Below are 57,671 nucleotides of genomic sequence, written 5' to 3'. Positions count from 1 at the left end.
AGGTCTCACAGAAGAAGATTCTATCAACAAAGGCTATACAGTTAAAACTAAAGAAATGCTCGTAGCCACCATGCCAAGAGCTCATGTAAACGACTATTTAAAAGGTGCTTTTAAAATTGTAGTAAATGCAGATAACGATTTAATCCTCGGTGCTACACTTTATTCTCAAGGTGCTGAAGAGTTGATTAATCTCATTAAAATGGCTATGGATAACAACATTCCATATACATACTTCAAAAATCAAATCTTCACACATCCTACCATGGCAGAAAACCTAAACGACCTTTGTAACTTTTAATGCCATAAACAAAATCAATAAACAAATGATATAAAATGAAAATAAAAGGGCGTTCATTAGCTTATATATATGCTAATAAGCGCCCTTTTACTATTTAGAGAAATAAGATGCGATTTAAATTATTCTCTATTAGTTTTTTGTAAATAATCTACGTACTACCTTTTGTAGTTTTGGTGTCAATATAATAGCCACCACAATACCTGCAGCACTTGTAATTAAGGAGTATTGAATTTTGCTAGCTGCTACGGCTGCACTTTCAAGAACAAACCACCATGCTAAGAAATAGCCAAATGCAGTCCAAATTGTACCAATAATAAGAGCAATCAAAATGCGTGTAAAGGATGCTGTCGGCTTTGTAATGGATGGTGGCAAGTAACCTGCTGTCATACCACCTACAATAAGACCTGCAATACCTTTAATAAAGAAAGAGAATACAATGTATTGCGTATGTCCACCAAAAAGATCAAATAATGCGGAACCAATAGCCGCACCTAAACCACCATATAAACCACCAAAGAGAATAGATGTGGTAAAGAGAGCAGCGGAACCTAAATGAACCATGGCCCCACCTGGTATTTCAATGCGAATCGTTGTTGCTACTGCACATAAGGCAGCAATAAAGCCTATATATACAATATCACGAGTCTTTAATTTCATAATCAAGATCCTTTCTTCCTATTATCAATAACTATACTCAGTATAACAAATCATACACTATTTAAAAATACCGGCTTTATAGGAATTAAATATGACACCCAAGTAAAACAAAGCACCTATACAACTGCATAGGTGCTTTATCAATATTATAACTTATTTGCCGTTTAAATCTTAGCGCGTTTTAAGCGAAGTGAATTACTTACTACTGTAACAGAACTAAATGCCATCGCAGTACCTGCAATCATAGGATTTAAGGCACCTACAGCAGCCAAAGGAATACCAATGCAGTTAAAGATCAATGCCCAGAATAAATTTTGTTTAATATTAGTCATCGTCTTACGGCTAAGGCGTACAGCTTGTACCAATGTATGCAAATCATTGCGTACCAAAACGATATCTGCTGCTTCTACGGCGATATCTGTGCCACTACCGATAGCAAAACCGATATCTGCAGTTACAAGAGCTGGAGCATCGTTGATACCATCGCCAACCATACCAACTACAAGGCCTTTATCTTGCAATTCTTTTACCTTGCTAGCCTTATCTTGAGGCAACACTTCAGCAATTACATGAGTAATGCCTGCTTGTTTTGCAATATATTGAGCTGTACGGCGATTATCACCGGTAAGCATCCATACATCGATGCCTTGAGACTGTAGTTCTTTTACAACCTCAATAGTTTCAGGACGCAATTCATCTTCTACAGCCCATAATGCACTGATGACACCATCTACAGCGAGAACAGATACAGATGCACCTTGTTCTTCAAAATGTTGAATATCATCTTGCACCTTAGATAAATCATAACCGAGTTCACTCATCCAACGGCTATGACCAAGTTGTACAGATACACCTTGGTAAGCACCTTGCAAGCCTTTACCCGGTACATCGCCAAAGCTTTCAAGTTCAACAGCCTTCCCCTTGTAGCCATGATCTTCACCATAATAAACCATAGCCTTAGCAATCGGATGCGATGTGCCGCTTTCAAGAGCCATCATGATGGACATGTTCACACTTTCATCACCACTATAGTTTTTGAATTCCGTTACATCGAGCACGCCTTGTGTAAGAGTACCTGTTTTATCCATAACGATAGCATTGAGTTTACCGGCTTTTTCAAGATATTCCGCACTCTTGATGAGAACACCATGTTCTGCGCCAAGGCCAGAACCTACCATGATGGATGTCGGTGTAGCAAGGCCAAGCGCACATGGACAAGCGATTACTAGAACAGCGGTCGCATTAATAAGGGCTACATTGATAGAATCGCCTACAATAAAGTACCACACGAGACCAGTTAGTACAGCAAGGCCAATAACAGTTGGTACAAAGTATTGAGCCACAATATCCGCAATACGTTGAATGCTTGCTTTAGATGTTTGAGCTTCCTCTACGACCTTGATAATTTGAGATAACATCGTGTCGCTACCAATGCGCTTTGCTTCCATTGTGAAAGCACCACTTAAATTGATAGTCGCCCCAATAACCTCAGAGCCCACTTGTTTTTCTACAGGTAAGCTTTCACCTGTAAGCATAGCTTCATCAACAGTAGAGTAACCTTCTGTAATAGTACCGTCTACAGGAATCTTTTCACCGGCGCGCACTTGTAATACATCGCCAGCTACCACCTTAGAGGTAGGAATATCTACAAATTCACCATCTCGCAATACATGAGCCGTTGCCGGTTGCAAAGCAATTAGTTTTTGAAGCGCTTCAGACGTACGCCCCTTGGCTACCTCTTCTAACAATTTACCTAGAAGGATAAATGTGATAAGCCATGCAGAGGTTTCAAAGTAAATACCATGAGGACCAAGTTCTGGATGGAACTGCCAGTTATAAATACTAAATAGATATGCCACAGTCGTACCCATCACAACGAGGACATCCATCGTAAGAGCCCCATTCTTTACGGCACTCCATGCACTCTTATAGAACATGAGCCCCGGGCCAAATTGAGCGATAGTGGCTAATACAAATTCAACCCAAACCGGCAACGCTTGAATACCAAAACGATGCAAGGTCATGTTGATCATCATCGGTACCGCCATACAAGCCGCAATAATAAGGCGTGTAATATGTGGTTTTAAATTAACCTTTTCTATTTCTTGTTTCGTTTCATCCGCTTCAGTAGCACCAAAACCGATATTCGTTATGGCATCGATAATTTGTTGTGGTTCTACGGTAGCGCCATCCTTAAACTCTACACTCCCCTTACGGGTTAGTAGGTTAACCTTTACAGAAGCTACGCCATCCACCTTGGATACGACGTTTTCAACACGTTTTACACAGGCTGCACAATGCATGCCCGTAATGTCAAACTCTTGTTTTTTTGTACTCATATATAACTTCCTTCAAAACAATTCAAATCAGAGATTCATAAAATATGATAAATACAGTATATTTGTAATATTTATCACATGAACTAATACTCATATATCTACTATTTATAATAACATAGATTCTCAATTCGTCAATATCCTACTAAAACTAGAGGGTTATTCCTTTTCTGTAAGGGAATTAATAATTGCGATTGTAGCGCTATATATTGTGTAAATAAATATATATATTATTAAACATTATCGCTCATAATCTATACATTACCTTTATAAATAGCTTATAATAAAGTGATGATGATGAATAAATACTATAGTGGTAGCAATAAGAATGGAGGTGAGGAAATGCCAGATACAACTAGCTCTACCGTGGAATTCATAGCCATTGCCAAAGAATTCCGCCATGAATATGTAGTGGAGAAATCCAGATTTATCACTACCGTATATCCATGTAGTACCGAAGAGGATGCGCAATCTTTTATCGCCCGTATCAATAAAGAGTTTTGGGATGCTCGGCATAATTGTACGGCCTTCGCATTAGGACCAAAGCAAGAACAACAACGCTCGTCCGATAATGGTGAACCATCGGGCACTGCTGGAAAGCCTATGCTAGAAGTCTTGAAAAAAACAGGTATTACAAATGTAGCCGTTGTGGTAACGCGCTACTTTGGTGGCATAAAACTTGGAGCTGGTGGATTAATCCGTGCATACTCCCACTCCGTTGCGGAAACATTGCGTCTTGCGCCAAAAGAATTGCATACCACAAGAACACAATTACAAGCGATTATTGACTATGCACTATATGGCACAATAGAACGCTATCTACAAGATGCCCAACTACATTATGATGCTACCTTTGGAGAAAAAATAGATCTTACGATTTTAGTGCCACCTATCGATATAGAACGGATACAAAAAGAGCTCCAAGACATGAGTCATGGAGCTGCTACTTGTAATGTATTAGATGCTATCGAAGTGGTATTACCACTAGATTAAGTGTTCAATCAATTCGTACACTAACTAATTAGTTGCCATTATGAACTAAACCAGTAATGCCTTGATTCATTTCATGACGTTTTTCCGTTGTCAATGGATGTGGCCATACGCGTTCTAATTGTTTTTTACGACTAACACCAGCATTATGTGCTGTCATTAATCTACGTGCTTCCCAATTGCGAATTGCTTTACTTAATGTTCTTTTTACTACGCCCATAGTAGTACTCACTTTCCTAGTCAATGCAACTATATCAAAAATATTGATGAGATTATTAAAACAACTTTTTATGTGCTTTTATTCTCTTGATGTGTATAGTATATATGACATTTCTTAAAAGGTAAAATAACTATTCCTTTATTAGTTATAAATTTTAATTATTATGATTTGTGTATTAAAGGGGGATTTTATGGACACATCGTATTATCACAATTTTATAACCCTTGTTCAAACAGGAAACATGACACAAGCTGCAGAAATTCTCCACATTACACAACCGGCTTTGAGTAAGCAGTTAAAGTATTTAGAGGCAGAATTTGGAGCTCAACTCATCAATATTAAACGAGGTCAACGAGGTTCCAATTTACAACTTACCGATGCAGGTAAAATTTTTTATGAAAAAGCACAGCAATTATGTTCTATTGAAGAATCCACGTATAATGCAGTACAACAGTTAAATTCACGTATCGAAGGTACGCTGCGCATCGCTACCTCCGCATCCCGTTCCACCCCCATCGTACAACAATATTTGCCGGCATTCTCCATGAAATATCCATCTGTACACTTTGAGATTTACGAAGGACTCATGACCAATGTCGTAAAACAGCTCATCAGTGGCAGTGCAGAAATTGGAATTGCTAATATCCAAATGGTAGATACTGAAAAATTTGATATTCTCTTAACCCAAGAGGAACATCTATACGCATTGTTTAGACGCGATGTGTTTTGGACTGATCGCGAACACGATACCATTACCTGGGATGATATTAAACAATGCCCCCTCTCCTTATCTGGTGGATCTGTAAGAATGATTATGCAATCATCCTTAACGGATATGGAACATCTAAATGTGAGCGCTATTACGACTACCAAAACATCGGCCATTGAATGGGCATCATCCGGTCGTACGGTAGCACTGGTCCCAATGGATGCCAAAGAAATGGTAAATCACCGCAAAATGTCACGCATTAAATTACCTGAATTTTCCGGTGACTACAAAAAAGCATTCATAACCTTAAAAGGTCATGCCCTTTCACCAGTGGCACAACAATTTATAGATTTCTATAAGGCCTACGTATAATACATTTACCAATATTGATGCGAAATAATTACATATATGCGAAAAAGCAGGAAACTGGCATTGCCAATTCCTGCTTTTTTGTTGCTACGCGACTATTATTGATGTACAGCACCAACAATGTCAGTAATGCTATTGAGATTATATTGTTCTACAAAATCGCCCATTTCACGAGCAATACGAGAAATCGCGGTTGGATCAACCATCGTAGCGGTACCAACTTGTACGGCCTGGGCACCGGCCATCATAAATTCGATAGCATCTGTACCACTCATGATACCACCAAGGCCAATAATAGGAATAGTAACGCCTTTATAGACTTGGTGAACCATGCGAAGCGCCACAGGTTTTACTGCTGGACCAGATAGACCGCCATAAATATTACCTAACAATGGTTTGCGACGGTGAATATCAATAGCCATGCCTAACAATGTATTAATGAGGCTGACCCCATTACCACCACCGGCTTCTACAGCCTTTGCAATTTCAACGATATCTGTTACATTTGGTGAAAGTTTTACGATAACCGGCTTATCGGTTACTTTACGAACCGCTTTAGTTACTTGTTCAACAACCTTTGGGTCTACGCCAAATGCCATACCTTCACTCTCTACATTTGGACATGATACATTGACTTCAAGGCCTGCAATACCATCCACAGATAGTGTTTCTGCCATCCAAGCAAATTCCTCTACTGTACCAGCAGACATATTAGCTAGTAGCGGTACATCATATTTCTTAAGTTCTGGCAAAATATCCGTAACAAAATGCTCTGCTCCAGGATTTTCAAGGCCAATGCAGTTCAATACACCAGATGGAGTTTCTGCAATACGAGGGCCCGGATTACCATGACGACCTTTAGGCGTTAATCCTTTCACAGAGATAGCCCCCACCTCATTACTAAGGTCTAGATAACCAGCGTATTCAGGACCATTTCCAAAGGTACCAGATGCAGCGATAATAGGATTTTTCATCTTAATACCGCAATAATCGATGGCGAGTTTTGGATTCGGTGTAACGGTGTTATTTAAATCGCGTTCACTCATTAAAAGAACACCTCCTCAGCTGGGAATACAGGACCATCTTTACAAACCTTATAGCGCTTACCACCTACGCCATCACAAGCACAACCTAAACAACCACCTGTACCACAGCCCATCCGTTCTTCTAATGACACTTGGCAAGGTACATTGAGCTCTTTAGCCACTTGAGCCACACCTTTCATCATCGGTGTAGGGCCACAAGTCATAACGGAAGTGAATGTATTAGAATTAATTAGTTCAGGCATAATAGCTGTTGGGAACCCCTTTGTTCCTACACTACCATCATCTGTTGTGATATGAACCTGTACAGTTGTATCCTTGAACAAATCAGCCCAGAAGGTTTCGCTTTCATTTCTAAAGCCCAATATAACTTGTGCAGATTCACCCATTTGTAAATGGGAGGCAATACAAAGCATCGGTGCAATACCAACGCCACCGCCAACGAGAAGCATATTCTCAGATGTTACAAATGGTTCGCCCAACGGGCCTAAACAATCTAATGTATCACCAGGCACGAGGCGAGTCATAATATCCGTCCCCTTGCCTACGACACGGTACAAAAGGGTAATGGTACCCTTTTGTGCATCAAATCCAGCATAGCTAATAGGGCGACGCAATAATGGCGCCGTAGAGTTCGCTACGCGAACATTACAAAACTGCCCTACCTTTGCTTCTGCTGCTTGTTTTGGTGCGTGAATATCCATAATCCACACATCAGATCCTATTTGCTCATTGCGAACGACTTCGCCCTGTTCTACATAGCCACTCATGGTATTACTCCAATTCAAAATCTTGTAATGCTTCTACATTGTAGTTAGCGTCATCTTTACGGTTTGCTACAACGCGCAATACTTCACGAGCTGTATCAAGACTTGTTAAGCATGGTGTACCCATTTCCACAGCGAGACGGCGCAATTGGAAACCTTCACGTTCAGGCCGTTTACCAGCTGTCAATGTATTAAGTACGAGATCCACCTTATCTTGGCGAATGTGGTCAGCACAGTTGTCTTCGCCTTCATGGATTTTATTAACGACCTTACAATTAACACCATGTTCGATGAAGTATTTACCTGTACCACCAGTCGCTTCGATGTGATAGCCAAGGTCGATGAAACCTTTTGCAAGTTCACAAGCTTCTGCTTTATCGCGATCTGCTACAGTCATAAGAATTGTACCATCTTCTGGGATACGCATGTTTGCACCATTGATAGCTTTAAACAATGCTTCAGAATAGGTACGACCAATACCCATAACTTCACCAGTAGATTTCATTTCAGGTCCAAGAGCAATTTCTACAAGGCCCATTTTAGAGAAGGAGAATACCGGTGCTTTTACAGCCACGTATGGTTTATTAGGTACAAGACCTAAAGGTAAGCCTAAATCTTTTAAGCTTTCACCAAGAGCAATTCGAGTTGCACATTCTACCATATTGATACCTGTAACCTTGGAGATGAATGGTACAGTACGGCTAGAACGAGGGTTAACTTCGATTACATTAAGTTCGCCATCAGCCACGATGTATTGAATATTAAGAACGCCCTTAACATTAAGACCAATTGCGATACGACGTGTATAATCTACGATTTGATCGATAATTTCTTGGCTCAAATGTTGTGCTGGATAAACGGCCATGGAGTCACCAGAGTGAACACCGGCGCGTTCGATTTGTTCCATAATACCAGGGATACATACGTCGGTACCGTCGGAAATAGCATCAACCTCTACTTCCATACCAACCATGTAACGGTCGATAAGAACTGGATGTTCTTTAGACGCTACTACGGCTTCCTTCATGTATAGGTCAAGTTCTTTATCGTTGTATACGATTTCCATAGCACGACCGCCCAATACATAGGAAGGACGAACGATCAATGGATATTTTAAGTTCTTAGCTGCTTCTTGTGCTTCTTCATCAGATGTAACAAGAGCACCTACTGGACGAGGAATACCAAGTTTTGCCAACAATTCGTCAAAACGTTCACGGTCTTCCGCCATATCGATACTATCTACAGATGTACCGAGGATTTTTACGCCACGCTTAGCCAAAGGGCCCGCCAAGTTGATAGCCGTTTGACCACCGAATTGAGCGATAACGCCAGCTGGTTGTTCTTTATCGATGATTTCCATAACATCGTCCACTGTTAATGGTTCGAAGTATAGGGAATCGGAAATATCAAAATCTGTAGACACTGTTTCTGGGTTATTGTTGATCATAATAGATTGGTAACCCGCTTTGCGAAGAGCCCAAGAGGAATGTACAGAGCAGTAATCGAATTCAACGCCTTGACCAATACGGATAGGACCGGAACCAAGTACGACAACGGATTTTTCACCGAGTGGTTTAACTTCGTCTTCTTGTGCATAAGCACTGTAGTAATACGGTGTTTTGGATTCAAATTCTGCAGCACATGTATCTACATATTTATAAGTTGGAAGAATATTCCATTCTTTGCGTTTCGCTTTTACTTCTTCTGCAGTTGTATTCGCATAGCGTGCGATAACAGTATCAGGGAAGGAATAGCGTTTAGCTAAACGCAATACATCTTGAGTCAAACCATGTTCAGTTAACGCTTTTTCTACATTGACGATATTCTTAATTTTTTCAATGAAGAATGTATCGATTTTAGTAATGTAGTGGATTTTTTCTACGCTAATCCCCTTGCGAAGTGCTTCAGCTACCACATAGATACGTTCATCATCTACTAAATGTAAACGTTCAATCAATTGTTCCATAGACTCATGACCGATTTTCTTAAGCTCAATATGGTCTAAACCGATTTCCAAGGAGCGGATAGCTTTCAATAAAGAACCTTCCAAGGTACGGTCGATAGCCATGACCTCGCCTGTGGCCTTCATTTGAGTACCCAATGTACGGTCTGCTAAATTGAATTTTTCAAATGGCCAACGAGGGAACTTAGTTACTACATAATCAAGCGTTGGTTCGAAGCATGCTTTTGTTTCACCTGTTACAGCATTGGTAATTTGATCCAATGTCATACCTACTGCAATTTTTGCAGCTACCTTAGCAATTGGATAACCAGTTGCTTTAGATGCCAATGCAGAGGAACGGGATACACGAGGATTTACTTCGATAACGATATATTCGTTGCTATCTGGATTCAATGCGTATTGTACGTTACAACCACCTTCGATTTTCAAATAGCGAATAATATCTACAGATGCAGTACGAAGCATTTGGTATTGAATATCGTTCAATGTTTGGCTTGGTGCCACAACGATGGAGTCACCTGTATGTACGCCTACAGGGTCGATATTTTCCATGTTACATACAATGATACAGTTGTCTGCACTATCGCGCATGACTTCGTATTCGATTTCTTTCCAACCTGCAACGGAACGTTCCGCCAAGATTTGGTGAATTGGTGAAAGTTTCAAACCACGGCGTGTGATTTCATACATTTCATCTTCGTTATGCGCAATACCGCCACCAGTACCGCCCAATGTATAAGCAGGACGGATGATGATAGGATAGCCGATGCGATTTGCAAAGGCTACGGCTTCTTCAAGGTCATTGAAGATGTCGGATTCAGGAACTGGTTGATTGATTTCCTTCATCGCTTCCTTGAACAATTCGCGATCTTCTGCATGTTTAATAGCTTCTAATGTCGTACCAAGCAACTTAACGCCATACTCTTCGAGTACGCCAGCTTCTGATAATTGAACGGCCATATTTAGACCTACTTGGCCCCCCAATGTTGCCAATAAGCCCCAAGGGCGTTCTTTTTTAATAACTTCCGTTACGAATTCAAGGCTAATAGGTTCTACATATACACGGTCTGCAATATCTGTATCAGTCATGATTGTTGCAGGGTTAGAGTTAACCAATACTACCTTATAGCCTTCTTCACGAAGGGAACGGCACGCTTGTGTACCAGCATAGTCGAATTCTGCTGCTTGGCCGATAATAATTGGACCAGAACCAATTACGAGTACTTTTTTTGCTTCTGTGGTCATATTATTTTCCCTTTCTCATCATATCTTCAAATTCATCAAACAAATATAGGTTATCAGTAGGTCCAGGGGACGCTTCTGGATGGTATTGTACGGAGAAGATTGGCAATTCTTTGTGGCGCATACCTTCTACAGTACCATCATTCACACTGCGATGTGTGATTTCAATATAATCAGGCAAAGAAGAATCATCTACGGCAAAGCCATGATTTTGAGATGTAATATATACACGGCCTGTACGAAGATCTTGTACAGGGTGGTTAGAACCACGGTGACCAAATTTAAGTTTGAATGTAGTGCCGCCGTATGCTTGTGCCAATACTTGGTGACCCATGCAGATACCAAAGATTGGTTTCTTACCAAACATTTTCTTCACTTCTTCTACTGCATAACCTAGATCTTGAGGGTCTCCAGGGCCATTGGACAAGAAAATGCCATCAGGATTAACAGCGAGTACATCTTCTGCCTTAGAATCTGCTGGGAACACAGTTAAACGGCAACCAGCAAGCTCTAAGGATCGAAGAATATTTTCTTTTACACCATAATCCATTACAGCCACATGGAATTCTGCATTTTTATCGCCACGCATGCCTTGCCATTTTGTAGTGACGCGCATAACTTGGTCTGTAGGCAAATCTTGTTTAAATAATTTTTGAATATCTTCCATCGGATAATCAGCACGCACAAGTACGCCTTTCATAACACCATGGTTACGAATAGTACGAGTAATAGCACGCGTATCTACATCATAGAGGCAAGGAATGCCATGCAAACGTAAATATTCGCTGAACAAACCTTCATTTTGCCAATTGGATGGGAAGTCACATAGTTCACCTACGATAAAGCCTTTACAGTATGGTTTAGGACCTTGTGTAATAGCATTTAATGTACCATAGTTACCAACGAGTGGATATGTTAATGTAATAATTTGATCCGCATAGGATGGGTCAGTCAAAATTTCTTGATATCCAGTCATGCCTGTATTAAACACAACCTCGCCCACTGTAGGAGCGCCGCCTAATAAGGAACCTTCAAATACGGAACCATCTTCCAGAACTAATTTGCCTTTCATTATAGGACCACGCCCTCCTTCATAACGATGTTACCGTCTACAACGGTAAGTTTTGCTTTACCAGTAACAATCATGCCATCAAATGGGCTGACTTTACCTTTTGTATAGAATTTATTTCTATCTACAGTCCATTGTTCTGTAGTAGAGAATACTGTAATATCCGCTGGTTTACCAACTTCTAATACACCTGCATCTAGATGCATCAATTCAGCTGGACGTGTACTCATGTAGTACACCACTTGGTCGATGCTAAGTTTATCTGGGCCATAGGCATTAGTAATAACGCCAGCCAAGGATGTTTCAAGCCCGCTAAAACCATTTGGAGCGCAGCAGAATTCGTGGTCTTTTTCTTCGAATGCATGTGGTGCATGGTCAGTGATAATAGCATCAATGGTGCCATCTTTTAAACCTTCTAGCAATGCTTGACGATGATCTTCAGAACGAATTGGCGGTGCCATTTTGAAAGCAGGATTATATTCGCGCAAATATTCATCAGTAAAGGATAGATGTTGGCTTGTTACCTCACAAGTTACATTAACCCCTTTAGCCTTTGCACGGCGTACCATATCCACCGTATTTTTACTACTTACGTGAGCGATATGGATATGACCACCTGTCATTTCCGCTAGTAAAATATCGCGAGCTACCGCCAAATCTTCAGCTACAGCTGGACGACCGATAACGCCCATTTCATAAGATACGAAACCTTCATGCATATGACCATTTTTAGTCAAGCTAATATCTTCTGCATGGTCGATAACCATTTTATTGAACATGGATGAATATTCCAACGCACGACGCATGAAAGCAGCACTTTCTACATAGTGTCCATCATCAGAATACGCTACAACACCAGCCTCAGCCATATCACCTAATTCAGCAAGTTCTTTACCTTCAAGGTTCTTGGATACAGCACCGATGAATTCTACTTTTACGACACCAGTAAGTTCAGCTTGTTTTTTCAAACCTCGTACAAGAGCCGCATTATCTACTACTGGTGTTGTATTCGCCATGGTCACGACGCGTGTAAAACCACCAGCAGCTGCCGCTTGTGTACCAGAATGGAAATCTTCTTTTGCTTCTTGGCCTGGTTCGCGCAAATGTGTATGAATATCGATAAGACCCGGTGCTACGATAAGTCCTGTTGCATCATATACTTCAGCACCATCTGCACTTAAATTTTGACCGATGGCTGCAATTTTACCATCTTTCACGAGAACGTCTGCTACTTCATGTTGTTGTTTTGCCGGATTGACTACCGTACCATTTTTAATAAGCAAGCTCACTACCGTCACCTCCATGAATTGTTAAGTACAACACAGCCATACGAACGGATACACCATTGCGTACTTGTTCTTGAATTACGGATTGATCCCAGTAGGCTACATCTGGGGAAATTTCAAGGCCACGGTTCATTGGGCCTGGATGCATTACCATAACATCATCTTTTGCTAGGCTTAATACATCTTTATTGATACCAAAGATACGCGCATATTCGCGATTTGTTGGATATAGAGCAGAGTGAATGCGTTCTAATTGGATGCGAAGAACATTGACAACATCTGCGTCTTTTACAGCTTCACGCACATCGTGATGAATGGTAACACCCATTTTTTCAAGTTCAGGATAGAGCATAGTACGAGGACCTGCCAAGTGAACGTCGGCCCCCATTTTAGTAAGACCGTAAACATCGGAGCGAGCTACACGGCTATGCATAATATCGCCTACGATAACGACTTTTTTACCTTCTAATGAACCTTTGCGTTCAATGATGGAGAACATATCGAGCAATGCTTGTGTTGGATGTTCATGGGCACCATCGCCAGCATTGATAATGATAGGATCAACGGCTTTTGTCGCATAGAGAGGAGCCCCTTCTGCACTACTGCGCATTACGATGGCATCCGTCCCCATATAGGACAATGTTAATAATGTATCGCGGAAGCTTTCACCCTTACCCATAGAGGAACCACTTGGTGTAATATTGATTACATCTGCCCCTAAATATTTACCTGCTAGTTCAAAAGAACTACGCGTACGTGTACTAGGTTCCATGAATAGATTGATAATCGCCTTACCTTTCAAATAAGGGATTTTTTTGTCATCAGACAAAACAACCTTCTTCATCTTTTTCGCTACATCTAGAATTAATTTAATTTCTTCAGGTGTAGCATGTTGTAACCCTAACAAATGTTTGCCATGCAAGCTCACTTGTCCCATGATTGCCTCCTAACCGTATAACAAAAAAGACCTCTTGCCCCAGGGCAAAAGGTCGAATAGTTTGCACAAAGAAGCCCTTGAGGGCGCTTCAACTATATGTCCTTTTTTAGCCTCTCTGGACCAATTTAAAAGGGATTTTGTAATGCTACAGTATCTCGTACTGTATATTGCACTTATCTCTATTCATTGTACTGAAATTACCTGTGAAAGTCAATGTAATTCCCATGAAGAAACACAAATCGGATGCCTCAAAAGGCATCCGATTTAATATGTAAATCCACCGATTCGTTTACTGTTGTTTTCTGGTCAACTGATCAATAGATACCGCATTTTGTGTAGTATCTTCATCTTGATTGGCAGATGTATTAACATCATCTAACTCGGCAAAGCTACGACGTTTACCACCTTGTGCTGCAATACGCGCTGCTTCACGTTCTTCGGCTAATTTTTGACGTGCAATTTCTGCGTTTCGCTTAGCGATAATTTGTCGTTGTGCAGCTAAGCGGATTTCTTCAGCCCGTTGAGCTGCTTTTTTCTGAGCTTCCCGTTGAATATCAGCACGACGGCGTGCCTCTTTGGCTTGTTCTTGAGCAATTTCGTATTCACGGTACCGTTTTTCAGCCAATTGGCGAGCTTCTTCGGCTTTTCTAGCCGCTTCTGCTTGTTCTTTCGCAATACGTTCACGCTCTGCTTTACGTGCCGCTTCTGCAGCGCGATTTTCTTCGCGGATGCGAGCTTCCTCAGCTTGGCGTGCTGCTTCAGCAATACGTTCTGCTTCCGCAATTCTTGCAGCCTCTGCCTTACGAGCCTCTTCGGCACGGCGTGCTTCTTCGGCTTTACGCGCTTCTTCGGCCCGTTTTGCTTCCTCTGCAATACGACGTTCTTCGGCTTTACGCGCTTCTTCTTGAGCTTTTGCAATAGCTGCTAGGCGCTCTTCCTCAGCTTTACGTGCCGCTTCTTGTCGAGCCATTTCGGCTTTGCGCAATGCTTCCTGACGAGCTTCTTCGGCTTTTCTAGCCTCTTCAGTGCGTTTTGCTTCGGCTGCAATTCGATCAGCCTCTGCTTTGGCTTCTGCAGCCTTGCGTTTTTCCTCGGCCTGACGAGCCGCCTCTTGACGCGCCGCTTCTGCTTTTCTAGCCGCTTCTTGGCGTTCTGCTTCGTTTTTAGCCGCTTGTTCTGCCGCTTTACGCTCTGCTTCAATACGAGCTGCTTCTGCACGTTGTTCAGCAAGAATACGCTCTTCTTCAGCCTTACGCTGCGCTTCTAACCGTTGTGCTTCTAATTTTGCTGCATATTCACGAGCTTTTTGCTCGGCTGCTTCTCGAGCAGCTTGCTCACGTTCCGCTTTTTCACGAGCTGCTTGTTCGGCTGCGATGCGTGCTGCCTCTGCTTTTTGAGCATCAGCCTTGGCTTTTTGTTCGGCTGCAATACGAGCCGCTTCAGCCTTAGCCGCATCATCTTTCGCCTTTTGCTCTGCTGCAATGCGTGCTGCTTCCGCTTTTTGGGCATCAGCCTTAGCTTTTTGTTCAGCCAATTGTCGATCAGCTTCCGCTTTAGCACGTGCTCGTTCAGCAGCTGCATCGGCTTTTGCCTTGAGTTTAGCTTGTTCCTCTGCATCTCGTTTATCTAATTCAGCCTGTCTATCTTGAGCTGCTTTATGAGCAGCAGCTGCCTTTTCAGCCGCTAATTTAGCTGCCTCTGCTAATTGATGAGCTTGTTCTTCTTTTTGCGTTTTCGCTGCTACATATTTTTCTTCAATAGCCACCTTCTTAGCTGCTTCAGCTGCTTCTTTTTGTGCCTCTGCTTCTAATGCACGCTGACCCGCTTCATTAGTAGCCAATATGCGCGCATATTGAGGGTTTGCTAACGCTTCTGGAATCAGTAAAAAACGAACTGGTAAATTCGAAGCACCAGCCGGCATGAACTCGATGGTCAACGTATCACCACCGTAATAATTCCCCATGTATCGAGAATCTAATACAGTATTATGACCTAATGCCATCAGTCCGTCGTCACCACCGATGTGATAGGTCATGCTTTCACTAGGTGCCTTCTGCCAACGACGTTGTGCTTTCACAGTAAAAGAACCCGAATAACCGCCGCCTAATGGATTGAAATAGAGGCGGAAAGGATCCTCGCCGCTTGTAGGAATTTTAACGGTATAAGAAATACCATAGTTCCCTGCGTCCTTAACATAGGCTTTATTATCGAGCTCATCCACGCCCTCTACAAAACGGTCTTCTCTATCATTACCCAGTTCCACATAGGCGCCACCTAATGTGGTATTATATTCTTTTGTTACTGCCATTTCGCGCTCAGCACCGGTGAAAGTACCACGCAACCGCACATGGTCTATAGGCAAATTATTCACCCAATACGAGGACTCAATAGAATTCAGATTCATAGGAATCATCATAACCCGTGCAAATACAGGAGCACTTGTTTGCAAATCTACGATGCCTGTAAATAAAGCATCTTTAGGTATTGGGGAGTGTTCTAAATCAGTAAATACGAGTTGACGACTTTTGGGAGGCATCACAAAGGAATACAATGGTTTATCCGTCAATGGTTGCTCTAATTCCTTTCGTGATAAATCGCGGCCCGCCGCAAAATAATCTGATGTGGCGATGGATTTTAGTTCACGGAACACGGCAATGCCATTTGGTTCATTACCGGTATTCTCCAAGATAATGGCAATCTTATGAGGTTCAGCCATTTCATTTACATGGTAAAAGTAGATACGCCCTTTCCCATTAATGCTACCAGCACTTAAAACGCCGCCTACGGGACCTACATATTCAGGACTATCAGATAATAGCAATGTATCCTTCTGTGCTTGTAATTCCGCTGGTAATGGAGTAAACGAAAAATATCCTATGGAGTTCAAATCAATATCGCTTGCTGCATGACCTGTTAATGCTCCCATAACTGCTAACATCGTCGCTAGCTTATATGTTTTCTTAAATAACATAATATTAAACCTCTTCCAGCCCCATAGGATCATATGTAAGGGCTAATGCTTCTAACTTTTTCAAACGATGTCCAATACCTGATTTAGATAAGGTACCATTCATCATTTCTTCCAATTCTTTTAAACTTGCTTCCGGATTATTCCAGCGCAATCTAGCAACAATTTTCAATTTATCCGGCAATGCATCAATACCTATATGCTCATCCAATATACGGATGGCTTTCACTTGACGTACCGCTGCATCTACGGTTTTTTGTAAATTTGCAGTCTCACAATTTACCTGTCGATTGATCTGATTGCGAACAGTCTTCATGATGCGTACATTTTCAAATTCCATCAATGCCGATTGAGCACCCATGACCTGTAAACAATTTGTTACCGCATCGCCTTCTTTAAGATATACCACATATTCTTCTTTACGCTCTGTTAGGCCTGCATGAATGTGAAATAATTTCAATACATATACAATTTCTCGTGCAAAAGCTTCGTTGCCCGTCATAAACTCTAGATGGTAATCACTTTGTGGTTTATTAACGGATCCGCCTCCTAAAAAAGCGCCGCGCAAGAAGGCGCGTCGCGCCTCCATTGAGTGTAACCACTTCCGTGGCAACTGTTCGGTAACAGGCCACAATGCCAAATCTTCTAAGGCTTGACGCCCCTCTTGAGATGGATCCACCGTTAATGTATACATATTCTTTTTCCGCAAATTTAAACCTTGGCGTACCATAACATGGGTCGGCAATTCGTATTGTTTTTTAAGTATGCCTAGCAAACGTCTAGCCACCGCATTATTAGCAGTGGCTAGTCGTATACCGATAGCTCCCTTCATACCGAGCAATAAGGAACCACCCATGCGCAATAAGCAGGATGCTTCAATCTTCATGGCCACATCGGTATCCGTTTCAGGCTCATAGGCACATAATTCATTTTTTACATCTTCTGCAAAAGACATAGGTTTTCCTTTCTAATGATCAGCACGGCGTAAATAATATTCTAATACCCGTGGTTCCATATCTGATTTCATAGCATATATGATATCCATAAGGACCTTACCTAAACGTTCTGGGTCATGAATAGCAGGTTTTTCTTGACTAATGAGCGTTGCTCTAACCGTGCGAATCCCCATATCTTGTAAACGTTTAGAATCGATGGCCACAGGTTCTGAACCAACTGCGCTATACTGTTCTACCATTTGAATTGGCAAAGGTCCATCATTGGCGAGAACCGTATCGATGATGCCTCCCCCACTATGGTCGATGATAGCTTGTACGTGATCAGCCAATGTGTAGCCTGACGTTTCACCAGGTTGTGTCATTACATTGGCAATGTAAATTTTATTGGCCTTACTAGCGCGCACATGGTCCGCGATTTTGTCAGTCAATAAATTAGGAATGATACTCGTATAGAGACTACCAGGCCCTAATATGATAACGTCTGCTTCATCAATGGCGCGCAATGCAGCGCCTTCTGGTTTTGGATGTTCAGGACTACTAAATACGCGTTTAATCTTCTTTCCTGCGTGTGGAATATTACTTTCACCATCCACAATTGTGCCATCAATGAGTTCAGCACTGAGTTGAATAAATTCTGTAGACGACGGAATGACACGACCGCGGACACGCAATAATTTACTAGCCGCTTCGAGGGCCTCCTCTATATCGCCATCATAAACCTGTGCCAACGCCGTAATAAAGAGATTCCCAAAGCTATGACCAGAGAGCTCATTGTTCCCTTCAAAACGATAGCGAAAAAGATTTTCCATAACCCCTTCTTGTTCTGCAAGAGCCACAAGACAGTTGCGTAAATCGCCAGGTGCAATCATTTTAAAATCTTCTCGCAAGCGACCGGAAGAACCGCCATCATCGGCAACTGTAACGATAGCCGATAAATTAGATGTGTGAGCTTTCAAACCGCGCAATAAATTGGATAAGCCCGTACCACCACCAATAACTACGATTTTAGGTCCTTTATCAAGACGGATATTTTGAAAGATAATATCCGATACCTTGCTAGATGGATCTGGTAAAACAGCGCGGATAATGGTTTTAATAACCTTGCTCGTACCAACTAAAATCAAGACAGCCGCTATACCGATAAGTACTGCGCCCACTAAAATCAATACATTGTAATTATAATATCCCGTTAAGGAATAGGAATAGGCAAGAACAATATCCTCTATATACGATAACCATTGATAGTTAAATAATAGTGAAATGCCTATGATTAATAAGCCTACCCCTAAGCTATAGAGAGCAAGCCAACGTTTTATATTAAGGCCCGGGATTAACCACCGGAACCAACGTTTTCGTAACATATAATCCCCTTTTAATCCCCTAGATCTGCTTGATGTGGATTAAAATCTTCTTCCACATTATTCTTCATCATATCCCGATGTTCCACCGTGACACGATAACCTTTTTCTAATAAATGAGCATACAAAGCCTCTGCCATGGCAACAGAGCGGTGCATACCGCCTGTACAGCCAACGGCTACAATAAATTGAGCTTTTCCTTCCTTCTCATAATTAGGCACAAGAAAATCCATGGTATTAAAATAGTGTGTTTTAAATTCATCCGTTACGTCAAAGGAGTGAATATAGTCGTTAACAACCTGTACACGCCCCGTTTTATGACGGTATTCTGGAATATAGAATGGATTTGGCAAGAAACGAACATCCCAAATCATATCTGCATCCAATGGCAAGCCGTATTTAAAGCCAAAGCTCACAACAGTTACGGACATGCCGTGTTTATCCGCCACTTGAGTAAAGCGTTTTTTCAAGTATTCCTTTAAGGATGCGGTTTTCATATCCGTTGTATCGATAATATAATCCGCTTTATGGCGCACAGAATCAAGAATTTGACGTTCTTTTCTTAGGCCTGTTGTAATGCGACCGCTTGGTGCGAGCGGGTGACTACGGCGAGACTCTTTATAACGACGAATCAACGTTTCATCGCTAGCATCCATGAACACGATTTCATAATCTACCTTCATCTCATTCAAGGTCTCTAACGAAGCAGACAAAGCCTCAAAAAACTCTCCGCCACGAATATCCACGACAAGGGCCACGCGATTGGTGCGGACCCCACCTTGGCGACAAATTTCACTCAGTTTTGGAATTAATACAGGCGGAATATTATCTACACAAAGGTAGCCCATATCTTCTAAAGCCTGTAATACCTGTGTTTTCCCAGCACCAGACATGCCAGTTACGATTAATAAACGAAATGCTTCCATACCTTACTCCATTATAATAAATGTTCTTCAATCCAATGAGCTACGCCGTCTTCATTATGATGCCCACATACCTCACAGGCTACCGATTTTACATGATCTACCGCATTTTCAACGGCTACTGAGTACCCCGTTTTAGATAACATAGATATATCGTTCTCTGCATTGCCAAAGGAAATGATATGATCTAGACCAATTCCATATTGCTGTGCTAACTGCTCTAATGCATCGCCCTTAGACACATGAGGTGCAATGATTTCTAAAAAATCCTGTTGGCTCCGCACTAATGTAGCCGTATCGCCTACAATGGGCGTCAATGTATCAATAATAGAATCTATGTTTTTAACAGTATCTATAGCAATTAATTTATTCGGCTCTTGTGAAAGTTCATACAACGAATCGCCTAAAAATTCAGCTTTAGCCCCCGTTTGACGTTCATATAAATCCGATTGCCAATCCTGATGATGACACAATAGATGATCATCTACATAAGATTGAATATGCCAACCATATTGACTTGCTATTTTCCAAATCCGTTGTACTGTATCTAATGGCACAGTCCGTTCAAATAGCTTGCGACCTGATTCCAATTCTTGGATGAGACCTCCAGAAAATAATATCATCGGCACATTACCAAGCTGTAATGACATGCCAACAGGCTTTGCCGTTTGATACATGCGACCCGTTGCAATAGTGATACGAATGCCTTTATCTTGCAAGTGATGCAGAACATCCTTAGTATACTTTGACACCGTATTATCACTGCGCAACAATGTTTCATCACAATCGATGGCCACCATCTGAATATGTGAAAAAGAAGGATTCATCAGCAGACCTCCTTATATAATTACTGTATTTATCTATTATACCATTTATAAGGGGTGCAAAAAAAGAGACTCCCGAAGGAGTCCCTTTTATATTTGTAACTATCAAATTAGAATTTGTAGTTAAGGTCTGCACGGTAGAAGTCACCTTTGTCAGTACCATTTTGAGTTTTCCAGTCAAAGCCGTAGTAAGCGGACAAACCAACGTTGTTTTGCAATGCATAGTCAACAGTTGCCATCCAGCCTTTAGCATTTTGAGTATAAGTTTTATCATAACCATGATTCCAAGTTGTATCAACAATTGGAGCATTTTCTTTTTGGTTGAAGTATTGAGCTTTAACGTCCCAAGTACCTTGTTTAGCTTGATTATAAGCACCATAACCAACGCCTGCAGTCCAAGCTTGAGATTTATCTACGTTAGATGCTTTCAACCATTCGCCACCAACCCATACTTTGTCAAAGTTAAGGTCTGTGTTGAAGCCATAGATATTTTTATAAGCTTTAGCAGCTGAAGTTGCTGTAGCAGCAGTTTTGAAGTCTTCGCCATTTACACGAGTGTAGAAACCGCCTACATTAGCATGTTTACCAACTTTACCGTTCAAATTAACGATAGCAAGTTCAGGGTTAACTTTTTTAAGGTTATTTTCAGCAAGACCAGATACTGCATAACCATAAGCAGCTTGGAAGTTAACTTTGTCGTTACCAGCATTGAATTGAGCACCATCAAAAGTACCATCAAATGCTAAGCCTGCGCCCATTGCTTGACCAAAACGGCCAGCTTTAACGGATACGCGTTCACCAAATTTATGGTTTACATATGCACGGTCAACTTTTGCACTTGTATCTGCTTTAGCATTACCAAATTCAAAAGAATCTGTAGCCAAACGAACTACTGCGTCAGTGCGGTCGTTTACTTTTGCATTGAATTGTACACGTGCACGAGCATCAAATTTGGAGGATTTGTGTTCAGCATCACGATAACGAAGACGAGCATCACCAGTTACTTTTACGTTACCAACGCGGTCTTCCAAACGAGCTACACGAACACCCAAGTTGTTCAATTCGTTGGAGAATTCATCAGCCAAACGGTTGATCATAGCTTGTTGTTCAGCGTTAGCGCGGTCTTGGTTAGCCATAGCTTTAGCTACCATTTGAGCCATTTCGTAACGAGTGATATCGTTTTGGCCTTTGAAAGTGCCATCTGGATAACCGTTAACGATACCAGCAGCTGCTAATTGAGAAACTGCTTGGTATGCCCAAGAATCAGGAGTTACATCGGAGAATGGGTTAGCTGCGAATGCAGTAGTTACACCCAAAACTGCTGTTGCTGCAAAGATTGCTGCGAATTGTTTTTTCATAGTTGAATTCCTTCTTTCTGAAAAATAAGAATAAAATTGTTTTCACAAGTTGCGATTCACAATTCATTCTAATTTCAAGATTTAGAATTCTCTTGGGAGTGTCCACGTTTCCTCACCATAATTCTTCATCGAGATTTCAGTATGTTTTGCTTACCGCCTCTTGTTGCCATGATATTAGCACGAAGAAATTTTGATGTAAACCCTTTTTTCTCATTTACATTCTCATTTTAAAAAATTTATTTTTTGAAATCTTGGAAAAGTTAGATTTTATCTAAATTTTTTACAACTCAAAAAAATCAAAATTTTATACAAATTTATCCATTTTTTCTTATAATGATATTTATTCTCATCATTATTATTAAATTATACTTATTAAATATATTCTAATTATTTCTATTTATTAATATAGCTTCATGTTTGAGTCATTTTATACTCATACTACATATTGCATGTAACCATTTTCACATACAAAAAGGAGCCCTCTAAGGAGGACTCCTTTATATACTATTATATGTTATTAAGAGATGGTTTTCATAATAGTGTTATTTACTTATCAATTAGAATTTGTAGTTAAGTTCTGCACGATAGAAATCGGATAAGTCTTTACCGCTTTGGTCTTTAGAGTTGAAACCATAACCAGCACTTAAACCTACGTTATCTTGTACAGCATAATCAACTGTTGCTACATAACCTTTATAACCGTTATTTGTGTTAGTTAAATCATATGCTTGATCCCAAGTGGAGCTTACGATAGGTGCATTAGCTTTTTGGTTGAAGTATTGACCTTTCACATCCCAAGTACCTTTCTTAGCGATGTCGTAGTTACCATAACCTACACCAGCTGTCCAAGCTTGAGAATTAGCTACGTCAGAAGCTTTCAACCATTCACCGCCAACCCATACTTTATCTTTGCGGAAGTCTGCATTGAAGCCGTATACGTTTTGATGGTCATTTGGAGTTGCTACACCATTATGTTTTAAATTGCCGCTAGACAATCTGGAGTAGAAACCACCAACGGAGGATTCTTGACCGATTTTGCCTTTAACACCTACATAAGATACAGATGGGTTATCAGATTTTGCTTGACCTTCTGCAGCGCCTTCCATCATGTAACCATAAGCACCTTGTACTTGGATTTTATCGTTACCAACGTTCAATTGAGCACCGTCGAATGTATCATCGTACATTAAACCGCCACCAATTGTTTGGTTGAAACGACCAGCCTTAGCGGATACGTTTTGACCAAATCTGTGATCTACATACGCACGGTCAATTTTAGCAGTTGTACCATTGGAAGCATCACCGAATTCATAACCACCTTTAACACGAACTACTGCATCAGTTTTATCATTTACTTTTGCATTGAATTGAACGCGAGCACGGCCATCAGTTAAGGATTTGCTACCATCTTTGTAAACGCCTTTGTCTTCAGAGCCTTGATAACGGATACGAGCATCACCAGTAACTTTTACATTACCTACACGGTCTTCCAATTTGGAAACGCGTACGCCCAAGTTGTTCAATTCATTGGAGAATTCATCTGCCAAACGATTGATCATTGCTTGTTGTTCTGCATTAGCTTTATCTTGGTTAGCCATTGCTTTAGCTACCATTTGAGCCATTTCGTAACGAGTGATATCGTTTTGACCTTTGAAAGTACCATCTGGGTAACCATTAACGATGCCAGCTGCTGCTAATTGAGATACAGCTTGGTATGCCCAAGAATCAGGAGTTACATCGGAGAATGGGTTAGCTGCGAATGCGCTTGTTACACCTAAAAGAGCTGTTGCTGCAAATACTGCTGCGAATTGTTTTTTCATAATAGATTCCTTCTTTCTGATATAGTCTTTTTGACTAACAAATTTAGAAAAAAATATATATTATCAGAAGACTGTACATTTAGTTATGATCTATATAAGAACATCCTGATGAGTATCCACGTTTCCTCTTCTTCTGTTCTTGTATATCACCACAACTGGGTGTGTTGTCTTTCTGTGATGTCAATATACATCCGGTCAACAAATTTGTAAAGCATTTTATGCAATTAAATATGATGAAATTCCTTTCATGAAATAATTTTATACAACAAAAGCAGTATTTATCTATATTTATCAAAATTAAATTTTATGAAATTTCATTTTATTTAAGTATAAAAGAATGTATTTTAAGCTATCATACTATCCTAATTAATGCGAAAAACTAATAAATATTGTTTTAATTAATCAGTTATAATAAAAAATAAGACCTATCATCTCTGATAGATCTTATTTCATAAGCATTAATTAGAATTTAAATAACAAGTCTGCACGATAGTAATCATTTACCTTATGGCCTTCTTGTGTTTTGGCATGGAAGCCATAATATGTTGTAATGCCTACATTTTTTTCTGGTGCATAGGATGCACTAAGCTGCCATGCTTTATAGCCTTCATAGCGAGACTTACCATATAAGTCATTACCTTCATATTTTTGTGTTTTGAATACAGGAGCATTCTTTTCTTGATTGTAATAATCAAGAGCTACACGCCAGGAGTTTTTCTTACTGATTTTGTAGTCGCCCCATTTAACGCCTACATTCCATACATCACTATTGCTAAGACCTGTTGCAGTCACCCACTCAGCATTAGTTGCGAATTTGCCACTATTGTATTGTGCATTAAAACCATATACATTGTTAAAATCATTAATAGTTTTGCCATTACCCATTTTAACGTTAGTAGTACCTACATGAGCAAACATACCACCTACATTTAAGTGTTTATTTACTGGTGCACTAAGGTTAATAAGCGCCATTTCAGTATTATTATCTTTAGAGGCCTTACTAAATCGACCTAGTGTTGGGTAACCATAAGCGGCATTAACTTTTACTTTTCCAACTTGTGTTGTATACCCAATACCATCAAAATTACTAGAATAAATTAAACCATCACCAAAGCTTTGTGTATAGCGACCAATATCTACCATATGATTCTTGCCGAATTTGTGCTCCACATAAGCTAGATCAAAAGACATAGTATGATCTTTTGCTGCATCACCAAATTCAATAGATCCTGTCGTTAATCGCGCTTTCACAGATGTATTCTTATTAACTTTAGCATCCATATTCAAACGTACACGAGCTGCAAATTTACCTTCCGAATCTAGATTATCAATGCCTTCCTTTTCAACATAGTTAATACGAGCATCCCCAGTAAACTTAACATTCCCTACACGGTCCTCTAAGGCGGCTACGCGTACACCCAAATTAGACAATTCATTAGAGAATTCATCAGCTAAGCGATTAATCATCGCTTGTTGCTCTGCATTAGCACGATCTTGGTTTGCCATCGCTTTAGCAACCATTTGAGCCATTTCAAAACGGGTAATATCCTTTTGGCCCTTAAACGTACCATCTGGATATCCATTAATGATGCCAGCACTAGCTAATTGCGATACGGATTGATAGGCCCAGCTATCAGGTGTTACATCAGAAAAAGGATTGGCAGCAAAGGCTGTCGTTACGCCCACAACAGATAATGCGGCAACTGCTAAAGATAGATTTTTCTTATTCATCATCTAAACCTCTCTATAAAAAATTCACATAACATAAAAATAATATCAATTTTCAATATCATTGTAAACGATATTGATTATACAAATCATTCATCGTTATATGTATAAAAGAGATAGATTGCAAGCAATATAGTACTTCATATAATATATAAAAAAGAACGTACATTACAATTTAGTAATATACGTTCTCATATAAAGCATTATAGTATTGAGCTGTAACACTTAAGACCTTAGATTTCTATATTTTATTATCTGTTATAGGGCATATTCTACAAAACCTAGTACATGATCTACAGGTACAGGTCCGATGAATCGACTATCACTCGAATGATTTCGATTGTCCCCCATTACAAAAACATGTCCTTCAGGTACTACAACAGGTGTAGAACGGTTATAGTTCATTGTTGGATCTTTTGTATAAGGTTCTTGTAACTCTTCTCCATTACGCCATACGTGACCATCTTTAAATTCTAATGTATCACCTGGTCTACCAATCACACGTTTTACCCACACATCATTTGTTTGAGCTGATTTATCGATAACACTCACATAGTTCATCAATGGTTCTTTCACATCATCCGTCCATGTGCGTTCACGATTCACACGGCTATCAATGATAACAATTTGACCATAATCAGGTACATCACGCATAATATGTTGCCACTTGGTAACGATTAAATATTGACCATTATGTAACGTATCCTCCATGGATTCACCGGATACCCGTGTTGGTTGTACGATAAAAATATGAATGACCATTGCAATAACTAGCGCCAATACAATGGCATATATCCAATCTAATGTTTCTTTTACAAATTTATTATTCATTAGAGCCCCCTTAATGTCCACTCTTAGTAAAACGTCCACCAAATACATCGTGTACATCTTGAATAGTTATAAATGCTGATGGATCCACTTCATATACAGCATCCTTCAAACGCGTAATCTCTAAACGAGTTACAACTGAATACAATGCATGCTTAGGTGTTTTCAAATAACCACCTTCACCATATAATATGGTAACGCCTCGATTTAGTTTTGCATTTAATGTATCCGCAATTTTTTCTGAATTCTCTGCATCAGTAATAATCATAACACCCTTTGATTCCTCAAGGCCTGTAATTGTAATATCGATCATTTTATAGGCGATAAAATAGGCTACTAAGGAATACATAGCACTATCCCAACTATATACAAATCCGGCAGCCCCTAAGATGACTAAATTCATGGCCATTACAATCTCGCCTACAGAAAATGTAGTTCGTTTATCAAAAATAATAGCTACGATTTCCGACCCATCTAAGCAGCCCCCATTACGTATAATAAGGCCTACGCCAATACCAAGTATGATACCACCAAAAATGGCACCTAAAAAGGGATTGGTTGTAATCGGAGTAAATTCATGGGCAAAGGATGAAAATATGGCCATCCAAACGATAGAGAACAATGTAGATATGGTGAATACCTTGCCATTAATGCGATAGCCAATATACACGAATGGAATATTAATTAATACTACAAATATACTAAACGATATCCCCGTAAGTTCAGCTGTCATCAAAGATATACCAACAACGCCACCATCGATGATATTATTTGGCACTAAAAATAGATCTAGGCCCACCGTATAAATCAGGGCCCCTATAATCATCCAAATACATCGCAGTAGTATACTGGACCAATGCATCTTTTTTATCACATTACTCATGTGTATCTCCTTCATTATATAATTTTTTAATTGCTGCTAAACGTTTAGCTTCTAAATCATCTTCTACTTTACAGTCTTGAAGTTTATTATAATCCTCTTCCTTCAATTGTTTAGTATATCGCTTACCAATGACATAGGCTGTTAAATCATCTACTGGTTCAGGTGGAAATTGCATGCCTTTTGGTACGAATCTACGCCAACCGGTAGGTGGATTATATTGCCAATACAATTTTCGAGCCTCTTCAGTACTATGTGATTCATCGATCAAACTCGTCGTAATTTTATGATTGCGCCCAATTTGTTGTATAGATGGATACAAATGCTTATGATTGGTACCATTACCACATACGATATGATGTATACCAAGATAAGTACTTAATATACTTTCAAAGGAACTATTAAATGTCTTAGTTTCTACAATGGTTCGATATATTAACTCACCTGCTTGTGAAAGAATAGCTACACCGGTCTTTTCATTCCCTGGATCAACAGCGGCTATATACGATATATTATTCATACTATTTTCCTCATTCCTCAATACAATAGTTATATTTTATCACAAAATAAAAGACCTATGTATTAAATCTTAATACATAGGCCATTTATATAGAAACTAATTTGATTTTATAAGTTTACCCGTATCTGTCATCTGTGTAATACGCAATTTAATATGTACAGGGCCAGATGAATATGTATCACCATCGGCATACGCCTCTACATATACCTTGCCATGTAGCATGCTAATGCGACGTATTGCAGAAAATAGTTCATCTCCAGGTATTGTACCAATATCACCGGACAACGAATCTGGTATAACCCCTTTAGACTTAGCCTCTTCATTGACTTGTTTCAAGAAACGAAGCATATTGACTTGAGCATTACTACCACCATCGATAACAGACGTAGCAATCACGTCACCTGATTTATAAATAAATTGTTGTGGATACACGTGAATCGTCGCAACCGCTGGTTCACCAGCAATGATATTACCAGCTGCAACTACTTGGATAACCATAGGCGTTTTAGATTCTTCAATTTTCGAGATGACGACCTCAATATTTTGACGGTCCACGTACACGACGGATTCACCATGATCTTCAACACCTAAGCGACGAAGAACGAGTTTATTTGTATCTTCCACAATACTATTAACCGCATCACGCGCTTCATTAGGAGATAAACCATTACGCACTACAGCCTGTGCTAATAATTGGTCAACTTGGAATAAAATAGTACCTTCTCTAAGATGGATAATCCCCGTTTTTAACTCTTCTTGTGTTTTCTGCAAGTCGGCAATATGTTTTTCCATACTAGCCCGTGTAGCTTCCAAGGCAGCTAATTTTTTAGAGGCCTCATCATAGGAGGCTTGTAATGCAGATAATTCTGCCTCTGTAGCAACCTTTGCAGCCTCTGCATCAGCTAATTCTTGACGGCTTTGTTCAACCTCTTTGCGAATTGTTTCAATCTCAGCCATACGATCCGCTAATTCTTTTTTATTAGCTTCCAATAGGGCTTGACCTTGTTCTAATTCAGCATTTTTAGCAGCTACCTCTGCTGTTAGCTGATTCATATCTGCCCGCAATTGATCCATCCCAAAAAGCGCAGTACGTACGCTTTGCGATGTAATTGTAAGAACACCAACCGTTGCAGCTGCAACGAGTAGACCTGTTACAATCGTTACAATAATCGATGTATGCTTAGGACGCAATCCAAAGAGGGACATTCTACGCTTACCGACCTTTGTCCCTAGTTTATCACCCATATAGGCAATAAGCCCGCCCATGATAGCGATAATAACGAGAATCTTTAATCCTACAAGCATGGTGTCCCTCCTTTCAAAATAAATTGTAATCCAACATACTATCTATTAGCGTGAAACACGCCAATTTAAATATAATCCGGCAATGATACCTAATGTATCAGGAATCATTGCTGCCATCCACGTTGGTAATGCACCACCCTTACCAAGAGCTCCGGCAAAGGTCATGACACCATAGTAAATAAAGATAATTAAAATACTGATACCAAATCCGATAGACGAACTAGACCTTTGTTTTTGCAAGCCCAACGGTGCGCCTACTAAGGCAAATACAAAGCTTGCCAACGGAATGGTAAAACGTTGGTACATTTCCATTTCTAACTTATTAGAATTTGTATATGCAGCTTTATATGCTTTAATTTGATGACGCAATTCTTTAATCGTCAATTCTTCTGGTTTACGTTGATCTTGTTGTACTTCATTTGGTGAAGATTTAATTGGCAATACTTGTTCTTTAAACTTCATTGTCCGCTCTACACCTTCACCAGCCGATACGTCATAGATTATACCGCTATGCATGACCCATACTTGGCCATTCCATTCAGCATTTTCCGCATTTTCTACCTGTTGTAGTTCACCTTTGTCATTGAATTGTTGCACCGTAATCATGCTTAGTTTTTTACTGTCACTATCATAGTGTTTAGCATACATCAATGTACTAAGATTGTCACCATTCATAGATTTTAGCACAATATGATTTTGCGTTTGTGGCGATGCATTCTTCATAATTTCTTCGCGCACAATGGTTTGATACATATTGTTTGTACGTGGTACGACAAATTCATTAAATGCTACAGCACCAATAGAAATAAGCAACGCTAAAATATATACAGGCATTGCAAGTCGTAAAAAACTAAGGCCACCAGCCCTCATAACTACGATTTCACTAGTACTACTTAGTCTGCTGAAAGCCATCAGCGAACCAAGCAATACAGACATAGGGAATGTCAATAAAATAATACTTGGCATAGCTAAAAAGAAGGCTTTCATAACGAGTAGTAGCGGAGCACCATATTCTGTTATATATTGAGCAATGCGGAATAATGTACCTGTACCAATGAAAATACTGGTAAAAGCAAATACCCCAAATAGGAATGGACCTACAAAGGCTTTTAAAATATATTTATCTAATAAGCGCATGGTCCCTCCTATAATTTAAAATTGTTACCTAAATAATGTTCACGAGCAATTGGGTTATTGGCAATTTCATCAGGTGTACCTTCCAATAAGATCTTACCTGTGCTTAAAATATATGCCTTATCAACAATACCTAATGTTTCTCGCACATTATGGTCTGTAATAAGAATGCCGATTCCTCTATTTTTTACTTGTAAAATAATTTGTTGAATATCGGCAACTGCAATTGGGTCTACGCCGGCAAATGGTTCATCCAATAAGATAAAGTTCGGTTCTAAAGCCAAACAGCGAGCAATCTCTACACGCCGCCGTTCACCACCGGATAGTTGCATCCCCTTACGATCTCGCACATGACCAATATTAAATTCATCAATAAGAGAGTTTACAATTTGATCGATTTCATCACGATTTTTATTTGTTGTTTCCAACATGGCACGAATATTTTCCTCAACAGTCATAGATCTAAAAATCGATGCCTCTTGGGGTAAATAACCAATGCCTTCCGCTGCCCGCTTATACATCGGTAACATCGTGATATCCTTACCATCAACTGTAATAATACCTGTCGTCGGTTTTTCAATGCCTACAATCATGTAGAACGATGTAGTCTTACCAGCCCCATTAGGCCCCAATAGCCCCACGACTTGTCCTTTTTCAACATGAAGACTTACACCATCTACTACATTCCGACCATTAAATGTTTTGACTAGGTTCTTAGTTTCTATATACATACATTAATCCTTACTAGTTCGGTGTGATAACTAATGTACTACGTCCGCCTAATGTTTCCGCAGAGTTATCCTTCAAGTATAATTTTAACTCAGGCGCATTCAACACATTGCCATTTTGTACTGCATGTGCTGAGCCAGTAAGCAATACAACCCCATCATTTTGATTAGGCGTTTGCGTATATGTAGCACGATCTGCCGAACCAGATACATTTTTATCTGGATTATTAAATGTTACACCACCTTGTGCAACGGCGCGAATTTCTTTCAACCAACCTTCTACTTGGTTACCTGTCAATGTAGTGCCTTCTGCAATTAATTTAGCATTTCCCACTACCTTACCATATTCAGTATCAGAGTTGTACTCAACAGAGTCACCGAAGATTTGGCGATCATCTCGTTGCAAATGAACATCCCCCTCTGCACTGAACTGGTTATCATTTACACTATGTACAGATTGTGCGGACATGGACATATTATCACCAATCATGGAAACACCACCTTCTAGAGATGCTTCACGAGTTTTAGTATTGTACCATCCATTCGCACCAGTCATCGTTTTATCTTGTTGTGTAATTACTACATTACCAGATGCCTCTGCACGACCTGTATTACCATCATAGGATAATGTATCCGCACTAATGGTCAACGGACCTTCATTGGCAGCCCAAGCGGTAACAGATAGCATCATCATTGCTGAGATTACAGCTAATCCCATATATTTTTTCTTATTCATCGCAATTCCTCAACTTTACTTTTTCGTCAATTTAGCATGACCAATCGCTTTGATTTGTTTCAACGACATATTACCTTCTAACTTATCACCAGTTAAGGTAATATCTTTTGAATCATAAGTGAAAGCCGTTTTTGATGTAAGCATTTTAGTTTTGTTATCAAAATGTAATGCATCGGTCTTAAAATTAGCCCCTTCTGTATTGGTAGCTGTTACACCACCATCAATATCAAGGGAACTATGATCGCCAGACAATACAGCATGAGGTGCCGTAATCGTTGTTGTCACATCATCTTGATAGAAAAGACCCTTTAAATTAGTGAGTACAATCGATTTTGAACGAGGGTCATACTCGATTTTCTCTGCAGATAGGGCCCATACCAACTTACCGTCCTTCTCTTCTTGAAGCTCGGCACCTTGGAAATTCACCAGTTGCCCATTATTAGCCCCTTTAGAAGAAGAGTCTCCAGAGTCGTGCAAAATGAACGCGATTAGACCAACTAGAGCAATGACGATAGCCACGACAATAGCGATTAATTTTTTATTGTTTTTCATGTGCTCTCTCCCGAATCTCTAGTTTCTTATAATAATCAACGATTTCGCTCATCTTAGTCATCCATCGATGTTGGAACCAAATCCACTCATCAGGATGTTCACGAATAAAGTCTTCTGTTACGCGTACACACTCTTCTGTCAACGTATACATATCTACATCATCATCGCCACTATTATTGTAATGTAATGGTGGCAAGATATGAACAATATGTCCGCCTTCAGGCTTTCTAGATGTAAAAATTGGTACTACAGGAGAACCGAATTTTTTAGCAAATGTAGCCGGTCCTACAACAGCAGAAGAAGGTTGCCCTAAAAATGGCACCGGTAATCCGTGAATATATCCATCTTGATCGGCCAAAAAGCCCAACAATTTCTTCTTTTTCAATGCTTTTGCAGCAGAAACTATTTCATTACCACCGCTGGCAAACACATCGAGGCCAACCATTTCACGATATTCATTCATAAAGCGTGTAAATTGTGCATTAGGTTGTTTTTTTACAATAGTTGTAGATGGATAACCATGTGCAGCTAACGCAGCCCCCATCCATTCCCAGTTGCCTACATGCCCAGTAAGAACAATGACGCCTTTATCTTCTTTAATAGCATTATCCAAATGCTCTACACCGCGCATTTCGATATGCTCATTAATAAATTTCTTAGTCAAATTCGGCATATACAGAATTTCCATAACGCTTCGACCTAGGTTTTTGAATAGCTTTTCAATTAAAGCCTCTGCCTGTTCGTCATTCATATTCATGCCAATTTTTATATTTTTAATGCCTCTTAGCTTTTGCTTTTTTGCAATAACTCCATACAGGGGTCCTAAGCTAGCACCTATGAGCAAAATGAGCTTATATGGCAGTCGACATACAAGCCAACTAATTCCCTTAACGACATGGTATTGCCATTCATTATTCATTCTGCTCACCTCCTTTATTGACCATGGTTATGAGCCTCCATAGCATAGTCTTTTACGACTGAATCCCACATGTTTTGAGCTTTTAAAATATATTCAACAGCATCTCGCACGGCACCAGATCCACCATTGTGATTTGATACAAATTGAGCCAATTCCTTAACCTCAGCCGCCGCATCTTGAGGAGCCATCGGCAAGCCTACGAGAGATAAAGCCCCTAGGTCATTTAAATCATCACCCATATAAGCTATATGCGCCAACTCAATATGATGGCTTTCACATAGAGAACGTAGAGCCTCCGTTTTATTAGCATGCCCCATCAATAAAGCATCAAATTTTAATTCCTTAGCACGCCGTTCCACCATAGGCGATGTGCGAGCCGTTATAATGCCTAGTGAAATCCCTGCTTTATGAGCAGCGGCTAGACCTAATCCGTCTCTTGCAGAGAAGGCCTTTATTTCTTCACCACTCGATGTATAGATTAATTTTCCATCTGTTAATACACCATCAACATCGAGGATAATCCACTTAATATTCATTACACGATGCCTCGACGAAGTAAGTCTGTAATGTGAACAATCCCCATTGCATGGCCTTCTTCATCTACTACAGGTAGTACTGTAATAGGACGAGGTTGATTTTTTTCCATTACATGAAGTGCTTCAGCAGCCAATTTATCCTTTGTAATAGTACGTGGCATATTCGTCATCATATCTTCAACTGGCCACTCTAAGAAGTTGCTACCAGAATCAAGACCACGACGCACATCACCATCAGTTACAAGGCCGATTAAGTGACCATCTTCATCGATAACGCTAGTGGCACCAAGTCCTTTTTCCGTCATTACAAACAGAGCATCACGAACGGTTGCCCCTTTGTGTACAACTGGATTATCTTCACCACCATGCATAATATTTTCAACAGTCAACAATAAACGTCTCCCAAGTGAGCCACCTGGATGGAAAACAGCAAAGTTTTCCGGCGTAAAATGATGACGCTCTAGTAAACATACCGCCAAAGCATCGCCCAAGGCCAATGCTACTGTTGTACTTGTAGTTGGTGCCAATCCTAACGGACATGCTTCGCGTTCAACTTGCGCCAATAATACAACATCGGAATTTTTAGCCAATGTAGATTCAGGTTTTCCTACAACGCAAATCAATTTAGCACCTATGCGGCGCAATGAAGGCAAAATACCAATGATTTCACCTGTTTCCCCACTATTAGAAAAGGCAAGTACTACATCATCTTCAGTAATCATACCTAGATCGCCATGAACACCTTCCCCTGGGTGCATAAATAATGCTGGTGTACCTGTACTCGCTAATGTAGCAGCAATCTTACGACCAATATGTCCAGATTTACCCATGCCAGTACATACAACACGACCTTTACATGCAAGAATCATGTTAACAGCATTTACAAAACTTTGATCTAATGTTGTTATTAACTGTTCTATCGCTTGTGCTTCCTCATGAAGCACTTGAGCGGCCTGTTCTAAAATATCCAATACTATCGCCCCTTATCGTTTAACGATTTTATCAATAGCTACTAAGTCTTTTAATAAGTCTTCGAATTGATTTAAATATACCATGTTTGGACCATCGGAAAGCGCTTCCTCAGGATTATCATGTACTTCAAAGAATAAACCATCTACACCACTAGCAACAGCGGCACGTGCCAAATTTGGTACGAATTCTCGATTGCCACTTGATTTTGTACCAGCCCCACCTGGTAATTGCACACTATGAGTAGCATCAAAAATTACTGGATAATCAAAGGAACGCATAATAGGGAATGATCTCATATCTACAACGAGATTATTATAGCCAAAGCTAAAACCACGTTCTGTAAGCATAAGATTTTCATTGCCCGATTCTTTCATTTTATTAAGAACATTCTCCATATCTTTTGGAGCCATGAATTGACCTTTTTTTACATTTACGCATTTGCCCGTTTTAGCAGCACCGTAAACTAGGTCAGTTTGACGACATAAGAATGCAGGAATTTGGAGAATATCCAACACTTCTGCTGCTGGTTCAATTTGTTCAATAGAATGGATGTCGCTAACAACTGGTACATTCAATTCTTTTTTGATGGACGCTAAAATTTTTAGACCTTCTTCTAGGCCTGGACCACGGAAAGAATTGAAGCTAGAGCGATTAGCTTTATCAAAAGAAGCTTTAAATACATAAGGAATGCCTAGGCGTTCACAAATTGCTTTAGCCTCTTTGCCAATTGCCAATGTGCGGTCGTAATCTTCGATTACACATGGGCCTGCTAATACAAATAGCCCTTTACCGCCACCAATTGTCATATTACCAACATTTACTGTTTTCATTTATTTCTCCTCTTGCTCGAATATTTTATTTACACGAGCTAAGTCTTCTGGTGTATCAACACCAACAAATCGTTTATCTGTAGTAATGACGCGGATGGAAAATCCATTTTCCAACGCTCTCAATTGCTCTAACGACTCTGTTTGCTCTGCTGCAGTAGGCTCCATCTTTGCATAGTCTAATAAAAATTGACGGCGATATGCATAAATGCCAATGTGCTTTAAAGGAGCATTAACAAAATCATGACGTGGATAGGGGATTAAAGAGCGGGAAAAATACATCGCATCATTTCGTTTATTAAGTATAACCTTCACCGCAGAAGGTTCATCATACTCTTCTTTTAATAAAGGGGTTGCTACTGTAGCCATTTGTAGATGTGCATCATCTTCAAAAAGTTCTCCTAACTGATCGATTAAATGCGCATCAATCATAGGTTCATCACCTTGTACATTGATGATAACATCTAGGTCGGTATATTGTTGTGCTACTTCAGCTAATCGGTCAGTTCCAGTCGGATGATTGGCATCAGTCATAACAACCGTACCACCAAAAGATTTAACCGCATCATATACGCGTTGATCATCAGTAGCCACAATAACTACTTGTGGTCTCTTCGCCTGTGTAACACGTTCATAAACACGTTGAATCATAGGTTTACCCGCGATATCTGCCAAAGGTTTTCCTGGCAATCTCGTGGAACCAAATCGAGCTGGAATCACACAACCAATATTCACAATAAAACCCCATTTCTTTTATTTGCGTATCTTATTATTATACACTAAATCTCTAAATTTTCTATGAATTCTTGTTTTCCAGAGATGAACTCAATACCTATGGATAGCACTAGAATCGGTATTTTCAAGTCTTCAATTGTATGCAACTGACTTAATTTAACAGCATCTTTTTCAGTAATCATAATCGCCTTGGCTTGATGAGCAAAAGCTTGCTTCCAAATTTCTACTACATCATCATCCGAAAAATCATGATGATCACCAAAACCCATTGTATGTACTACGTCGTAGCCACAGCCTTCTAGCGTCTTCGTAAAGGATTTAGGATTACCGATACCACTTACGGCCATAATAGGTAAATCGCTATCAGTACCAATAGGATGTCCTTCATCACCATTAGCCCATGCCTCAAGTGTATAGACTGCACGTGGTTTATGAACGGTCTCATAAACAGGCTTTTGTGGCGCCATCCGAGCTAATCGTTTTCTAAGTGCTGCAACCAATCCTGGATCAACTTGATCTACTTTTGTAAGCACAATAATATCAGCTCGTGCAAGGCCCTCCATAGGCTCACGTAATAATCCTCTTGGCAATACATGTTCATAGCCAAAAGGATTCGATGCATCGATTAATACGATATCCTTATCTCGATGCAACGCTCGATGTTGAAAACCGTCATCCATTACAAGATAATCAGCACCTAACTCTTCAATTGCTATACGTGCCGATTCTATACGATTACGACCAATAATTACACTAGATTTTGGTAGCACTTTCGCTAATAGCCAAGCCTCATCTCCACTTTCCTCAGGCTCTACTAAAATAGATCCATGCTTGGAAATAATTGTATTTTGACTATTATCTTTAGCTCTATAACCACGGCTCAATACAGTTGGATGAAAGCCTTTCTGTCCTAAAATATCACAGATAAGTCTAACCATTGGAGTTTTACCAGTTCCACCAGCTGTTATATTACCAACACTAATTACAGGTATCGATACTTTTACAACACCTTTATTTGCATCAAACTTTGCGTTACGCATAGTAACAGCTTTTTTATACCCCTTACTAAGAAGTGATAACCCAGCCCTGGCTACATCGCCTAAGATAGATTGATCTTCGCCGCTTACAATGCTCTTAAAAATATCTTCACCATTCATAGTAGGCACCTCCTTCCGTATCGATTACACCAATATTTCTTAAGGAATAATATGATGTGATTCAAATAGTTGACGTAATTCTTGCGTATTGCGACGCGTTGCACCACGATTTTCACGGATAATATCTAAGCAATTCTGCCCCATTTCTTTCGCTAATTCAGGGTGTTTACAGAGATGTAAAATCATAGTAGTTAAATCTTTTTGATTTTTAACTTGCTCACATGCATGTCTAGAATGTAAGAGATTAAAAATTTCCTTAAAATTAAACATATGCGGGCCCACAATAATAGGTTTTCCATGAGCAGCTGGTTCTAGAATATTGTGCCCCCCTGTTTTAACAAGAGAACCACCTACGAAAATGATATCGCCTAAGCTGTACAAACGACCAAGTTCCCCTATCGTATCAAGTACTACTACAGGAATTTCCTTATGCACCGGTTCGGTCATATCACTACGACAAATGGCTTCCAAACCATAACGTTTTGCTAAGGTCTGTACATCATGGCCTCTATAAATCTCACGCGGCGCAATAAGTAATCTTGCATTAGGATACTCTACTAAAACCTGTTTAAAAGATTCAAATACGGCTTCATCTTCACCCTTGTGTGTACTGCCTGCAACGATAATAGGATGATTATGACCAAATCCAAATTCGTCTAACAAGGCTTGCTTTTCTTCTTCGGATACTGTTGCATAGGTTTGATCATACTTCATATTGCCAGTAACAGTGATTTCATCAGGGTTCGCACCAAGCTGTGCAATATATTCTGCATCAAAATTTGATTGCATACAGAATCGTTCGATAGAGCTCAACATTTCCCGCGTGAAAGCACTAATATAGCGATAGCGTTTCATACTGCGATCGGAAATACGACCATTCACCATCATAACTGGAATCTTTTCAGACTCTGCGATACGCAAGAAATTTGGCCAAATTTCTGTTTCTACTAATAAAATAGCAATCGGTTTAATGATATGCAAAATTTTACGTGTTAAGTACGGTAAATCTAAGGGGAAGAAAATTATGCCTTCAGCTTCCGGTATAATTCGATGTGCCATCGCATGACCTGTGGCCGTAACGACAGATACAACGACTACCGCTTCTGGAAACTCTCGTTTAATTTCTTTTACAAGAGGACTCGTTGCAACAATCTCCCCAACTGATGCAGCATGAATCCATATCGCACGACGTCCTTCTATTTTTTTTAATAGTGTAGCAGGCATATATCCTGCACTTTGTTTTATACGCTCATAAAAACCATCTTCAAAAGCAAGACGATATAGGATAACCGGAATTAGGCCAATCCAGTAAAATATGAGCAATACATTATATATCCAGTACATGTTTATCCTTTATTAGAGAACTGAACGGAATAAAGATGGTTATATAAACCATTTTCCAAGGCTAATAGTTCTTGGTGAGTTCCCTTCTCTACCAACTTACCTTGATTTAATACAACAATTTGATGTGCATTTTGTACAGTGCTCAAACGATGGGCAATAACAAAGGCTGTACGACCTTCCATCAAGCGGTCTAACGCTTCTTGTACAAGTTTTTCACTTTCTGTATCAAGAGCAGACGTAGCCTCATCCAAAATTAAAATCTTAGGATTCTTCAAGATAGCACGTGCAATTGCAACGCGTTGACGTTGACCACCTGATAACGAACTACCTCGTTCACCTACAATAGTATCGAGACCATCAGGCATCTTATCCACAAACTCTAATACATTCGCCGCCTTAGCTGCTTCGTAAATTTCTTCATCACTCGCATCTAAGCGACCATATAAAATATTCTCTTTAATGGATGCATTAAATAAAACTGTTTCTTGTGGTACTAACCCAATTTGATTACGTAACGATTTAAAGGTTACGTCTTTAATATCTGTACCATCAATTGTTATAGATCCACTCGTAACATCATAAAAACGAGGTAATAGATTGGCTAATGTTGTCTTGCCTGCTCCAGACGGTCCTACTAAGGCTACGCTTTCACCAGCCTTAACAGACAAGTTAAAATCACATAATGCCATTTTTTCACCATCGTAGGAGAAACTAACGTGATTAAAATCTACATCGCCTTTAATATCAGGCAATTCTATAGCGTTTTCTTTTTCCACTACATCGGCTTTTGTATCTAAAATATCAAACACACGGTCAGCTGCAGCCAACGCTTTTTGGATATTACCATAGACTTGGCTCAAACGCTTAACAGGATTTGATAGGTTAATAGCATAAATCAAGAACGCAATTAAAGAACCAGCTGTAATCGTTCCTGTAACTACGGAATAGCCACCATACCATAGGATAACTGCCACCGCAATCGCTGCAGAGAACTCAACCATAGGACTTAATAAGCTAGTCAATTTAGTGGCTTTAATAACGGCATTAAAGTTATTTTGATTTTCTACTTCAAAGCGTTTAACTTCAAAACCTTCGCGGGCAAAAGATTTTACGACGCGAATAGCGGAAATCACCTCTTGCAAAAGAGCTGTAATATCAGCGATACGACCTTGTACATCATGGCCAGCTAAACGCAACTTTTTACCAAACACATTTATGATAATCAGCACCATTGGTACCGTAATAAATGTAACCAGTGTTAACTTCCAATCGATGAGCAACATGGAAACTAAAGAACCAATTAAGGTAACGGACTCTGTAATGAGAGATATTAGATTATCCACTACTGCTGATTGAAGAGCAGATACGTCATTTGTGAGATTACTCATGATGACGCCAGTTTTACGGCGATCAAAATAGGATAAGGACAAGCGTTGTAAATGCTTAAAAATTGCTTCCCGTACATCGATGATAACCCGTTGACCGATATAGGACATATTGTAAGTTTGCCCATATGTGGCAAAGCCACGAATTAAAAATATCAAAATGATGGCCCCAACGATGAGATTGAGCATAAACATATTTTTATCTTGTAATACTTGGTCAACGACGTTTTTGATTAGCCATGGTACTACGAGATATGCTGCAGCTGCTACAATCATGCAAAATACAGCAAATATCATTCGTTTATAATAGGGTCTCACAAAATACAATAAACGTGAGTAACTATTCATTAGTTTTCTCCTTACCTAGGTCATAAATCAATTGAGCCACGCGATTAACAGCACCTGACTCACCTAGTTTTTCTTTGACGTTGCGCAATTCGGAGCGCATATGTTGATTAACTTGCAAATCATCTAGTAGAGGTAAGACGGTATTCACTATAGCATCTACAGAAACATCATCTTGCAATAATTCAGGAATGACTTCCTTGCCAGCCACAATATTAGGCAACCCTACATGCGTAAGATTTACGACCATCTTACCGATGCCATATGTAATAGGCGATACCTTATATAATAATACAGTTGGCAACTCCATCATCGCTGTTTCTAGTGTAGCAGTGCCCGATGCAGCTAAACATACATCACAGATTTGCATCAAATCATAGGTGTGGTCTTCCGTAATCGTTACAGGGACATTTCGTTCACTGATGAAAGCTTCTAATTCACTGCGCTCAATCGTATGAGCACGCGGTAAAAAGAACTGTACATCTTCGTGAGACTGTAATAAGCGTTCCCCACTTTCAAGCATTACATCCAAGAGGGATAATACCTCTTGTTTTCGACTGCCCGGCATCAATAGAATGCGTTTTGCTTCTGGCCTAGCCCCAAAGTAGTCCATCGCATCCTCCTTAGTCATGGATGGATGAACGATATCTACTAATGGGTGCCCCACAAATTCTACATCACAATTGAACTTGCGATATGCTTCTGCTTCAAACGGAAAAATAGAGGCCACCTTTGTAACAAATTTCTTAATCGTCTTGCCACGGCTGCTATGCCAAGCCCAAATAGTAGGCGCTATATAGTACAATACAGGGATTCCTAACTGGTGAGCTACTTCAGCCAATTTCATGTTGAATCCCGGATAATCGATACATACGAGTACGTCTGGTTTTTCTTTCAACATAACTCGTTTTAAATAGGTGCGTAATTTAAAGAACTTTGGCAATGATTTTATGATTTCTACGATGCCAATAACGCCGAGATTTTTGATATCATATACGATACGAACGCCAGCTTGTTCCATCAAGGTGCCACCCATACCGAACATTTCTATATTGGAATCTATTTGTGAAAGCGCTTTGGCCACGCTAGCGCCATGTGTGTCTCCAGACGCTTCGCCAGCAGAAAACATAATTTTCATCATAGTTCCTTTCTAGCATCTACAAATGCTTGATCTACAGCACAAATAATAATATTATGGCGATTAGCCATCTCTAGTACATCTTCTTGTTGTACAAATATCGTCTTTTCAGCCTCTACAGCCAAAACATTACAGCCACTATCAATCATGGACATTAATGTCTTAATACCTACAGCAGGCACATCAAAGCGAACATCTTGATTTGGTTTTTCAGTCTTAACGACTACGGCCTCACCTCTACCGAGTTCACCGCCGCGCAATATGCATTTATCAGTTCCTTCAATAGCCTCAATAGCCATTGCTGCTTTATGCTTTACTACTACAGTTTGACCAATATCAAGCTTGCCCATCTGTTTAGCCAATTCAAAGCCGAAACAAATATCCTGCCATTGTTCTTCTGTCGGTTGTCGTTTGGTCAACACCCCAACCTTAGGCATGAACGGTTTCAAATACACAGTTTGATCTAGAACAGAAAAACCTTCTCGTTCGATTTCATCAACAATAGCGAGCATAATAGTATCATCTTTACGATTTTTCAATCGTTTAAGAACACCCAAAGTTTTTAAATCAGGGAAGGATAAGCCTTTATATAAAATTTCCTTTGTTACCTTTCCGAGCATAGTAAGCTCAGTAACGCCCTCTTTTTTCAAGGTTTTAAATATTTTGCCTAACTTAGCCACACTAATGTTGTAAAAAGAATCCGCTTCTTTCTCTAATATGGGATCCGTATCAGGCACAACTCCGATGACTACAACTTGATGCCCCAACATATGAGCAGCCCGCATGAACTCAACAGGTAAAACGCCAATACCTGCAATTAAACCTACCTTTGCCACGACTATACCTCCTATGTGAAGCCTTATATGGTCCACAATTTTTCGTCAAATCATTTGTTTTGAGTATAATTTTAAGACATACTCATATACACTATATTGTACTATAAATCACGCCATTTTACTATAATTTCAACGCTTTTCTAGCTATAAACGCACTGTATTTTCCTACATTCTTTCTCAAAAAGGATGCGTCTAAAAAGAGTATAAAATAACCACAAAAAAACTCTACATTATATAAACATAATGTAGAGTTTCATATTAATCACGGCGTGTACGCATAATGCCACGATCAGCATTGCGTAAAAAGCGTAATAAGTTTTCAATTTCAACGGAAGAATCAAGTTGCATTTCCATCTCTTCAATAGCTCTAGACAAGCTAAAGCCTGAACGATAAATGATGCGGAACGCTTGTTTCAAACTACGGCGTACCTCTTCCGAAATACCTGCGCGAGATAGACCAACGGAATTTAACCCGATAACACGAGCCGGTTGACCATCAGCAATAACATAAGGAGGAATATCTTGTACCACCTTAGCCATACCGCCAACCATTGCATTACGGCCAATTTTTACAAATTGATGAACACCAGCAAGTCCGCCAATAACCACGCGATCTTCAACGATAGCATGACCAGCCAAGCCTGCGCAGTTACTCATAATAACATTATTCCCCACAATGCAGTTATGAGCCACATGCGTACACGCTTGTAATAAACAGTTATTGCCAACACGTGTTTCTTCGCCTTCTCCAGTAGCACGGCTAATGGTAACGAATTCACGGATAACCGTTTCATCACCTACGTAACAATAACTTTTCTCACCTTTAAATTTTAAATCTTGCGGTTCCAAACCAATGGATGCACCTGGATAGATTTCACAACGTTTACCAATGGTTGTCCAACCACCAATAACTACATTGGCACCAATCTGAGTGCCATCCCCTATTTCTACATTTTCCCCGATGACAGCACCAGGTCCAATGATAACATCTTTGCCCAGTTTAGCATTCGGATGCACTATGGCTGTGTTATGAATGTTGGATTCCGCATTTTCCATGCCTACAACTATCACTACAATCACTCCTTAAGTCTATTATACAAGGGCAAACATGTATTCACCGCTAGCACAAAGTTTATCGCCCACATAAGCGCGACCTTCAACCTTGCCCATACGGCCCTTAATTTTTACAATGTCTACTTCCATGCGTACAACATCACCAGGTTTTACCGGATGACGGAAACGTACTTTATCAATGCCTGTAAACATAGGTGTTAATCCACGATTTTCTTCAGGATATAATAAAGCAATGCCACCAACTTGGGCAATTGCTTCTGTTAATAGTACACCAGGCATAACTGGATTTCCAGGGAAATGGCCTTGGAAGAACAATTCATTGAATGTAGCATTTTTAATGCCCACAGCACGCTTCATTGGTTCCAATTCAATAATACGATCTACCAATAGCATTGGGTAACGATGTGGTAAAATTTCTAAAATGTCTTCATGGTTAAGAATCATTGCTGTGTCTCCCTTATTTCTTCTATTATACTATGAGCCAAACGAGAATTGAGTTCATGGCTCGATTTTAACGCAATTACATGTCCCTCAATAGGTCCCAATAAATATAAATCACCTATCACATCAAGGGCTTTATGACGAACTAATTCGTCTTCAAATCGTGGAACAGATAAACATGTTGTATCATCATACACAAGAGCATTATCTGTACTGCCCCCCTTTGCTAAGCCCATGGCTTGCAATTGTTCCAATTCTTTTACAAATCCAATGGTTCTAGCTCGGGCAATATGTTCTTCAAAATACTCAGGTGTTACATCAAAATCACATTGTTGCGTACCAAGCAACGGATGTGGATTAATCGATGTAAATGTAACGCGATATCCATCATAAGGTACGATAAGAATAAATCTATCGCCATCATAAATGGAATGACTACGTTTCACCTTATACACATGTCGTTCAGCTTGTTGTTCTTCAATTCCCGCCTGAAGGATTAAGTCAACAAATACGGCGCTACTGCCATCGCCAACAGGTGGCTCAGGAGAGTCCATTTCAACAAAGCAGTTATCAATATTCATAGCACTGAATGCAGCCATTACGTGTTCAACAGTGAAAACCTTTGCTTCACCATGTTCCAAAGTAGTAGCGCGCATAGTGTTCGTCACATTATCAATGTGTGCTCGAACGGAGGGGGTTCCCTCTATATCTGAGCGCACAAACACAATTCCTGTATTTTCAGGTGCTGGCTTAAAAACCATGGTTACAGGTTCCCCGCTATGAAGGCCAATTCCCTTATATGAAATAGCCTGTTTAATTGTTTGTTGGGGCTTACTCATAAGAATGTCCTTTCATAATCTAATTCCATGTCTACTACACACCATACTGTATTATACCCTATTTGCATAGCTGTTACAAGAATATAGGACTATTTATCAACTGACTAGATGTAAAAAATCGGCATTGCAAAGCTTTATTTTAAGACATCTGCAACGCCGATTATACTTTTTATATTTTTTTAATGAAACACATCTGGTGGAGTATCAATCTTGTCACCATAGTAACGACGAGTCCATTTCCAACGATTATGTAGCCAGAACCAATCTTCTGGATAACGACGAATATAATCCTCAATAAATTCATTGAGCTTAATCGTAGTAATTGCTACATCCCGTTTCTTATCATCTGTTTTTTCTACATATAATGGTTGATGTACTTCAATTTCATGTTTTCCCGTATAAGGGCTATAGTGCATGGTCACAAAGATGATAGGTACATCTTGCATACGCCCTAATACAGCAGGACCATCTGCTGTTAGTGTTTCATAACCAAAGAATGGTACCAATACACCATTTTCTCCAGGATCCTGATCCATAATCAACCCTAAAAAAGCACCGCTTTTTAAAGCTTTCACCATATCGCGCACACTCGTCTTATACATCACATGTTGATGCATAAGCTCACGATATTCATTGATAAATTTATCTGCATCGCCGTTTTGTTTTAGCGCTACAGAAATTAGAGGGTACCCTTCAGAAGCCAGTACACCTCCAAGTAATTCCCAGTTACCGCTATGAAGGGCAGCCAGAATAGCCCCCTTGCCATCAGCTAAGACTTCATCCAAAATATCCTTATTGGTAAAGTTGACCATATCCTTATAGTCGCCATCTTTAATTTCAGGGTATCTCAATACATCGATAATCATACGACCAAATCGAGTCGTACTCGCCTTAGCAATTCGTTTTGCTTCAACAGGATCATCAGTGATTTTACAAAACAAAATCTGCCCGATTGCCAACCGCTTCCGTTTAGGAGGCACAGCAAGCCAAGCAATTTCACCAAGCAATGTACCTATTGCATACTGCCAACTATGAGGCAACATGCAAATAAAGGCACTAAACAACTTCATAAACCTATACATAAACGTATTAGCTCTCCTTAAGCTGCGCTTTTAAAGCATCGATTTCCTTCTGCAATTGTTTTACAGTTTTTACCATTTCTGGTAAGCGATGTTCATAAGCGGACAGTTTTAACCATTCCTTATGAGGACGCATTGGGTAACCAGCCATAACAGCATCTGCTGGTACATTACCAGTAATACCAGTTTTACCAGCAAATTTTGCATTGTCACCTATTGTAATATGCCCTGTACAACCGGTTTGTCCTGCAAAAATTACATTATTTCCACATTTCGTACTACCTGCAATTCCCACTTGTGCAATGAGGAAACAGTTTTCACCAATTTCAACATTATGTCCCAAGTGAACTAGGTTGTCAATTTTTGTCCCTTTTCGAACTAATGTAGATCCCATAGTTGCATTATCGATGGTTGTACAAGATCCAATTTCTACATCATCCTCTAAAATGACATTACCTACTTGAGGAATATGCGTATGTACGCCATTTTCAGTAGCAAAACCAAAGCCTTCACCACCGATTACCGCTTTAGCGCGTAATACGACACGATTTCCTAATATACAATTTTCATGAACAACGGCGCCAGTATATATATCACAATCATTACCAACACGAGTATTATGACCAATATAAACATATGGACGAATTGTAACATTATCACCAATCACTGCATTATCATTGATAACACAATAGGCACCAATAGCAACATTATCGCCTAGCTTAACATTCTCACCAATGATTGCAGTAGGATGGATTTCACGTGGTATTACAACAGGTGGATGAAATAATTGTAATACTTGTGCGAAGGCAACCTTTGCATTATCTACAATGATTTGTGTCATCGGTGCATTGGGCGCTTCTTGCTCTAAAATTACAGCACCAGCTTTACATAAGCCAATGTGTTCCACATATTCACCAATAGCAAATGTAATCGATTGAGGTGCCGCTTGTTCAAAGCCACGTGTCTCTGTGATTACTAGCGATTCATTACCAACCACCTTACCACCAATAAGTTGAGCAAGCTCCAGTACGGTCTTTTCCACTATTAAGTCCCCCCCAAGTGTTAACTAAACTATTGCGCAGCTTCAGCAGGTTGCGCTTGTTGGGCTTCACCTTGTTGCGCTTGTTGAGCTTCTTGTTGGTTCGCTTCATTTTCTGCAGCTTTAATATCTTCATCAGATGCTTTGCCCATTTTATTGATTAAGTCATCAGTTACATCTACGCCGCCACCAACAACAGCACCTTTAAGCAATACTACATCTAGCTTTTTCTCTTTAGCTAATTCATTAACTTGTTGATCGATATATTGTTTCAACTCTTGATTTTTTGCAGTTGTGAAAGCATTAAAATCTTGTTTTGCATCAGTCGTAACTTGCGCTTTAGATGCTTCATCAGCAGCATCGATTTTGGCTTGAAGTTCTTTACCTTTTGCATTAATTTCTTTGTTAATCTCAATAGATTTCGCAGTTTGTGTCACAACTTTTTGGGAATCTACATAACCAATAGTATTGCTACCACAACCACCAATAATTGGCAATGCCATAATCATTGTTGCACCTAAAATTAAAGATTTCATTTTCTTATTCATCGTATACTCCTTACTGAACTCGATATGACGCTTTCACAGCATCTGTTATATCTAGCCCTTTGATATTTCCACCATGATCAATCAAAACAAGCTCTAAATGACGTTCTTGAGCAATAATAGCAACGCGCATCCGCACGTCCTCTAAAATGGCCTCATGAAGTGCATTTACCTCTGCCTCTTTATCCGATAATTTCTTTGCCCAACTATCGTTCCACTCTTGAGGAACTGGCAAATTATTCGTCGATACAATCGCTTTAGCTTGATTTTGCATCATTGTATCGCGTTTCTTTGCTAGTTCAGCTTGTACAGACTCGGCATATTGTTTAAGTTCTTGTTCCCCTGCATCACGGATAGGTTTTAATTCTGCATCTACTTTAGCCCGTATAGCATCCATATCAAAATTGGATGGTTTACGTTTAGCCAGCAAGCTTTGAAGTCGGTTTTCCAATTCAGCTTTTTGTGCCTGAGCCGCTTCTTTCTGCGCATCATCGATATAAACACGGCTATCAAAAGCATATAGTTGTAATTGTAGATTTACAATCTCCAAGTCATATCCCTTGTTAGCAACTTTGAGCTCTTTCATGTATTTTTGTACCAGTTCAGCCCGTTTAGCATCTAGCTGTGCATTAAGTTGATTTTGTTTTGTAGCGATTCGCGTTTGTAATTCAATATTTAACGCATCCGACAATGTCGGGTCTAGAGACAAGGATTTAAGTTGTTCATTCTGCAGATCAGACTTGGTATTCAACGCCTCCTGTTCTATGGCATATTGAGCTTTAAGCTGTTCCAACTCTGCTTTTGCATTCTTATAATCTTCATAAGATGGATTAAACTCTAGTACATCATCAATTTGTACGACCCCAATAGATGGCCCTTCTGAAGATTGCCGATTAGTAATAAATCCATAGGCTCCATACATCGCAATCAGTGCAGCTGCTAAAAACAGAAATAATCCTATATACCGTTTATTTAGCTTCATACTGCTCACCCTTATCTGATTACCTTTGTATCATTATTATTTTGCATCAGATGCTAGTTTTTTTAGTACTTGATCAGTAATATCTACACCACCATAAAGAACTGCATCTTTAGGAAGAACTACAGATAAACCCTTAGCATTACCAACAGCTTTAGCTGCTTCCATTGTTTGGTCAGCCATCTGTTTATTCATTTCTTCCATTTTCTTTTCTACATTAGCTTGTGCTTCTTGCTTAATTTTAGCTTTAGTAGCATCATCTTGAGCAGCATCTACCTTCGTTTGCATATCTGCTGCTACTTGACTACGATAATCAGTAAATTCCTTAGCAGCTTTTACATATACAGGGTTTTCAGGATTATCCAAACGGCTCATATCGATTACACCTACATTACTAGCAGCACTAGTACCAGGTGTAGCCATTTGAGTATAGGCTAACGCACCAATACCGATAATAAAAATTGCGGCAATAACAATGGAGAATATTTTCACATTCTTCTTGTTATTCATCATTCTCATCATAATGAACATTCCTCATTTCTGTTAATCTACGCACTATGAGTGCCATAATAGAGATATTGGTGAAAGCCCCCTCTATAGAAGGTGCTTTCACCATAATATGTCTCAATATTAGAATTGTGTACCGAAGCTGAAGTGGAATTTCTTCTTATCCTTGCCAATACCATAGTCGAGTTTAACAGGACCGATTGGTGTAGTGATTCGAACACCGGCACCAACGCCATAGTTAAAGCTCTTAGTATTTTTATACCAAGGAACATTAGGAGCATCCCAAGCATCACCGATATCTGTAAATAATACGCCACTTACCTTTTTCACGATAGGGAAACGGAATTCCAATGTCGCATTATACATATTTTTACCGCGGAATTGATCATCTTCGTAACCACGTAATGTATCTGCGCCACCTAATGTGAACAATTGGCTATATGGTGCATCACCTTGGATGAAACCACCACGTGCACGGAAGGCCAATACATTTTTGGAACCCACTTTTTTGTATGCACGCATTTCAGCTGTGAATTTATAGAAATCAAAATCACCGCCTAAGCCATGACCAGCCCATTGTGCAGTGTAGGAAATACGACGACCACGAGTTGGTTCATAAATGTTATCGCGGGAGTCATATACCTTTTGCCATGAAATGGAATTGATGCGACCAAAGTTTTTACCTACATAATCCATGCCGGCAAAATCATATGAGCCGTTATTCCATCTATTATTAGGGCCTGCACCAGTACCCGCATCATAACGGAATCCAGAGCTATCGTCATTATCCCATTTGTATTTATCAGAGCGGGATTCAAGTGTTAAGTAGTCGCGTGTATATTCGCCTGTTTGACGACCAAAGGAGATATTAAAGCCTTTGGATTTTTTGTTGTATTCTGCTACTTCGCTACCATCGCTATCATAGTCAGTGTATTCATCTTCACGGTTGAAGAAGGAGAATCCAAGAGAAGTACCTCTGTGGTCAATCCAAGGTTTCAAGTAAGAAATTTGGTAGTTTTTATATTTCTTCTTACCACCGATTTCCCAGTGAACTTTAAATTTATCACCTGTACCGCGAAGGTTATCTTCACCAAATTCAACGATACCCATCAAGCCATCGGATTTAGAATAACCTGCACCTAATGTGATTGTACCTGTTTTATGTTCCAATATGTCAATTTCAATAATTACATTGTTAGGATCTTTTTCACCTGGTAACATACGTACATTTACATCATCAAAGAAGCCCAAGTTGTATACGCGTTCTACGGAACGACGAACTAAGAACTTGTTGAATGGTTTACCAGTTTTTTGTACGAACTCACGAGTGATAACTTTGTTACGAGTTTTCTTATTACCAGCTGGTACAATATCTTCTACAATACCTTCCACGATATGGATATGAATCATACCATTGTCATCTACAGCAATACCGTCTACATGAGCTAACATATAACCATCACGAGCATACGCTGCATTGATACCTTGTACCTTTTGGCCTACATATACGGAGTTCATGATTTGGCCTTCAGGAATTGCCATATATTTAGTTAATACATCGGATGTGTATACAGAATTACCTTCAAACACAACACCATGTACTACAGGGTTAGTCACAACAGCAAAGTCAATTTTCACGCCTTCCGGAACAGATGTAAAGACGGGGTTCACTTCTGAGAAATAGCCACTGTTACCCAAATTTTGGACATCTTTAAATACACCATCAACGGAAACAGCATCGCCTACCTTTTCAGATAACAATGTCATTAATTGCGCCGCTTGATCAGCAGGAATACCAGAGATAGATAAGCCTGTAATTGTTTTACCTACAAATGGGTTAACAGAATCAGCACTAACAGCAGTAACGTATTGAGCCTCAACAGATGTTACGGCTTGTGCCTGACCGTTTTCTGCAACCTTATCCAAGTCTGTACCTGCTGTAGTTTTGGAAACCATTTTTACTTGTTTATCGTCTGTTTTTAAAGCCCCGTTATTAACGGTAACTGTGCCATCAGAACCTTGTACAACAGTACCATCAGTGGATAATGTAGTGTCACCACGAGCAGCTAAAATTGCCGCATCAGTATTATCTTGTGTATTAGCACCCTTTTCTGTACCAGCATTGTATACAGCTGCTTTAGTCGTTGTATCATCAGTAGTTGCAGTATCTGCTGTAGCAGTTGCATTCATATCTGGTGTATAGCCTGTTTGTACTTCTGCAGCAAACACACTGCCAGTACCCATAACAGCAGTCAACACAGATGCTGCTAGCATACGTTTATAGGCTTTGCTTGTTAACATAAAATCCTCCTAAAATTATCCCTCTTTAAAGAGTATTAAATCTTTATTATTATATCATATAATACTGGGAATTAGTACTACTATAATTCAATTTTATGAAATTAAAATGACTATAATGAAGGTCCTTATTCAGATTCTTCATTATAGTCATCATCGCTAGAACTCTCGTGTCCAACGTCCACCAATATAGGTACTACCCTGTGATGTATGCCAAGCATTAAACTTAACACTTCGCCGTAACGAGTATTCAATACCATATTTATTTTGTTTATTATTGATACCTTGCGTATAGGTGATCATCGTTCTCGGCAAGACATATTTGCCGATTTCGATATTATAATTTCCCGATGTTTCCCTACTAGTAGGTTCATTCGGATCTATGGAGCCTGTCGTAATATTAACACGATCTAAACCCAATGCATTTTGCACTGCATCTTGTACATAACCAAAAGCAAACATTTGTGCACCAGCTACAGCTAATGCATTGGCATCTTCATTGGTAATTGTACTACTATTCGATGGTTCACCACGACCAAAGGTCAACATAGAAATGATTTGCTTACGCGATAAGCTTGGTTCGGATTTAAGCGTTAAATCCATATGGTCCACAGTACCTTTCACGCCGAGATAAATATTATAAGTACCTACATTTGTTTCCGCATCTAGTTGAAGCATAGGCAAATACGTTCCAGATGTAAAAGTTGCAGTCCCCTTTGTAATATCAAAGGTATGGCTTAGATATTTAAACGTACCACTCACCACGTTAAACTGTCCACTAGAGGTAGGATTAAATACAGAGCCCCCAAAATGAACATCTCCACTAATACGCATATTATACAAAGTTCTATCGTAAAGTCGTACATTTTTACCAGCATGTACGTTAACATCAATCCCCAAATCACGCGTGCTTTCACTAGTTTCTAAGGAAAGTGGAATTTTGAACTTCATATTCTCTAGATTTAGATTACCCATAAGTGTAGGGATTCCCTCTTTTTCAGCTATATAGAGTTCTCCCTTTAATGGACCTGAAATATACTCGTTAGATAAATCTAACCCGTCCAATTGAATGGCTGCACGGTAACTAGTCATGGTATGACCTGTCCAATTAACCTTCGCTGCTAAACCAGCGGTCCCTTTGCCTGCAGATATGCGGGATTGAAAATCTGCTTGTTGACCTGAGAAAATTAAATCCCCATCAATATCCTTAAGCTCATTCCCTACATTCTTTATCTTCATGGTACCATTTCGAACAGATACTGTACCGTACGCTTCTGGTTGATCAATAGTTCCTGTTACATGAACAACACCTTTTAATGCCCCAGTTGCGTCTTTCACCGTAGAAGTAATCAAAGGGATAACAGCCATATCAGCCTCATTAAAGTCAATAGTCATATCCATCGCTTTAGAATCATTTGCATCGAGATATCCAGTCGTATACAACGCAGCTAGAGGAATCTTGCCATATGCACTTATCTTATAGTCTTCTTTAACCCCTTGAATACGTTGAACGTTAATAACATGATTTTCCATGGTTGCCAATACAAAACCTTGATCAATATCGATACCGTTATAAGAACCATTGGCAAGGCTCGCGGACAATTCAACCTTAGGATTTTTTGTAGCCCCTGTCATATTGATAACACCGGTAATGGAACCAGTTGCATTAATATTATCACCAATAAGCGGTAAGAATGGTTCTATATCAACATCGCGAACTGCAATTTGTAAATCTGCATCACCATCTAAATCAACAGTGCCACCAGCAGCAATAAGTCCATCATCAACAGGTAATTTTAATGTTCGAATTTTAAACTTACGATTTTCTAGACTGGCATCTATCTTTGCATCGCCTACTACCTTAGTATCAATAGTTACATCCTTAATTGAACCCACCACATTAAGGCTTGGATTGCCATAGGTACCACCTAAATCAACTGTACCACTCAAAGAACCATCTAATTTATCCACCGGTTTTCCCAGTAGGGATAATAGATTGCTTACACGACCATTTGTCACCTGTAATGTACCAAATAATCGCTTATCGCCCACAGTAGACATACCTGCACGGGCCATATAATGGCCACCTTGTTCTTCATCAAATTCAAATTTTTCTAAATTAACAACGGTTTTATCTGCATATAATGTACCAGAAATATTGGTGATACCTTCGCCATTAATGGTTAAGAAGTTAGATGTAACAGATCCATTAAAATTAGGATTGTATAAAGAGCCTCCAATATGCCCCTTAGCTTGTACATAGCCTTTTACATCATAATCAGTATTGACTAATAACCTACCAATATCTATATCTTTACCTTCTAAATCGATATTTAGAGCATCTTCTGACATAGTACCAGCCCCTTGAATGACAGCACCATATCCTTGAATAGTAAACTTAGGTAGTGTAAGAGTCTTATTTTCTAATGTATAATCTGCCTTTGCATCACTAATCAATTTGCCATTATAAGAACCGTCATATAAATGAACATGGCCCTGAACATATGGATTATCTAAAGTACCACGAATCTCATTTTCAGATTCAAACCACCCAGTAAGCGGAACATCAGAAAACGGCCGAATCAAGTTCTCTATCCGGACAGCTTTGGCACGTGCCCGCATATTAAGTGCATTAGAATTTAAATCAAATGTACCCCCTACAGTAATGGCGCCATCTCCATCACCTATAGATGTATTTGTTAATTCTAATATATGATTTTTAATAGTAAAGCCTGCATTAATGGAATTAAAGTGAGCCCCACTATAGACAATCTCAGGACTTGTAACACTACCTGTCACAGATGGATTATCTAAATTTCCTGTAATAGAAGCATGGCCTGTAATATTGCCAGATACACTATTACCAACAAGACTTGAAAAATTAGATGCATCTAATGAATCCGCCGACAAGGATAGATTCAATAGATTATTATCAATCGTTCCATATCCACTAAGTTGGCCATTTCCTATCGCCCCCGTAATGGCTATATTTGTTAAGGCGCCTACATTATTAAAGCTAACGCGAGCAGAATCAATAGATATACCACGCACGGATAGACTCGTTCCCACTATATTACCTTCTATGGAGGTAATATCACTATTTTTTCCTTTTACAGAAAATTCTCCATTTACAATACCAGACGCTGGTGTAGATAAATTTTGTGTAAATGGAGCTATTTCTGCATTATGAATCGTGCCATTAATGGAAAATTCACCACTATCAATGCCGTATTGTCCTTTGGCTTTTACGCTACCATTACCAATGTACAATGAAGCATCGTGAATATCCACGGTACCATCGAAGTAACTAAAATTAGCCTCTCCACTATCGATCTGATAGTTATCATACGAGATGGCATCACTCTTTATAGAACCAGATACATACGGATTAACACTAGTACCGCCGATATGAACACGGGCACCTACGTTACCAGTAATTTGATTTTTGGTGAAAGCCTCTAAAGCTACGGAATCAGCAACAGCATTTAAGTTTAAACCAACCTCATCCCCTAATGTTACCAATCCATTCACCTTAACGGCTTGATCGTTTACATACCAGCCACTATGAGTGATTAAAACAGTATTATTTTGGAAGAAAATCTTACCATTGCCCTGTCCAATTTGGTATGTAGTAGACCCGTTTTTATAGGTACCACCTACGCCATCAAAGGCTAAATTACCAGACATAGAATACTTGCCATCACGCCCCGTAATCTGCGCTTTTACATCATGTAATATACCAGATGTTATAGAGAGATTTTTATTGGATGGAACCATATTCATAATGCCTGATATATCAACAGACTCGGCTCGAACAAACAAATCAAAATCATCCATTTTATTCATGTCGATAGAGCCATTAACAGCGATCGAATGGTCATCTAAAAGTCCATTTAATGCCCCTTTTGTCATACCATCAACATTTAAGGCTATATTTCCATCTAGATTCGATAGCCTATGTACATTGCCATCTTTAAATCGAACAGCACCTGTAGCATCATTAATGACGATATTGCCATCAAATGATTTCTTATCATTTTTTGAGGATGACTCCAATAAAGAATTTACATTCCAAGATCCATCAGCTAGTTGCCACACATGGACGTCCGGTTTTTCTAAAGTAATGGTAGAAACGATGGCTGCACCACTTGAATTCCCCATCAAAATAGATGGAGCAGATGTCCATTTCATTGATACCTTCATAGTCGGAACGGCCGCTACCAAATGGTCATTTTCATCCCTTAATGATACATTTTGCAGTACTACATCCCCATCCCAAGCGATGTGCATAGAATCATACTGAATTGTACCTCTAACTGTATTATGTAGTTGTTCCTGTACCATGGGCGCCACATATCGCTCTGCAATTGGATTGATGGAAGTAGCTATTCCAGCTACACCCAATCCTAAAACTGCTGCACCAATTAGGCACCATTTTTTCCTTGTCATAGGAAACCCCACACCTAAAAAAATTACGCTTATTTATACATCAATATTACCATACTCTATGATATTTCAATAGTATATGATGTATAAATTTTATGAAATCAAAATGTAATACAGTTCATTCAACGATAAAAAAATGACGACCGCCGAAGCAATCGTCATTGTAAATAGAGTGTATATTATCTCTATGATTATTTTTTTGCAGGTGTAGCTGTCGCTAAAGCTGCTAATTGTTCTACAGCACCACTATTAGCAATAATACTTGCCCCTTGACCTACAGGAGTATCCAAAGGAATGCCTGTTGCTTGTTCAAGAGCAGAAATACTTACATTGTAATTATATAAAGCATCTACATAATTATTGCGAGATTCAGTCAATTTAGTTTCTGCATCGAGTACATCAAGGTTTGTACCTACACCAGCGCGGTAACGAAGTGTTGCAATACGGAAATTTTCTTGACCTTGATGTACTGCCGTTTGCGTACTTTGAATTGTTTGTTCTGCAGAACGCAAGTTAAGGTATGCTTGTTGCACTGCAAGATTTACCTTATCAACAGCTGCTAAATTAGCTTCCTTAGCCTTTTCTAATGTATCTTGAGCAACCTTAATTTTATTTTGTGTTTGGCCCCCATCCCACAAACTCCATGTAGCGGATGCGCCAATATGCCAAGATTTACTGCTTGTACCAAAGTAGCCATCTGGATCAGCATAGCCACGACTAGCTTCGACACCTACTGTTGGTAAATAGCCAGCTTTCTCAGCTTTTAAACCCTCTTCAGCTTGTTTTACAGCCATCGCAGATTGTACAAGAGCAGAACGATGAAGCATAGCATACGCTTTTGCTTGTTCTAATGTAACAGCATATGGTTTGTATTGCAAATCATGTTCTGCTGTTGTAATAGACGTTTGTGTTGGATATGCAATCACCAAATTCAAGTTTGCTTCCGCTAAATTCGCTGCATTTTGCGCTTTTACAAGGTTTGTTTGAGAGTCAGCCAAATTAGTATCCGCAGCCAATACATCAGAATTAGCTACAAGACCTACATTATATTGAGCCTTTACATTATCCACATGACCTTGGTAATCCTTAACAGCTTGGTTTGCTACGTCTACCTTGTTACGATACATAATCAATGTGTAGTATCCATTGATAGCATCATATTTAGCTTGTTGTAAAGCTTCTTCATAAGCAGCACCACTACCTTCACGAGCAAAGCGAGACTTATCAATATTAGCATCTAACTCAGGGCTAAATACAGGGGCCTTAATAGTGAAGCTATGTTGACCAGTCTTACTAGTAACAGTTCTCCCCGTCATAGTATTGGCACCGTGATTACGAGCACCTTGCCATGCATAGGATACATTAGGATTTTTTCCTGCTGCTGTAGCACTTACTGTGGCTTTTGCAGCTTGATAATCCCACAAGGATTGTTTTGCAGTGCGGTTATTAGCCAGTGCAAGAGAAACTGTGCTATCTTCATTTAGGTTCAATGCGACTTCATATTGTTGTGCATCTTGAGAAGCTTTTTGAGCTAATTGTTGTTGAGTTAATTGAATAGCTTCTTTTTGAAGTTTTGTGAGTTTATCACCATTATTGACAGATGTAGAAACAACGTCACTTGCGAATGCACCTGTTGTAGCCATCGATAATATTATGGCTAAAGAAAAGGCCTTCTTATTCATACGTATACCTCCACACGATATGTGTTTTAAAAGACTTGTTTAAT

General features: G+C 39.6%; 50 protein-coding genes (2 of these 50 cut by a window edge). 3 read left to right on the top strand and 47 right to left on the bottom strand.

The genetic code is table 11. The features are described from left to right. Positions 1–298: the 3' portion of an FAD-containing oxidoreductase gene (locus tag O3598_RS08550; protein WP_316593606.1), read on the top strand. The gene continues 1,028 nt to the left of window position 1, outside the view; the window shows 298 of its 1,326 coding nt (coding positions 1,029–1,326); its start codon lies beyond the left edge, outside the window; its stop codon occupies positions 296–298. 129 nt (positions 299–427) lie between these two features. Here the strand turns inward: O3598_RS08550 and O3598_RS08545 are convergent, their stop codons facing one another. Both O3598_RS08545 and O3598_RS08540 read right to left on the bottom strand, forming a co-directional pair. Further along, positions 428–955, bottom strand: a complete 528-nt coding sequence (locus O3598_RS08545; protein WP_119982141.1) for an ECF transporter S component — start codon at positions 953–955, stop codon at positions 428–430. A 164-nt stretch (positions 956–1,119) separates the two neighbouring features. Continuing rightward, positions 1,120–3,294, bottom strand: coding sequence for a heavy metal translocating P-type ATPase (locus O3598_RS08540; protein WP_371452384.1), 2,175 nt, complete (start codon positions 3,292–3,294; stop codon positions 1,120–1,122). A gap of 339 nt (positions 3,295–3,633) precedes the next feature. Here O3598_RS08540 and O3598_RS08535 point away from each other — a divergent pair, with 339 nt between their 5' ends. After that, positions 3,634–4,284: a YigZ family protein gene (locus tag O3598_RS08535; protein ID WP_287530049.1), complete on the top strand. Its 651-nt coding sequence runs from the start codon at positions 3,634–3,636 to the stop codon at positions 4,282–4,284. A gap of 28 nt (positions 4,285–4,312) precedes the next feature. Here the strand turns inward: O3598_RS08535 and O3598_RS08530 are convergent, their stop codons facing one another. Next, a complete protein-coding gene (locus O3598_RS08530) occupies positions 4,313–4,501 on the bottom strand; it encodes a hypothetical protein (protein ID WP_005377902.1) in 189 nt (62 codons plus the stop codon). A gap of 190 nt (positions 4,502–4,691) precedes the next feature. Between O3598_RS08530 and O3598_RS08525 the strand changes: the two genes are divergently transcribed. Continuing rightward, positions 4,692–5,582, top strand: coding sequence for a LysR family transcriptional regulator (locus O3598_RS08525; RefSeq protein WP_005381802.1), 891 nt, complete (start codon positions 4,692–4,694; stop codon positions 5,580–5,582). Positions 5,583–5,677: 95 nt separating this feature from the next. Here O3598_RS08525 and O3598_RS08520 read toward each other — a convergent pair whose 3' ends face one another. The 44 genes from O3598_RS08520 to O3598_RS08305 form a co-directional block, all read right to left on the bottom strand. Then, positions 5,678–6,625: a dihydroorotate dehydrogenase gene (locus O3598_RS08520; RefSeq protein WP_156930784.1), complete on the bottom strand. Its 948-nt coding sequence runs from the start codon at positions 6,623–6,625 to the stop codon at positions 5,678–5,680. Further along, positions 6,625–7,392, bottom strand: a complete 768-nt coding sequence (locus tag O3598_RS08515) for a dihydroorotate dehydrogenase electron transfer subunit (protein ID WP_371452382.1) — start codon at positions 7,390–7,392, stop codon at positions 6,625–6,627. The genes O3598_RS08520 and O3598_RS08515 overlap by 1 nt, the downstream gene beginning before the upstream one ends. A gap of 4 nt (positions 7,393–7,396) precedes the next feature. Further along, positions 7,397–10,597, bottom strand: a complete 3,201-nt coding sequence (gene carB, locus O3598_RS08510; protein WP_371452380.1) for a carbamoyl-phosphate synthase large subunit — start codon at positions 10,595–10,597, stop codon at positions 7,397–7,399. Position 10,598: 1 nt separating this feature from the next. After that, positions 10,599–11,666 carry a glutamine-hydrolyzing carbamoyl-phosphate synthase small subunit gene (gene carA / locus O3598_RS08505; RefSeq protein WP_005377893.1) on the bottom strand — a complete coding sequence of 356 codons (1,068 nt, stop codon included), beginning with the start codon at positions 11,664–11,666 and terminating at the stop codon, positions 10,599–10,601. Next, positions 11,666–12,952, bottom strand: a complete 1,287-nt coding sequence (locus O3598_RS08500) for a dihydroorotase (RefSeq protein ID WP_005377927.1) — start codon at positions 12,950–12,952, stop codon at positions 11,666–11,668. The genes carA and O3598_RS08500 overlap by 1 nt, the downstream gene beginning before the upstream one ends. Then, positions 12,936–13,886 (bottom strand): aspartate carbamoyltransferase catalytic subunit, encoded by a 951-nt coding sequence (locus O3598_RS08495; RefSeq protein ID WP_005377928.1) that lies wholly within the window; start codon positions 13,884–13,886, stop codon positions 12,936–12,938. The genes O3598_RS08500 and O3598_RS08495 overlap by 17 nt, the downstream gene beginning before the upstream one ends. Positions 13,887–14,175: 289 nt before the next feature. Then, positions 14,176–16,857 (bottom strand): ATPase, encoded by a 2,682-nt coding sequence (locus tag O3598_RS08490; protein ID WP_371452378.1) that lies wholly within the window; start codon positions 16,855–16,857, stop codon positions 14,176–14,178. A gap of 4 nt (positions 16,858–16,861) precedes the next feature. Further along, positions 16,862–17,809: a DNA-binding protein WhiA gene (gene whiA, locus O3598_RS08485; RefSeq protein WP_005377900.1), complete on the bottom strand. Its 948-nt coding sequence runs from the start codon at positions 17,807–17,809 to the stop codon at positions 16,862–16,864. Between the two features lie 12 nt (positions 17,810–17,821). Continuing rightward, the gene (gene yvcK, locus O3598_RS08480) at positions 17,822–19,171 is read right to left on the bottom strand and encodes a uridine diphosphate-N-acetylglucosamine-binding protein YvcK (protein WP_005381793.1); all 1,350 of its coding nucleotides are present in this window, start codon (positions 19,169–19,171) and stop codon (positions 17,822–17,824) included. A gap of 11 nt (positions 19,172–19,182) precedes the next feature. Next, positions 19,183–20,094, bottom strand: coding sequence for an RNase adapter RapZ (gene rapZ / locus O3598_RS08475; RefSeq protein WP_005383013.1), 912 nt, complete (start codon positions 20,092–20,094; stop codon positions 19,183–19,185). An 11-nt stretch (positions 20,095–20,105) separates the two neighbouring features. Continuing rightward, a complete protein-coding gene (locus O3598_RS08470) occupies positions 20,106–20,918 on the bottom strand; it encodes a Cof-type HAD-IIB family hydrolase (protein WP_371452376.1) in 813 nt (270 codons plus the stop codon). A 107-nt stretch (positions 20,919–21,025) separates the two neighbouring features. Beyond that, on the bottom strand, positions 21,026–22,273 hold the full coding sequence (locus O3598_RS08465) for an S-layer homology domain-containing protein (RefSeq protein WP_371452374.1): 1,248 nt from the start codon (positions 22,271–22,273) through the stop codon (positions 21,026–21,028). A gap of 557 nt (positions 22,274–22,830) precedes the next feature. Next, the gene (locus O3598_RS08460; RefSeq protein ID WP_227041455.1) at positions 22,831–24,093 is read right to left on the bottom strand and encodes an S-layer homology domain-containing protein; all 1,263 of its coding nucleotides are present in this window, start codon (positions 24,091–24,093) and stop codon (positions 22,831–22,833) included. Positions 24,094–24,555: 462 nt separating this feature from the next. Beyond that, positions 24,556–25,827, bottom strand: coding sequence for an S-layer homology domain-containing protein (locus tag O3598_RS08455; protein ID WP_371452372.1), 1,272 nt, complete (start codon positions 25,825–25,827; stop codon positions 24,556–24,558). A 252-nt stretch (positions 25,828–26,079) separates the two neighbouring features. After that, entirely contained in the window at positions 26,080–26,652 is a 573-nt protein-coding gene (lepB, locus tag O3598_RS08450; protein ID WP_287502458.1) for a signal peptidase I, read from the bottom strand. 10 nt (positions 26,653–26,662) lie between these two features. Then, positions 26,663–27,532: a YitT family protein gene (locus O3598_RS08445; RefSeq protein WP_371452370.1), complete on the bottom strand. Its 870-nt coding sequence runs from the start codon at positions 27,530–27,532 to the stop codon at positions 26,663–26,665. Beyond that, on the bottom strand, positions 27,525–28,049 hold the full coding sequence (locus O3598_RS08440) for a RuvC family protein (RefSeq protein WP_005376625.1): 525 nt from the start codon (positions 28,047–28,049) through the stop codon (positions 27,525–27,527). The genes O3598_RS08445 and O3598_RS08440 overlap by 8 nt, the downstream gene beginning before the upstream one ends. 96 nt (positions 28,050–28,145) lie before the next feature. Further along, positions 28,146–29,354, bottom strand: coding sequence for a DUF3084 family protein (locus tag O3598_RS08435; protein WP_371452368.1), 1,209 nt, complete (start codon positions 29,352–29,354; stop codon positions 28,146–28,148). 45 nt (positions 29,355–29,399) lie between these two features. Next, entirely contained in the window at positions 29,400–30,491 is a 1,092-nt protein-coding gene (locus O3598_RS08430; protein ID WP_302942124.1) for an LptF/LptG family permease, read from the bottom strand. Between the two features lie 8 nt (positions 30,492–30,499). Continuing rightward, entirely contained in the window at positions 30,500–31,219 is a 720-nt protein-coding gene (gene lptB, locus O3598_RS08425; protein ID WP_005376602.1) for an LPS export ABC transporter ATP-binding protein, read from the bottom strand. A gap of 13 nt (positions 31,220–31,232) precedes the next feature. Continuing rightward, positions 31,233–31,952 carry an LptA/OstA family protein gene (locus O3598_RS08420; RefSeq protein ID WP_005376608.1) on the bottom strand — a complete coding sequence of 240 codons (720 nt, stop codon included), beginning with the start codon at positions 31,950–31,952 and terminating at the stop codon, positions 31,233–31,235. Between the two features lie 15 nt (positions 31,953–31,967). Beyond that, a complete protein-coding gene (lptC, locus tag O3598_RS08415) occupies positions 31,968–32,504 on the bottom strand; it encodes an LPS export ABC transporter periplasmic protein LptC (RefSeq protein ID WP_005376610.1) in 537 nt (178 codons plus the stop codon). Next, the gene (locus O3598_RS08410; RefSeq protein ID WP_005376592.1) at positions 32,491–33,423 is read right to left on the bottom strand and encodes a lysophospholipid acyltransferase family protein; all 933 of its coding nucleotides are present in this window, start codon (positions 33,421–33,423) and stop codon (positions 32,491–32,493) included. The genes lptC and O3598_RS08410 overlap by 14 nt, the downstream gene beginning before the upstream one ends. Positions 33,424–33,437: 14 nt before the next feature. After that, positions 33,438–33,959, bottom strand: coding sequence for a KdsC family phosphatase (locus tag O3598_RS08405; protein WP_005376638.1), 522 nt, complete (start codon positions 33,957–33,959; stop codon positions 33,438–33,440). Next, on the bottom strand, positions 33,959–34,930 hold the full coding sequence (locus O3598_RS08400) for a KpsF/GutQ family sugar-phosphate isomerase (protein WP_005376628.1): 972 nt from the start codon (positions 34,928–34,930) through the stop codon (positions 33,959–33,961). Before O3598_RS08400 ends, O3598_RS08405 begins: the two co-directional genes overlap by 1 nt. 12 nt (positions 34,931–34,942) lie before the next feature. Next, positions 34,943–35,761, bottom strand: a complete 819-nt coding sequence (kdsA, locus tag O3598_RS08395) for a 3-deoxy-8-phosphooctulonate synthase (RefSeq protein ID WP_005376564.1) — start codon at positions 35,759–35,761, stop codon at positions 34,943–34,945. Beyond that, on the bottom strand, positions 35,762–36,493 hold the full coding sequence (gene kdsB / locus O3598_RS08390; RefSeq protein ID WP_119982154.1) for a 3-deoxy-manno-octulosonate cytidylyltransferase: 732 nt from the start codon (positions 36,491–36,493) through the stop codon (positions 35,762–35,764). It abuts the gene before it with no gap. A gap of 44 nt (positions 36,494–36,537) precedes the next feature. After that, positions 36,538–37,650 carry a tetraacyldisaccharide 4'-kinase gene (gene lpxK, locus O3598_RS08385; RefSeq protein WP_005376597.1) on the bottom strand — a complete coding sequence of 371 codons (1,113 nt, stop codon included), beginning with the start codon at positions 37,648–37,650 and terminating at the stop codon, positions 36,538–36,540. Between the two features lie 39 nt (positions 37,651–37,689). Next, on the bottom strand, positions 37,690–38,994 hold the full coding sequence (locus O3598_RS08380; RefSeq protein ID WP_005376599.1) for a 3-deoxy-D-manno-octulosonic acid transferase: 1,305 nt from the start codon (positions 38,992–38,994) through the stop codon (positions 37,690–37,692). Positions 38,995–38,996: 2 nt separating this feature from the next. Further along, positions 38,997–40,727 (bottom strand): lipid A export permease/ATP-binding protein MsbA, encoded by a 1,731-nt coding sequence (gene msbA, locus O3598_RS08375; protein ID WP_005376614.1) that lies wholly within the window; start codon positions 40,725–40,727, stop codon positions 38,997–38,999. Continuing rightward, on the bottom strand, positions 40,720–41,862 hold the full coding sequence (gene lpxB, locus O3598_RS08370; protein WP_371452399.1) for a lipid-A-disaccharide synthase: 1,143 nt from the start codon (positions 41,860–41,862) through the stop codon (positions 40,720–40,722). The genes msbA and lpxB overlap by 8 nt, the downstream gene beginning before the upstream one ends. After that, positions 41,862–42,698: an LpxI family protein gene (locus O3598_RS08365; protein WP_005381836.1), complete on the bottom strand. Its 837-nt coding sequence runs from the start codon at positions 42,696–42,698 to the stop codon at positions 41,862–41,864. Before O3598_RS08365 ends, lpxB begins: the two co-directional genes overlap by 1 nt. Positions 42,699–42,956: 258 nt before the next feature. After that, positions 42,957–43,769 (bottom strand): acyl-ACP--UDP-N-acetylglucosamine O-acyltransferase, encoded by an 813-nt coding sequence (lpxA, locus tag O3598_RS08360; protein WP_156931060.1) that lies wholly within the window; start codon positions 43,767–43,769, stop codon positions 42,957–42,959. Between the two features lie 21 nt (positions 43,770–43,790). Further along, positions 43,791–44,216, bottom strand: a complete 426-nt coding sequence (gene fabZ / locus O3598_RS08355) for a 3-hydroxyacyl-ACP dehydratase FabZ (protein ID WP_005376579.1) — start codon at positions 44,214–44,216, stop codon at positions 43,791–43,793. After that, a complete protein-coding gene (gene lpxC / locus O3598_RS08350; protein WP_371452364.1) occupies positions 44,213–45,052 on the bottom strand; it encodes a UDP-3-O-acyl-N-acetylglucosamine deacetylase in 840 nt (279 codons plus the stop codon). Before lpxC ends, fabZ begins: the two co-directional genes overlap by 4 nt. Before the next feature lie 179 nt (positions 45,053–45,231). Beyond that, positions 45,232–46,134, bottom strand: a complete 903-nt coding sequence (locus O3598_RS08345; RefSeq protein ID WP_119982159.1) for a lysophospholipid acyltransferase family protein — start codon at positions 46,132–46,134, stop codon at positions 45,232–45,234. Positions 46,135–46,141: 7 nt separating this feature from the next. After that, positions 46,142–47,173 carry a UDP-3-O-(3-hydroxymyristoyl)glucosamine N-acyltransferase gene (gene lpxD, locus O3598_RS08340; RefSeq protein WP_005381785.1) on the bottom strand — a complete coding sequence of 344 codons (1,032 nt, stop codon included), beginning with the start codon at positions 47,171–47,173 and terminating at the stop codon, positions 46,142–46,144. 29 nt (positions 47,174–47,202) lie between these two features. Continuing rightward, a complete protein-coding gene (locus O3598_RS08335) occupies positions 47,203–47,718 on the bottom strand; it encodes an OmpH/Skp family outer membrane protein (RefSeq protein WP_270524266.1) in 516 nt (171 codons plus the stop codon). Positions 47,719–47,728: 10 nt separating this feature from the next. After that, on the bottom strand, positions 47,729–48,697 hold the full coding sequence (locus O3598_RS08330; RefSeq protein WP_371452362.1) for a hypothetical protein: 969 nt from the start codon (positions 48,695–48,697) through the stop codon (positions 47,729–47,731). Between the two features lie 36 nt (positions 48,698–48,733). After that, positions 48,734–49,216, bottom strand: coding sequence for an OmpH family outer membrane protein (locus O3598_RS08325; RefSeq protein WP_009661451.1), 483 nt, complete (start codon positions 49,214–49,216; stop codon positions 48,734–48,736). A 108-nt stretch (positions 49,217–49,324) separates the two neighbouring features. Beyond that, positions 49,325–51,502 carry a BamA/OMP85 family outer membrane protein gene (locus O3598_RS08320; RefSeq protein ID WP_371452360.1) on the bottom strand — a complete coding sequence of 726 codons (2,178 nt, stop codon included), beginning with the start codon at positions 51,500–51,502 and terminating at the stop codon, positions 49,325–49,327. Between the two features lie 156 nt (positions 51,503–51,658). After that, positions 51,659–55,948 (bottom strand): translocation/assembly module TamB domain-containing protein, encoded by a 4,290-nt coding sequence (locus O3598_RS08315; protein ID WP_371452358.1) that lies wholly within the window; start codon positions 55,946–55,948, stop codon positions 51,659–51,661. 188 nt (positions 55,949–56,136) lie between these two features. Continuing rightward, on the bottom strand, positions 56,137–57,627 hold the full coding sequence (locus O3598_RS08310; protein WP_371452356.1) for a TolC family protein: 1,491 nt from the start codon (positions 57,625–57,627) through the stop codon (positions 56,137–56,139). A 26-nt stretch (positions 57,628–57,653) separates the two neighbouring features. Beyond that, a protein-coding gene (locus O3598_RS08305) for an MlaD family protein (RefSeq protein WP_371452354.1) crosses the window boundary here: on the bottom strand, positions 57,654–57,671 show its 3' portion. The gene runs 1,242 nt beyond the window's last position; only the last 18 of its 1,260 coding nucleotides appear in the window; its start codon lies beyond the right edge, outside the window; its stop codon occupies positions 57,654–57,656.

The organism is Veillonella atypica (assembly GCF_041431435.1).
Classification (GTDB): Bacteria; Bacillota; Negativicutes; order Veillonellales; family Veillonellaceae; genus Veillonella; species Veillonella atypica.
The sequence above is the reverse complement of the archived record's forward strand: the minus strand, read 5'-3'. Positions and strand labels throughout refer to the sequence as shown.

Excerpts from the sequence above, each read along its gene's own strand:
- O3598_RS08545 (WP_119982141.1), bottom strand. The coding sequence starts at position 955 with ATGAAATTAAAGACTCGTGATATTGTATATATAGGCTTTATTGCTGCC.
- O3598_RS08540 (WP_371452384.1), bottom strand. The coding sequence starts at position 3,294 with ATGAGTACAAAAAAACAAGAGTTTGACATTACGGGCATGCATTGTGCA.
- O3598_RS08535 (WP_287530049.1), top strand. The coding sequence starts at position 3,634 with ATGCCAGATACAACTAGCTCTACCGTGGAATTCATAGCCATTGCCAAA.
- O3598_RS08530 (WP_005377902.1), bottom strand. The coding sequence starts at position 4,501 with ATGGGCGTAGTAAAAAGAACATTAAGTAAAGCAATTCGCAATTGGGAA.
- O3598_RS08525 (WP_005381802.1), top strand. The coding sequence starts at position 4,692 with ATGGACACATCGTATTATCACAATTTTATAACCCTTGTTCAAACAGGA.
- O3598_RS08520 (WP_156930784.1), bottom strand. The coding sequence starts at position 6,625 with ATGAGTGAACGCGATTTAAATAACACCGTTACACCGAATCCAAAACTC.
- O3598_RS08515 (WP_371452382.1), bottom strand. The coding sequence starts at position 7,392 with ATGAGTGGCTATGTAGAACAGGGCGAAGTCGTTCGCAATGAGCAAATA.
- carB (WP_371452380.1), bottom strand. The coding sequence starts at position 10,597 with ATGACCACAGAAGCAAAAAAAGTACTCGTAATTGGTTCTGGTCCAATT.
- carA (WP_005377893.1), bottom strand. The coding sequence starts at position 11,666 with ATGAAAGGCAAATTAGTTCTGGAAGATGGTTCCGTATTTGAAGGTTCC.
- O3598_RS08495 (WP_005377928.1), bottom strand. The coding sequence starts at position 13,886 with ATGGGACAAGTGAGCTTGCATGGCAAACATTTGTTAGGGTTACAACAT.
- O3598_RS08490 (WP_371452378.1), bottom strand. The coding sequence starts at position 16,857 with ATGTTATTTAAGAAAACATATAAGCTAGCGACGATGTTAGCAGTTATG.
- whiA (WP_005377900.1), bottom strand. The coding sequence starts at position 17,809 with ATGTCTTTTGCAGAAGATGTAAAAAATGAATTATGTGCCTATGAGCCT.
- yvcK (WP_005381793.1), bottom strand. The coding sequence starts at position 19,171 with ATGTTACGAAAACGTTGGTTCCGGTGGTTAATCCCGGGCCTTAATATA.
- rapZ (WP_005383013.1), bottom strand. The coding sequence starts at position 20,094 with ATGGAAGCATTTCGTTTATTAATCGTAACTGGCATGTCTGGTGCTGGG.
- O3598_RS08470 (WP_371452376.1), bottom strand. The coding sequence starts at position 20,918 with ATGAATCCTTCTTTTTCACATATTCAGATGGTGGCCATCGATTGTGAT.
- O3598_RS08465 (WP_371452374.1), bottom strand. The coding sequence starts at position 22,273 with ATGAAAAAACAATTCGCAGCAATCTTTGCAGCAACAGCAGTTTTGGGT.
- O3598_RS08460 (WP_227041455.1), bottom strand. The coding sequence starts at position 24,093 with ATGAAAAAACAATTCGCAGCAGTATTTGCAGCAACAGCTCTTTTAGGT.
- O3598_RS08455 (WP_371452372.1), bottom strand. The coding sequence starts at position 25,827 with ATGATGAATAAGAAAAATCTATCTTTAGCAGTTGCCGCATTATCTGTT.
- lepB (WP_287502458.1), bottom strand. The coding sequence starts at position 26,652 with ATGAATAATAAATTTGTAAAAGAAACATTAGATTGGATATATGCCATT.
- O3598_RS08445 (WP_371452370.1), bottom strand. The coding sequence starts at position 27,532 with ATGAGTAATGTGATAAAAAAGATGCATTGGTCCAGTATACTACTGCGA.
- O3598_RS08440 (WP_005376625.1), bottom strand. The coding sequence starts at position 28,049 with ATGAATAATATATCGTATATAGCCGCTGTTGATCCAGGGAATGAAAAG.
- O3598_RS08435 (WP_371452368.1), bottom strand. The coding sequence starts at position 29,354 with ATGCTTGTAGGATTAAAGATTCTCGTTATTATCGCTATCATGGGCGGG.
- O3598_RS08430 (WP_302942124.1), bottom strand. The coding sequence starts at position 30,491 with ATGCGCTTATTAGATAAATATATTTTAAAAGCCTTTGTAGGTCCATTC.
- lptB (WP_005376602.1), bottom strand. The coding sequence starts at position 31,219 with ATGTATATAGAAACTAAGAACCTAGTCAAAACATTTAATGGTCGGAAT.
- O3598_RS08420 (WP_005376608.1), bottom strand. The coding sequence starts at position 31,952 with ATGAATAAGAAAAAATATATGGGATTAGCTGTAATCTCAGCAATGATG.
- lptC (WP_005376610.1), bottom strand. The coding sequence starts at position 32,504 with ATGAAAAACAATAAAAAATTAATCGCTATTGTCGTGGCTATCGTCATT.
- O3598_RS08410 (WP_005376592.1), bottom strand. The coding sequence starts at position 33,423 with ATGAATAATGAATGGCAATACCATGTCGTTAAGGGAATTAGTTGGCTT.
- O3598_RS08405 (WP_005376638.1), bottom strand. The coding sequence starts at position 33,959 with ATGAATATTAAGTGGATTATCCTCGATGTTGATGGTGTATTAACAGAT.
- kdsA (WP_005376564.1), bottom strand. The coding sequence starts at position 35,761 with ATGAAAACAGTAAATGTTGGTAATATGACAATTGGTGGCGGTAAAGGG.
- lpxK (WP_005376597.1), bottom strand. The coding sequence starts at position 37,650 with ATGAATGGTGAAGATATTTTTAAGAGCATTGTAAGCGGCGAAGATCAA.
- O3598_RS08380 (WP_005376599.1), bottom strand. The coding sequence starts at position 38,994 with ATGTACTGGATATATAATGTATTGCTCATATTTTACTGGATTGGCCTA.
- msbA (WP_005376614.1), bottom strand. The coding sequence starts at position 40,727 with ATGAATAGTTACTCACGTTTATTGTATTTTGTGAGACCCTATTATAAA.
- lpxB (WP_371452399.1), bottom strand. The coding sequence starts at position 41,862 with ATGAAAATTATGTTTTCTGCTGGCGAAGCGTCTGGAGACACACATGGC.
- fabZ (WP_005376579.1), bottom strand. The coding sequence starts at position 44,216 with ATGATTCTTAACCATGAAGACATTTTAGAAATTTTACCACATCGTTAC.
- lpxC (WP_371452364.1), bottom strand. The coding sequence starts at position 45,052 with ATGAGTAAGCCCCAACAAACAATTAAACAGGCTATTTCATATAAGGGA.
- O3598_RS08345 (WP_119982159.1), bottom strand. The coding sequence starts at position 46,134 with ATGTATAGGTTTATGAAGTTGTTTAGTGCCTTTATTTGCATGTTGCCT.
- O3598_RS08335 (WP_270524266.1), bottom strand. The coding sequence starts at position 47,718 with ATGAATAAGAAAATGAAATCTTTAATTTTAGGTGCAACAATGATTATG.
- O3598_RS08330 (WP_371452362.1), bottom strand. The coding sequence starts at position 48,697 with ATGAAGCTAAATAAACGGTATATAGGATTATTTCTGTTTTTAGCAGCT.
- O3598_RS08325 (WP_009661451.1), bottom strand. The coding sequence starts at position 49,216 with ATGATGAGAATGATGAATAACAAGAAGAATGTGAAAATATTCTCCATT.
- O3598_RS08320 (WP_371452360.1), bottom strand. The coding sequence starts at position 51,502 with ATGTTAACAAGCAAAGCCTATAAACGTATGCTAGCAGCATCTGTGTTG.
- O3598_RS08315 (WP_371452358.1), bottom strand. The coding sequence starts at position 55,948 with ATGACAAGGAAAAAATGGTGCCTAATTGGTGCAGCAGTTTTAGGATTG.
- O3598_RS08310 (WP_371452356.1), bottom strand. The coding sequence starts at position 57,627 with ATGAATAAGAAGGCCTTTTCTTTAGCCATAATATTATCGATGGCTACA.